The following is a 57,671-nucleotide window of genomic DNA, read 5'->3' on the forward strand; positions in this document are numbered from 1 at the left end:
CACAAATTAAAATGAAAACCTATAAAAACAAAAACCAAAGCAATAGTAAAATTACTCTGGTTTAATTATTTATTTTTGTACTATAATCTGTATCAGTTTTTCAGGACTAGTCATATTTTTACTTTTTATAGGGAGCTCCTTCTCCGGTTACCAAAAATTTTTTCAGGCTGCCGAGAAATTGCAGCCAGCCATTGGAGCAGATCTCATAACATTCAATATTGGGGTTCAGACCGATATGTGTTAATTTTATCCGACTACCACCGTCTTTTTCCTCTATTTCCCAAACAATTGTTGTTCCGACCCATTCAGTCTGGTTCTTTAATTCAGGAAGGGCAATCAGTGAATCTTCAACCGACCAGACAATTTTTGTATTGGCAGTTAATTCTTTCACACGCATTGTTTTGTGAATGTTGTCTCCAAATCTTATGGTAAAAAGATTTCCAACCTCCGAAGATGAACCTTCAAACAATTCAGTCCACCAAAGAGGAATTTCATCAGTTAAAGCCTGATACACTTTATCAGCAGTCGTGTTGACCCCAAGGGTATGTACGTAGTTCTCAACACTATTTGTATTAATAGTTTTCATAAAATTATTGTATTGGTAGTACAATTTTATGAAATTTACTATAATCCGGACTTTTCATAGGACAAGAAATATTGTATGACATTAACCTTGTCAAGGTTGCGAACCTTGACAAGGTTAACAATCGTACTTTTTATCAGCTGTACAAAAGGACTATTCATTCTTCATGAGATACTGCAAAGGTGTGGAGCCTGTCTGTTTTTTGAAAAACTCAATAAAAGCACTGTCTGATGAAAAGTCAAGGATATGCGACACCTCTCCTATTGAATTACCTTCCACCAAAAGTTCAATTGATCGCTGTAACCTCCATTGCTGTCTCCAATCCTGATACGACAATCCCGTTTCTTTTTTAAAAATACGGCTGATCGTTTTCTCCACCGCTCCTGTTTTTTCTGCAAAATCTTTCAGCATTGGAGGCATAGATTTCTGCAGTGTCCATTCTTCAGCTATTTTCGTAAAACGCTTATCCTGCGGCATTGTAAGTTCCAGTTTTTCTTCCGGAGCTTTACTCAGTTCATCCCAGAATACTTTTAAAAGATTAGTTTGATGCTGCCTCAACCCTGACCATTCCCAGGAACAAATTCTTTCAATAATTTCTTTTAACAAGGCGTTGACATGAAGAACTTTCAGATCAGGATTCATATATCTTTGGGAATATTTTTCATCAAAATAAATGGATCTGTAGGATACAATATTTCTGAAATTCACACGATGAACTTCATGGGGAGGAATCCAAAGCATTCTGAATGGAGGAAGAACCAGCTGCCTGTCAGAAGTAGTAACCGTCATACAACCTGATGGCGCATACAACAGCTGAGATTTCGTTGTATGAAAATGAAAACCGGAGTCATGCATCACCATATCAGAGGTTATTCCAACTACTTTTTCCGGGATTGAATCAGCATCAAAGACGTTGTTTTGTTCCAGTACAGCCATGTCCTATTTTTGATATTTTTTGTTTTTATATCATTATAAATATACATTGATTTTTTGGAAACTTTGCAGAAAAAAAATGAAAAAGACAAATCCTATCTGGCTGCTGACTCTGCTTGTGATGCTTCCACAGTTTGTGGAAACCATCTATAGTCCTGTTTTGCCAATGGTACAGGAACAGTTTGGAGTACATGAAGAAACAGTTACCTTAACAATCAGTTTATATTTTATCGCATTTGCACTGGGTGTGGCATTTTGGGGAGTGCAATGCGACAGGATCGGAAGGAAAAAATCATTGGAATATGGTCTCATTACCTATGGAGCAGGAACGCTGGCTGCTGTTTTCGCTCCTGATTTTATGGTTCTTCTGGGAGCCAGGATTATTTCTGCATTCGGAATTTCCGTGGGTTCCATCGTAACACAAACCATTTTAAGAGATACTTTTGACAAAGATAATCTCAGCAAAGTATTTTCCTGGATCGGAATAGGCTTGTCCATCAGTCCGGTAATCGGAATGGTTACAGGGTCAATACTGGCTTCCTCCGGCGGACATCAGAGCGTATTTATTACATTATGTATCTTGAGTATACTTTTTTTACTACTTTCCAGACAGAAAATTTCTGAAACTTATCATGTAAAGAAATCCATCAACTTAAACACATTGATCAGCTTATTGAAACGGATGCTGCATGATCAGAGCATCATCAAGTGCTGCTTACTGATTATGAGCTTTAATGTCTTGTTATTTTCATACTATTCACTGGCTCCGTTTATTTTTAAAGAAAATCATTATTCCTCTTATGTTTTCGGGTACAGCAGTATGATACTGGCTGGCGGTACCTTCGCGGGAGCAAAGCTTAACAGATTTTTGTTATTGAAGAATATACGGTCTGAATATTTAGTCAAAGCAAGTACATTCTCCGCATTGGCTGCCTCTGTTTTTGTCTGGATTCTGACAGGTACAGGAATTTATTTTGTAATTCCCTACTTCTTTATTGTGATGGCATTCAGCATTGCAATTCCCAATATTTTAAGCACCGCATTGATTCATTATAAAAATGAAACAGGAAGCGCCGGGGCTTTATTAGGATTAATTTATTATGTTCTGATAGGTTTAGGATTGGTGAGTATTGGACTGATACAAAATCTGGGAATTGCGTGTGTCCTGTTTTCTGGAATTGGAGTTGGTACTTTATTGCTGTTTGGGAACAAAAAGAATTGATTTTGAAACATTAAGTTTAATGAAGGTGATAAGATTAGGTAAGTTTCATCAAAGATGAAAAATTAAGCAAAATGTATATAAAGCTTATTATTTTACTCACTTGCAAAAACTTAATGTTTCCAATATTTTATATTTTAAAATTAATTTATTGTATAAAATCATACAGTGCTTGAAAAAATTTAGGATATACTTCGATATGCGGAAGGTGCCCAACATTTTCAATCTCGACAAGCTTTGAGCCTGCAATCTCACGTTGGGTTTTCTTTCCCAATTCCTGATATTGCCCCATTTTAGGTTGAAGTTCTTCAGGAGCTCTGTCCTTTCCTATTGCTGTTCTGTCTCTTGTTCCAATAATAAGCAATGTCGGAACTTTTATATTTTTAAATTCATAACATACCGGCTGATTGTAAATCATATCCGAAGTAAGCGCTGCATCCCATGCAACCTGAGGATAATCTTTATGAAGAGTCCATCCTGCAATTAAGTCTAGCCAGGGCTGATATTCTTCTTTCCATTTGTTGTCATAATAGAATTTCAGCTGATAATTTTTATACGTTTCGGCTGTATTTTTAAGTTCAGACTGATAAGCCTGATCAATGGTCTGGTAGGCTGCAAAAGTTTTATAATCTTCCAGTCCGATCGGGTTTTCGAGAATCAGTTTCTGTACTTTTTCAGGATATAGTAATGTAAATCTGGTAGCCACCATTCCTCCCATTGAATGTCCCAATACGATGGTTTTGTCAATTTTCAGTTCATCCAGGACCGCTTTTGTATTTTCTGCAAGCTGTGAAAAAGAAAATTGGTAAGCATGAGGCTTTGAAGACTTTCCAAATCCTATCTGATCAGGAATCACTACCCGGAATCCTTTAACAGAAAGGTCTTTTGCTGTTCTCTCCCAGTACGCTCCATTAAAGTTTTTGCCATGGAGAAGCATGACCGTTTTTCCGTTGGGTTTTTGCGGCTTTACATCCATATAAGCCATTTTCAAATCTTCGCCCTGAGACTTGAAATTAAGAAAATGAACTTCGTAAGGATATTGATAATCAGACAGCATTGCATCCAGAGGTTTTACCTGTGAAAATATAAAACCGGAGACCGTTAAAGCAAAAGCGGTCATTATATTTCTGAAATATTTCATAAAACGTTTATTTAAAGATTAAAATTAAAAAAACCGCTCCAAAAGGAACGGTTTTAACTGTTATTTTTAGTTAATATTTTTCAGACCATTATGCCATTGAAACTTCTTTTTCCTGTTTTGAAGGTAAATTCATTAAAACAATTGCAAAAAGAATCAAGGCAATTCCTACCCACTGAATGAAAAATACTTTCTCTCCCAGCAAAACGAAAGCCATGGTAACGGAAACCGGAAGTTCCAGCGATGAAACGATACTTCCAAGACCCAATCCCGCATTGGGAAACCCAACATTGAATAAGATAGGCGGAATAATAGTTCCAAAAAGCGCCAGTACAAATCCATACGTGAGAAATATTGAATAATTAAATGAATGGATATGTTCTGTATTATCAGTAAAATTCAGGTATAATGATTTTAAGCCATCAAAATACATAGGCCCTATCTGGGCAAAGAATAAGAATGCAAAAACGACAACTGAACCACCCGCCAGCATAATAATACTCTTTCTGAAAACCGGAAGATGAGTAGCCAGCGTATTAGAGGTGAACATTGTTAAAGTATAGGAAGCGGCTGCCATCAGCCCCCAGAATACTCCATGCCAGTCCAGCTCTATTTCCATATTAATAAGATTGGTTGCCAGAACCGTTCCCAACAAAACAATAACCACAGAAACCACTTTTCTTGTATTGGGAAGTTTTTTAGTTAGAATACTTTCCACCACCACACTGAACCACACCGACTGCATCAATAATACAATAGCAATGGAAACATTGATATATTGCACGGCAATATAGTAGAATAAACTTGTTCCGCCCAAAGAAGTTCCTGCAAGCAAGAGCATTCTTACTTCTTTAGAATTGGGCACCGATAATTTCTGTTTTGAGGTTAGGGTCTGAATAAAGTTCAGGATCAAAAGTCCCGTCAAACCTAATACGAATTGGGAAGTAGTTACTTCTGAGGTTGTAAAGCCATCCTGATAAGCCATTTTTACAAAAGTGGCCAACATACCGTATATACTAGCTCCAATCCCTACAAATAAAACACCTTTTAGTATATTTTTCTTCTTCATAATTTTTTTAACAGCCTGCAAAGGTACAACATATAAATTAAATCATTCAGCAGTGTTATAGTGATAGATAAATAAAATCGCCACAAGCAAAGCTTGTGGCGATTTTTGAGATTGATTATAAAAGTTAATTATTTTTTAACCATTACTTTAGAAGCAGCTTCGAAACCTAGTCCTTTGATTTTAACCATATAAGTTCCGCTGACAAGGTTGCTTGTAGAAATTGCTTTCTTGGCATCCGGTGAGATTTTATCTTCTGAAGAAACCAGTTTACCAGACATATCATACAATTCTACGCTTACTTTTCCAAGAGTATTGCTTGGGAATTTAATATAGAATTCATCTTTGGCAGGGTTTGGATAGATAGAAATGTTGTTGTTCTTATCTGCCTTTACATCATTGGTAGCCAATAAACATGCTTCCGGAACGTTAAAGTCCTGAACCTGATCATTAATATTATTTTTAGCTCCTGCTGATGCATTCACTCCTAAACCTCTTCTTGCAAAAACTCCCCAGATCATACATTTATCCTGTCCCTGAGTAGTTGCCATCTCAGCTGCCAATATTGCATTTCTTCCATCAATAAAGCTAGGATTACAGCCCTGAAGTTTAAGAGCATCTGTTACTAACTGTAGTACTTTTGTGCTTCCGTTAGGGGTTGTTGACAACACATCTGAAGCATAACCATATTTTTCAACATATTTCCAGTGAAGATCCCATAACATGGTTGCCCAAACAAAACCGATTGAGTGTACATTCGGAACAACTGCTGATCCGTTATTGTATTCCATTCCGTTTGTATTTCCATAGGTATATCCGTTAACAGCGAGGTTTGTAGAATATTTTGCAGGTCTGATACCACCACCAGTTATAGGCTGACCTATTGCATAAGTACCAGTACCTCTCGCTACTGTAGCATCATCTCCTGCTTTGTTTGTCAGCATTAAAGCAAAGAAATCAGACCATCCTTCTCCCATCTGTTCCTTACTCACGCCTGAATTCAGACAGTTGTATCCGGTACCGGTCATTCTGTTGGATATTCCGTGACCGTATTCATGGGTTACGATTCCGTTATCAAAACTTCCGTCAGGAGTCTGGTTTCCTTTTAAAGTAACATTTACTGTTGTACTTGCTGCAAGGTGAGTTTTGATATATTCACCTTCTGCATTGGTAATCAATACTGAAGGGATTGTAATTGTAGGGTCATTCCCTGCCATATTTCCTAAAGTAGAACCATTTACTGCGTTGTTATATATAATGGCCGCTTTAGCTCCGGCATCCTGAAGATTTTTCACTTTTACTGCAAAAGCACATGTTCCTCTCTCAACAAGCCCTATTTTATTAGTCAATGAGCTTGCAGGTAAAGCCGTACATCCGTCTAAAACTGATGAAAGTGCTACATCTCCTGTCAATCCGTTCATTGGTAATGGATTACCGAACTGTGCAGTTCCTGCTCCCGGTGTTCGGGAAACAGCAGCACTTGGTGCATTATAGAAGAATACTCTTCCAACCGGGGACCAAAGATACATTTGCATTCTTCCATTATAACCATCCTGCCCTGAAGAGAAATTCGCATTATTTAATCCGCTTCCATCCTGCGCCTCTGCGTATACAGAATCATCATCACCTCCAACAGGTCCGTTACCAAAATTGTTCTGCTGGAAATTTCTGGCAGATTCTGTAAATCCAAATTTATAGAAAACGTCGTGAATTCTGTTATTCAGATAAAATAAATTTGTAATGGCAGCATTTCTGTTATTTAACGGCGTTTCATTGATGTTAAAAGGGAAATCAAAATTTCTTGTTGCCCCTCCGTCTGCCGGGGTTCCGGTAAGATAATCAGGTGCAGTTAAAGCAGTTCCAGCTGAATCTTCATAGGCAAAAACGTTATTTCCTCTTGTAATCGTGTAATGATTGGTTCCGTCAGAATGCCATCCTTCAGGAGAAGCACTCAGGATCCAGGGATTGGTAATAATGGATCTTGAACCAAAAGTTGGCGCTTCAATAGGTAATGGAAACACATTGTATGATGCATTATCCGGCAGAAGTAATGGAATATTATTCTGTGCTATGTTGTTCTGAGGCCCCACTAAGGTATTTTCAAAATGATCGGCATGGGTATATTCCGCATCGGATGAATAAGCATCATGATGAAAATTACAAGATAGTGTAAGGTTATTTTTCAACAGGATATTTCCATTGTTGGCATCTACTACAATATTCCAGTAATTGGGTGACTTTGGTTCCATTAAGGTATATTCATATGCCAAACGGAGGTTTCCGCTCTCATCATTTGCATATACCAATCTTTGATTGGCTGAAGTCGCTTTCTTCTGAGTTTTTTCAAGATACTCAAGAATAGTGAAGTTTGCTATCTCAGGATTTTTCAGATCTTCAGCAATCTTCTGAAGCGCTGTGCTTTTACTGATAGCAGCAGTACCTGATGTAGATGCAGTATAATCTTTTACAAAATTATCGGTGTAGTAAACAATTTTATTGTCCTGAATCAATGCTGTTCCTACAGAGCTGTATATTGGCAAACCATTATAAGTCTGTAAAAATTTAACAACATTACCATTCAATGATTTTGACGGATCTACATTATCAACAATGATATTATTAAGATCAGACTTTTTATATTCCCTTATTTTATTTTGAGAAATATAATCTTTAATCAGTTTTTCATTATCCTGTCCGAATAATATTGTCGGAAATGCAGAAAATACCGCAAATAAAATAGGTAAAGCTTTGTTTTTCATATCCATTATTAAAGGCGCTAATCTACAAATAATTCACATAACTTTAATACTTTTTATATTAAAAAATAAACATAAATCAATACAAATAAAGAAAAACATTTTGAAATCAATTTACATATTTATCAATCATGAGAATCCTGCATTATATTTATGCGTACCACATTATGTTTACCACATGTTTAATTTTTTTCCATACAAACATTTTCTTTTTATAAGTCATTTTAATGAATATAAATTTCTGACCCACGGAAATCTGTTTTTACTGTTTTACCCGATAGTTTTTGTTTTTTAATGTCTTATTACACTTTTATGTTCTTTGCCGTATAGCCATAAAAAAAGCCGCTCGAATGAGCGGCTCTTATGTATTATAATGGTTCAAAGATTATTTACCTTCTTCCATTTTTCTTTTCAACTCTGCTAATGCATCGATGTCTCCAAGAGTAGATCTTTCTTCGTTGTTAGAAGAAGAAGTTACGTTTCTAGAAGAAGCTTCTTTTACGTTTTTCTTCTCTTCGTCTCTGAAGATACCTGTGTGAGATACTACTACTCTCTTGAATTCTTTGTTGAATTCGATTACTTTGAACTGAGCTTCTTCACCTTTTTTGATTTTAGATCCATCTTCTTTCTCTAATAATCTTGAAGGGCAGAAAGCTTCAACCTCAGCATCCTCGAATTGAACAGAAGCTCCTTTATCGTGAACTTCTACAGCTTTACCAGCGTGGATAGTTCCTTCAGCATATTTAGTTTCGAATTTATCCCATGGGTTTTCAGTCAATTGCTTGTGACCTAGAGATAATCTTCTAGCCTGAATATCTAATTCAAGAACTACAACGTCTAATTTATCACCTACTGCGCAGAACTCAGATGGGTGCTTGATTTTCTTAGTCCAAGAAAGATCAGAGATGTAGATTAATCCGTCGATACCTTCTTCTAACTCTACGAATACACCAAAGTTAGTGAAGTTTCTTACAGTTCCTACATGCTGAGATCCTACCGGATACTTAGCTTCGATGTTTTCCCATGGATCTTTAGACAATTGCTTGATACCAAGAGAAATTTTTCTTTCTTCTCTATCTAAAGTTAATACTTCAGCTTCTACTTCATCACCTACTTTTACGAAATCTCCAGCAGATCTTAAGTGAGTAGACCAAGACATTTCAGAAACGTGGATTAATCCTTCAACACCTGGAGCGATTTCTACGAATGCACCATAGTCAGCAAGAACTACTACTTTTCCTTTTACTTTGTCACCTACTTTCAAGTCAGCAGAAAGAGCATCCCAAGGATGAGCTTCTAATTGCTTCATACCTAATTGGATTCTTGTTTTCTCATCATCGAAATCAAGGATTACAACTTTTACAGTTTGTCCGTCCTCAAGGATTTCAGATGGGTGGTTCACTCTAGACCAAGAAAGGTCTGTAATGTGGATCAATCCATCTACACCACCTAAGTCAATGAATACACCGTAAGAAGTGATATTCTTAACAGTACCTTCAAGAACCTGTCCTTTTTCAAGCTGAGCGATGATTTCTTTTTTCTGACCTTCGATATCTGCTTCGATCAATGCTTTGTGAGATACCACTACGTTTTTGAACTCAGGGTTGATTTTCACAACTTTGAACTCCATAGTTTTTCCTACGAACTGATCGTAATCTTTAATTGGCTTAACGTCAATTTGAGAACCAGGTAAGAATGCTTCGATTCCGTGAACGTCAACGATCATACCACCTTTAGTTCTTGATTTAACAAAACCGTTAACGATTTCTCCAGTTTCGTGAAGTTCGTTTACTTTATCCCAAGCTTTAAGTGTTCTCGCTTTTCTGTGAGATAACTGTAATTGTCCAGTTTTGTCTTCTCTCTTGTCAACCATTACTTCTACCTCGTCACCTACTTTCAGGCCTTGGTTGTAACGGAATTCGTTTAGAGAGATAACACCTTCAGATTTGAAGTTGATGTCTACGATAGCTTCTTTATCAGTTAATCTTACAACTTTACCAATTAGAACGTCGTTATCGTCTAAGTTGTTTAATGATCCGTTGTAGATTTCTTCTAAATCGCTTTTTTCTTTTCTCGCATCTGCATCAAGACCTGATTCGAATGAATCCCAATCAAATTGTTCTGGTGCTACGTTTTGGTTTAATAAAACCTCTGCTGAATTTGTCTCTTTTGACATTTTCTAATAAATTTGTATTCCTTCTTTTTTAACGGTTTGAATAAATGCAGATTAAAAAATACGGAAGTAATTAATTTTAAGTAATTTACTCTTCAAACCTTTTCGCCACAAAAGTGGGTGCAAAGATACTATTTTTATTTGAGATAAGCAATAGATTCTACTACTCTGATATTTAATTTATATATTTAAAAATCAATACCTTGATTAAAGTATGCTTCGACTGAGCTCAGCATGACATTCTAATACTAACCGTCTTACATTCAGAATAAAGCAATATCCGCTGTCATACTGATTATACACTGAAAATTTACAAGAGGCATCAATAAACAGAAGACAAAGTGAGATTCTTCATTTCGCTGCGCTTCATTCAGAATGACAGGAACACAGAATTAAAGAAGGACCACACTTTCCAATCCTTCTCAAACTCTCCTACTCTCAAATCCTCAAACTCTCCTACTCTCAAATCCTCAAACTCTTCCACTCTAAATCCTCAAACTCCAAAATTCACTACCTTTGCAGCATGGAATTACAGCCGATCTATCAAAAACTGCAGATTCAGGATATGAATCAGATGCAGAAATCTACTTATAAAGCGTCTGAAAACAATACAGACATTGTCTTACTCTCTCCTACAGGATCCGGGAAAACGCTGGCCTTTTTATTTCCTGTTCTCAGAAATCTGAAAAAAAATGTTCAGGGTGTTCAGGCATTGATACTCGTTCCGGCAAGGGAGCTTGCTTTACAGATTGAACAGGTTTTTAAATCCATGGGAACAGATTTTAAAGTTTCTGTATGCTATGGAGGACATGATAAAAAAATTGAAGTTAACAATTTGATTGAAGCTCCGGCTGTGTTAATTGGAACTCCGGGAAGAGTTGTTTATCATTTAAGAAATAACAATTTTGATCCAAAAACGATTAAGACTCTGGTTCTTGATGAATTCGACAAAGCTCTGGAACTGGGTTTCCATGATGATATGGAATTTATTTCCAATTCTTTAAAAGGGCTTTCTCAAAGAATTTTAACATCTGCCACAGCTATGGATGAAATTCCGGCTTTTACAGGCATAAAAGATGAAAAAGTAATCAGTTTCCTGAAAGAAAATGATGTAAAACCGGATCTCCAGCTGAGAAAAGTGATGACCATTCCGGAGGAAAAACTGGATACACTTTTCAATCTGGTTTGTAAAATCGGAAACAAAAGAACCCTGATCTTCTGCAACCACCGTGATGCTGTAGACCGTATCTCTGAACTTCTTCATCAGATGGGAATCGACAGAGAAACCTTCCATGGCGGTATGGAGCAGGATGAAAGAGAACGTGCGCTGCTGAAATTCCGTAATGATTCTGCAAGAATTCTTATTACTACGGATCTTGCTGCCCGCGGACTTGATATTCCTGAGGTAGAATCTATTGTTCATTACCAGCTTCCTCCAAAAGAAGATGCTTTCATTCACAGAAACGGACGTACCGCAAGAATGAATGCCAAAGGTTTTGTCTACCTGATCATGACTGAAGAGGAAAACTTCCCGTTCATTAAAAACAATACTCCTGAAGAAAACGTTGCCGGATTCACTAAAGTTCCGCAAAAAACACCTTTCCAGACGGTTTACATCAGTGCAGGAAAAAAGGATAAAGTAAACAAAGTGGATATTGTAGGATATCTGCTAAAGAAAGGAGAGCTTCAAAAAGAAGATGTAGGAATTATCGAAGTAAAAGATACTACATCATATGTTGCCGTCTCCAGAAATAAAGTGAACGCCCTTTTAAGAAAGCTTCAGAACGAAAAACTGAAAGGTAAGAAAGTAAAAATGGAGATTGCTTATTAGACCTTTCACTCTACACTTTATTGTCATTGCGGGGAGCACAACAACGAAGCAATCTGCCCTCCCCGCAATGACATAATATTATTTAATTCCTTTCACTCTCAGAGGGAAAGTATACACTGACCTGGAGGCAGTAATGAAAAGAATATCATTGTTTTTACCGCCAAAAGTGACATTGGAAGTCCAGTCTTCAGGAATCGGGATGTGATAGATCTTCTTCCCGGAACTGTTGAAAACATGCACTCCTTTTCCTGTCAGGTACAGGTTTCCGTGTTTATCCATCGTCATGCCATCTGACCCCATTTCACAGAACAGTTTTTTCTCAGATAATTTTCCTTCTCCCAATATATCATAAACGTAGGTTTTTCCGGCATCAATATCAGATAAGTACAATTTCTTTAGTTTTTCACTCCCAACAATACCATTGGGTTGGGTGAAAGTTTCTAATTGGGTAACTTTTCCTGATTTATCTCTGTAATAAAGACTTTTATGTTGAATTTCCTGTTTAAAACCAACCCAGTAATCTCTTTCATACAAAGGATCTGTAAAGTACATTCCTCCAAATTCATCATTCCAGACATCATTGGGGCCGTTCAGCCTTTTTCCTTCGAAACCTTTTAGCAGAACTTCTACTTTTTTGTCTTTGGATATCTTCCATATCTCACCCTGATCGTCTGAACAGGTAATCAAATACCCATCTTTGTCAAAGTGTGTTCCGTTTGCCCTTCCTGTTTTATTCAAAAACTCTATCACCTGATTGGTTTTCCAGTCCCAATAATAAATCTTATCATTAGGCTGATCGGTGAAATAAACATTCCCTTCTTTATCTGCTGATGGTCCTTCTGTGAAACTGAACTTGTCCGAAACCTTTTCCGGCTGCACTCCCTCATAAAACATTTTACTATAATTTACTGATTGACAGTTTACCAATGCGAAAACCAAACCAATCATACCTATTTTAAGTATATTCTTCATGCTTCATTTTTAAGACTGCAATTTACGATATGACCCAGAGGTTTCAAAATATTTTCCCGTTCTGATACAATAAAAACAACAGACACAAAATGTCCTAATTATCCTATTTTGGAAGTAGATCATATTAGTAATGAAAAGATATAATCCGGAGCTTTGCAGTAACAGAATCAATCACTTTTTCATGGAACAGTCAATTTGAAAATAAGATTGGTCAGGATGAAAATTGTACTAAAATACTTTTATAGCATATAACAATGAGCGCAGAGTCCAACAATATCAAGTCTTTGGAAATTGAAAATGAAGATTTCAGAAATTCAGTGGGAACCATGGATGAAACCGGTAAAAGGAAGTGGATTTTTCCCAGAAAGCCCAAAGGAAAGTATACCAACTACAGGAATTACACCAGCTATTTTCTTCTTGCTTTATTTTTCGGACTGCCGTTTGTAAAGATCAATAATAATCCTTTTCTGCTGATCAATGTCATCGACAGGAAATTCTTTATTCTCGGACAGCCGTTTTACCTGCAGGACTTTTTTATTCTTGCTTTAGGGGCGGTAACCTCCGTCATTTTTGTGATGTTATTTACTGTCGTTTTCGGAAGAATATTCTGTGGGTGGCTATGCCCGCAGACGCTTTTTATGGAAATGGTCTTCCGTAAAATCGAATACTGGATCGAAGGAGACCGGAATAAACAGATGAAGCTGGACAGACAGGAATGGGATGCAGAGAAAATAAGAAAAAGACTGACAAAATGGTCTGTTTTCCTTTTAATTTCATTGATTATTTCTCACTTTATGTTCATGTATATTGTGGGCTACGAAGAAGTTTTCCGTATTATGAGTGAAGGACCTGAAGCCAACTCACTGAAATTTATGGTTATGATCTTCTTTACCATGACGTTCTATTTTGTTTTCGCATGGCTTCGTGAGCAGGTTTGTACGCTGGTTTGCCCTTACGGAAGACTGCAGGGTGTATTGATCGACAAGCAAACGATCAATGTATATTATGATTTTAAAAGAGGGGAAGGCCGTGCAAAATGGAGAAATAATGAAGACAGAAAAGCCGCAGGAAAAGGAGATTGTATCGACTGTAACCAATGTGTTGTGGTATGTCCTACGGGAATCGATATCAGAAACGGACAGCAGCTGGAATGTGTAAACTGTACAGCCTGTATTGATGCCTGCGATGAAGTTATGGAGAAAGTTGGCTTACCTAAAGGATTGGTACGTTATGCTACGGAAGCAGAAATTGAAAACCAGGACAAATTCCGGTTTACGCCAAGAATGAAAGCCACAACTGTTATCCTTGCATTGTTAATTGGGTTCCTTGGGTTTTTAATGTATGACCGTGGTTCTATGGAAGCCAAATTCATCAAGCCGGCAGGGTCAACATTCTTTGTTAAAAATGGAAAAATCACAAACACCTTTATTTACACTCTTCTGAATAAATCAAACGAGAAAAAGATGCTTACCATTAAAGTTATCACTCCAACAAATGCAGAGATCACTTACTTTGGTTCTGAAAAAATTATATTGAAAGGAGATCAGATCCTGAAAGGAAACATTAATATTTCCTTCCCTGAAGACGAAATTAAATTCTCAAAACAAAATATGGTCATCGGAGTGTTTGATGAAAAGGGACAGTTGGTAGACTCGTTTGAAACTACTTTTGAAGGACCGTTTAAGCTGGCTCTTTAGGTGGCAGATGGTAGGTGATCGGTGGTAGGTTGTAGGTGGTAGGTTGTTTGGATCAGAAAAAGTAGTTGATATTTCCCTAATTCCCCTCCTCCGGAGGGGTGGCAAAAATTCAAAGAATTTTTGACGGGGTGGTTTACAACAATCTCTCCATTAAACTTTAAACTGTGAACCTTAAACCTTACACTTTAAACTTTACACTCATTAAGCCTTATATTTCCTCATAAACTGCGTGGGAGTCATTCCGGAGCTTTTCCGGAATACTCTTACAAAGTAGGAATATTCTTCGTATCCCAGTCTAAAGGCAATTTCCACCAAACTCTCGTCGAGATACATGAGCATTCTTTTGGCTTCCAGCACTACCCTTTCAGTAATGACATCAGTTGCTGTTTTTTGAACAACAGTCTGGGCAATCCTGTTCAGATGTTTGGATGAAATACCTAACAAAGAGGCATAATGCGTAATGGACTTGTGTTTTGTAAAGTTTTGTTCAATCAGATTTTCGAAATCCTGATAATGTTTAAAATAAGAAAGTCCGGCAGCAGAATCCATTGTATCAAAATCTTTTGAAAACAATCTTGCAGCATTAATAAAAAGCTGAGACATTAGTGATAAAATCAGGCCTTCTTTCATAATGTTTTTAGCCTGATGCTCTTCTCCCAGTTCTTTAAATAAACTCATGTTTTTCTTCAATTCCTGAGCATTCAATTGTAGTTTTCGCGGGAATGATACGGATCCGAAAAACGGAAAATTTCTGAGTTTCTGATTCACATAATGCATTTCATAAAATTCCTGGGAACAAAAGAAAATATAACCGTCTATATCTTCCGAAAGCTCCCAGCTGTGAATCTGTCCCGGTGACAGGAAGAAAAGACTTCCTTCAGAGACTTCATATCTTTGAAAATCGATCTCATGCACTCCTGTTCCTTTGGTAAAGAGAACAGCTGCATAAAAATCATGCCTGTGAGGCTTCTCTATATGACGATGTCCCAACACCAAATGACTCTTCATCGTGTTAAAATAAAAATCTGAAATATTTTTACCCGCCTGGAAAAGATCGATATGAAGAACGGAGATCGGATTCATTGATAAATATCTTAAGGATTCACAAATTTAGATAAAAAGAACCGGTAATAGCTGCTCTTCTTCTCTGTGATGACCAAATGGCTGTTTTGTGATGATTTTACATCTTTATTTTTCCTTTAAAACAAAGTCTGACCGCACTTTTTACAATATATTTTGGATGAAACTTTAAAAAATTTTTATCTTTGAAGTTTAGGAGTTGTAAAATGAAAATAAATTTACCTGATAAGCTGTATTATTCTATAGGAGAAGTTGCGAAAGCATTCGATGTAAACACTTCATTAATACGTTACTGGGAACAGGAATTCCCTATTATCAAGCCTAAAAAAAACAGAAAAGGAAACCGATATTTCACTCCTGAAGACATTAAAAATCTTCAGATGATCTACCATCTCGTAAAAGAAAAAGGATATACCTTAGATGGAGCTCGTATCGCTCTGACCACCAACAGTAAAATTTCCGAAACCATTACTCTGATCGACCGCCTGGAGTTTGTAAAAGCTGAACTGATCAAGCTGAAAGAGTCTTTAGGAGAACGGGAAGAGGATTAAATTCTTTGAAAATATAAAAAGGTCCGCTGCAAATAATTACAGCGGACTTTTTATTGATATACTCATACCTTAGAAAAGGGCAATAATTTATTACTTATTTTTGTTCGAAGCTATTCTTCTTTCTTAAAACTCACCACCAGATATTCTCCGTTTGAACAGTATTTCTTACAGCTGTCATCTTTAAAGTTTTCAGGCTTTTTGGTGTACTCTTCAATATACCTCGAACTTTCAGTTGTATCAGCCGGAACTATAACAATATGGTAATTGTCAGCCACTGTACTGTCGGCTTTTTTTAATGCCTCTTCCTTGTATTTTAATGCTTCTGTGTAATTCATATTTATATCGATTAATTAGGTGTGATAAAAAATTTACAAAAACCAAGCCGTTTGAAGAAATACATTCTAAAATGCAGTCAGGACTTTTATTTCTCTACGAAATTATATCACATAAAAGACAATATTCCCGCCACCTTTTAAACCATAAAATGCTTTCTCTACATCATTTTTAACCATTTCATTATCAGCTATTGCAGTGCTTTATTTTTATTAATAGGTTTACTGTATGATGAGAAAAAACTATTACCGGAAACTGGCATTGATGGTCACATTGCTGACTGTTTTATTCGCCTATCAGAAATACACCAGTCGTGAAAAAGAACCTTTTCCTGAAGTTACCTTTATTAAAGATTCTTCAATACAAAATCTATCAGATTTTGATCCCAATACACTGGATAAAGAACAGTGGCTGAAACTTGGATTTTCAGAGAAACAAACTGCTACCATCCTTAAGTATAAAGATATGGTAGGAGGAAAATTTATTTCAAAAGAGCAGTTGAAAAAGTGTTATGCTATTTCCGAAGAGAAATTCAGTGAGCTGGCCTCTTTCATTTTACTTCCTGAAGTAACAGAAAAAAAGGATCCAAAAGGGTTCTCTTCCTACGGAAAGAAAGAAATTCTGGTTTCAGCGAAATTCAATCCTGATCGGTTTTCTGTCCACGACTGGCTTAAGATGGGTTTCAGTGAAAAGCAGGCAGAAGCTATTATAAAGTATAAAAATTATCTCGGGGGAAGTTTTATCAGTAAGGAAAAGTTTAAAGAATGCTTCATCATTTCCCCGGAGAATTACAGCAAAATCGAACCTTATCTTTTGCTGCCGGCAAAAACTCCGGAAAACTTCAGGAATTTTGCGAAGGATAATACTGTGAAATCCAGAATTCAATATCATATTTTTGATCCTAATCAACTGGACTTAGAGGGCTGGAAAACACTTGGATTCTCAGAAAAACAAGCAATCACAATCCTCAATTACCGGAACCGCAATTTAAGAGGAAGCTTTAAAAGCCTGGACGATCTGCAGAAATGTTTTGTGATTTCTGCTGAGAAATTTCAGGAAATGAAACCTTATATCAAACTTCAGGAAAAACAGCAGGAAAAAACAGACTTTTCAAAAACAGACCTTAATACCATTACGTTTAAACAGCTTATAGAATTCGGACTGGATGAAAGAAGTGCAGGTTCAATCATTGGTTTCAGAAAGAAACTGGGAGGTTTTATGAATAAGCAGCAAATTCTAAGCACTTACAATATCGATCTGGATCTGGTTCAGAAACTGATTTCAATAGCACCATTGAATACATCAGGTGTTCCCCGGTACTCATTAGTAAATGCACCGGAGGAATGGCTTAAAAATCATCCTTATTTCAAGTACTCAGCAGATAAAATCATATTCTACAGGATTAGTAATCCAGATGATAAAAAAATATGGAAACTCTTAAAACTGAAACCTGAGTATGAAGAAAGAATGAAATTATATGTAAAATAACATGACAACAAGAAGTTGACATAAACTCTTCCGAAATAATATTCCGGAAGAGTTATACTGTGAATAATGTCCTACATTTTAGTGATGCATATAACTGCCTGGCCCGTTAGTTCCTTCAATAGATTCCGGTAGAATTCCATATTTATTCCTTAAATCTACTGTTCCTAATTTTTTCCCGGAATTAATATCAATGATACTAATCGTACCGGAATTTAAGTTAGGAAGATCCAATAGGTTATTCTGTACTGCTACAACATCTTTTCCTGACTTGGTTTTAAAGAAAACCATATGATGCGCCCCTCTGTCAGCTTCAAAAGTCTTCAAAAGCTTTAGCTGGGGAAGATTATTTATATCAAAAACAAGCACTCTTCCAGGATCTGCAAAACTTACATAGAGCTTGTTTGTATCATCAATATACATTTCAAGCGCCCAGCCTAATCCTTGTGTACTTCCGTCAAAAATCTTGGTAAAAGCATCATATTTTTTGGTTGCGGTATTGTATGGGGCAATCCAGATATCACCGCCAAGCATTGTTGTAGCAAGTGCATATTGTGGAAATTTTCCGCGAAGTAACAATACCTCAACCGGAGCGGACAAATCTGTTGGTGAGTCTGCTACCTGGTATGTTTCCTTGATTTCATAGGTATTCAGATCTAACAAAGTACAGGTATTTCCCATTCCTGTCGTAAGATCAGGGTGAATGGTAGAAGTCACCATCATTAATCCTTTTTCCTCATTAACGGAAATGCCATGCGGATACATGATAAACTTACCGGGATTAGCCTGAATGGGAGCTTTAATCGTTTTGATAAGCTGATTATTATTAGCATTAAAAACGCCAATACTTCCGTCTTTCGGACCTCCTGCCCCACCCATAAAGGTCATAAAATATCTACCGTCATTTGTGAAAAACAAGTTTTCACCTACTGTATTCTCGCCCGTATCAATAGGAGTTGCACTGATTAATTTCGGCTGTCCGTACTGGTCTTTATCCGTTTTTATTTCATAGAGATAACTGCCTCCCAAAGCAGTGGTGAACATTTTTTTTGCATCCAGATTGTAATAAATATGATGGGGCAATACCCCATTACCCAATTCAAGCTTACTGCTGATGTTTCCAAAATTCGGAGCTTCAGGATCGAGTTCTATAACGGCTATTCCGTCTGATGCCCCTTTCAGACTTCTGTAATCAATGTAAAACGAAGTATTATGATGATCGGGATTGTGGTTCTCATTCAGGCAACCCGTGGATATTACCAGAATAACAAACAAGAACACTGAATTCAATTTTAATTTCATGGTTTTGTGATTATCATTGTTAGTATTATAAATATAAAACATTTCCAATGAAAACAAAAACATATTACACCAATATGTGAAAAAAATAATAAATAACATTAAAAAATAATGCTTCCTGTAGCTAATACAAGGAAGCATGAAATTAAAACCGTTATAAAGTATCTTAGATATTTTTAATCAAATGTTTTACTGGAATCTACCAGCAAAGAGTTTAAGGTATTAAGCTCCTCATCAGTCATATCTCTCCATTTCCCTATCGGCAGATCAAGTTTGATATTCATAATACGGATTCTCTTGAGTTTTTTAACTTCATACCCCAGATATTCGCACATTCTTCGGATCTGTCTGTTCAGTCCCTGAGTAAGGATAATTCTGAAATTCATTTCATCAATCTTCTCTACCTCACATTTTTTAGTCACAGTATCCAGGATGGGAACTCCATTTCTCATTTTCTCCAGGAATTTTGGAGTGATCGGTTTATCTACACGAACCAGATATTCCTTTTCGTGATTATTTCGTGCTCTCAGTATTTTATTAACGATGTCACCGTCACTCGTTAAGAGAATAAGCCCTTCACTAGGTTTATCCAGTCTTCCGATAGGAAAAATTCTTTTCGGGTGGTTGATATAATCTACGATATTATTTTTTTCACGTTTGGTATCGGTAGTACAAACGATTCCTACCGGTTTATTAAAAACGATATACACAGGTTTTTCCTGAGGTTCTCTGATGGGTTTTCCGTCCACTTCTACGAGATCCTCATCAGAAACTTTGGTTCCCAGTTCAGGAATTTTCCCGTTTATCTTAATTCTGCCTTCCTCCAAAAGTTTATCAGCTGCTCTTCTCGAACAGTATCCTGCTTCTGATAAATATTTATTAATACGTGTCTTTTCCATTAGTCTTTTCCGTAACCGGTATAATTTTTATTGCTGAAAAGGGTAATTCCATAGCTCAGGCCTATGAAAAAACCGTCAGTTCCATCTTTCAGCCGATGTGATTCAAAAACAATTCCTCCTTCCTGGCTCAATCTTTTTGAATAGGAAACCTGCATTCCCAGTCTCCCGCCCCAGAATTCAGTATCTGAAACAGCAGAGTGATTAAGCTGTTTTCCATAATTAATATCGATATAAAAAGGTCTTTCTCCCGGAGAAAAAATAATCTTTGGTTGAATAACCCAATAAATCAGATGATAATTATCCTGGATAAAACTATATTTAAATCCTGTTCCCAATGCAAAGTTAGGAAGAAAATTATATCCACCCACAGCAGTAATCCCATAAGTAAGATTTCCTAATGAAGATCTGTTTTCAATATACTGCGAATTGCTGGTCTGGTTCTTCTTATTAATATTAAATCCTACATTCAAAGAAGGATTGAAGTAGAAATCCATTTTTGATTTTCCAGTTTCTGTATCCTGAGAAAATGCTTTACAAAAAAAAAATATTAATAAGAAAATGGATAATTTTATTTTCATAGGCTTTCGAATCTGTACTCGTTATTCAGGAACTGATCTGTAGCATCTTCAATGGCATAATCACCAATTTTGGTACGTCTCAGCTGTGTCAGATAAGCTCCTACTCCCAATTCCTGCCCGATATCATGAGCCAGACTTCTGATGTATGTTCCTTTTGAACAGCCTACCATGAAACTCACCAAAGGAAAATCAATTTTTATGTCTTTGATATAATGTATGGTTGTTTTTCTTGCCTTCATTTCCACTTCTTCACCTGCTCTGGCAAGATTGTAAGCTCTTTCGCCATCAATTTTAATCGCTGAATAAACGGGTGGTTTCTGTTCAATTTCTCCAACAAATTTTTCCAGCACTTCTTTTACCTGTTCTTCAGTAATATGAGAGATATCCTGGTGAAGAATTTCCGGTTTTTCGGTATCATAGGATTCTGTTTGCACACCGATCTTGATCTCTGTCCAGTATTCTTTGGGAGCATCCTGAATTTCAGGAATTTTCTTTGTAAATTTTCCACAGCAGACAATAAGAAGCCCGGTTGCTCTTGGATCTAAGGTTCCGGCGTGTCCGATTTTAAATTTCTTGGGAAGATAAAATTCCCTTTTAAGTTTATATTTCATTTTATTGACAGCCTGGAAGGAAGTCCAGTCCAAAGGTTTGTCCAATAAAAAAATGTATCCTGATTTCAGTTCTTCCGCAGTCATGAATGGGTATAAAAATTCCTTATTTAAAGAAATAAAAATAAATCAACAGGGCAATTCCTACAAAAATACGGTACCAGCCCCAAGGTTTAAATCCATATTTATTAAGCACTCCAATAAATGCTTTAATGGCAATAAGTGCCACAATAAATGCAACAATATTTCCAACCACGAAGATCATAATATGATCCTGTGAAGACATAATCATTTCGTATCCTTTCTGCGGATTTGCGGTTTCTTTTCCCCAGGTCTTAACAAAAACTGAGTATACCGTTACTGCCAGCATTGTAGGAACAGCAAGGAAAAAAGAAAATTCTGCAGCAGCCTTTCTGGTAAGACCTTGTGCCATTCCTCCAATAATAGAGGCCGCACTACGGCTTGTTCCCGGCATCATCGCAAGACACTGCCAAAAACCAATGGTAATAGCATTTCTTATGGTGATTCCTTTTTCATCATCAATTTTAGGATTCCTGAACCATTTATCTGCAAACAGCAAAACAACACCCCCTAAAACCAATACGGAAGAAATCGCAATCTGGTTCCCAAGAACGGCTTCAATTTTATCATCGAATAAATATCCCAACACCAAAGCCGGAACTACAGCAAATGCAAGTTTAAAATAAAACTGAATATTATTTAAGTCAAAAAACTTTTTCCAATAGGCTACCACCACCGATAGAATAGCTCCAAACTGAATAGACACCTGAAACATTTTTAAAAATTCTGTTTCTTCCAACCCCATAAGATTCGCAGTAAATCCCATATGTGCTGTAGAGGAAATCGGAAGATATTCCGTCAAGCCTTCTACAATGGCAATAATAATTGCTTTGATTAAATCCATATTCTTTTAAAAATTAAAAAGATTAAAAGATTTAAGAATTAGAAAAATCAGCTCATTGGCTTACATCTTTCAATTCTTAAATTTTTTAATCCTTAAATAAAATTATTTTATTTATTTTCTTTTTAAGATCGCGTACACTTCTATTGCAAATCCTATAACAACAAACAAAGGTGCTATTCTGATTCTTCTGATAGAAAAGATCCCGTCATTCCATGAGTTAGGATCAAATTTCCCATCTACCGTATTGGCATCAGGTCCCATCATAAGTAGAAATCCTACTACAATGAAGGCTAATCCGATCAGCATCCATTTGAAATTCTGCTGTCCGAAATAGAAAGCGTTTTCCTGTGGTACTTCAGCTTCATGCCCGTAGTCTGAAGCAGAAAATTTATTTGTTTTTTTGCTCATTATTAAGAGTAATATAAATCGTCAACGTTTGATTTCAAGAACCTCCATGTAGCGAAAATGGTACTTAAGACAGAAATAAAAATTCCAACACCCAGTACCAGGATTACTAACCAGAAGTACTGGTTGTTGTCCTGTACGAAAGCAGAACCAATCTGACTTGTGAAATAATACCAGACTCCGCCCAAAGCGAGAAGACCTATAACAGAACCGATAGCTCCTAAAATAATAGCTTCCACAATGAAAGGTTTAAGGATAAATCTTCTTTTCGCCCCTACCAGCTGCATAGTTTTAATAATAAATCTCTTCGAGAATATTTTGAGACGGATAGAGTTGTTGATCAATACAACTGCCAATATCAGGAACAGAACCGAAAATCCTAAGATCCATTTCAGTATTCTGCTCAGGTTATTGTAGACATCTACCATCAGAGTACTGTCATTTTTAACATCAATAATTCCGGGAACGGATTTGATTTCTTTAATAGCTTCATCAATTTTTGCTGGATCTACGAACTCCGGCTTTAAAGCCACTTCAATAGAAGAAGGGAAAATATTTTCCTCAAACAATGCATCACTGTCGATTCCCATACTTTTCTTGGCTTCTTTTGCCGCCATTTCTCTTGAAATATAAGTCGCTTTTTTTACAGGGGCTAATAACTGTACCTTTTTAAAAGTTTCTTCATCAAGTTTTGCAATTTTTACAGAATCTTTAGCGTCATAGTTTTCATCAAAGTAGGCATTCACTACCAACTGTTCTTTGATATAGTCAGAATACTTCTGGGCATTAATCAGAATAAGCCCCATTAATCCTAACAAAAATAACACTAAGGCAATACTTATCACTACTGTAATATTGCTGGACCGAAGCCTTTTCTTATTAAATTCATCTACAGATTTAGCCATTAATATTAAAATTTTTGGCTAAAATAGAAAAAATCTTCCGAAATTTGGGACGAAATAAAGAAAATCACTGTTAATAAAATCATAAAAAACTTTGAGTGTAAAAGCAAAAAAACATCTTGGACAGCACTTCCTGACAGATGAAAATATCGCAAGAAAAATCGTAGAAGGTCTTAGTTTTGAGAACTATACCAACATTATGGAAGTAGGTCCCGGAATGGGCGTTCTTACCAAATATCTTCTTGAAAAGGATCAGAATATTTACCTTGCCGAAATAGATACAGAATCTATAGAATACCTGAAAAACAACTATACAAAAGTAACTGAAGAAACTTTTGTTGGCGATTTTCTGAAGCAGGATTTCAGTTTTATCAAGGATGATCAGATTGCAATCATTGGTAATTTCCCTTATAACATTTCTTCACAGATTCTGTTTCAGATTGTAGACCATTACCAGCTGATCCCGGAAATGGTAGGAATGTTCCAGAAAGAGGTAGCGGAAAGAACGGCGGCTGTTCCGAGAACTAAAGATTATGGTATTCTTTCTGTTCTGATACAGGCTTATTATGATGTATCTTATATGTTTACGGTACATGAGAATGTCTTCAATCCTCCTCCAAAAGTAAAATCGGGAGTAATAAGACTTACAAGAAACCCTAAAGAAGGGCTTGCGGGCAATGAAGTCCTGTTTAAACAGATCGTGAAAACAGGTTTCAACCAAAGAAGAAAAAAGCTTTCCAATGCTTTAAAGACACTCAATATTCCTGAAGCCTTGAAAGGGCACGAATTTTTAGATAAGAGAGCAGAAGAACTGAGTGTAGCAGATTTTATACACTTTGCAAATCTGTGGAAAGAAAATCAATAAAACAATCATTATAAAGCTCCTTACCGGGAGCTTTTTTGCTGAATACATTACAATACACTGTCTGTTAAAAGCAGAAAGCCTTTCAAATAAATCCGAAAGGCTTTCTTTTATAGTACATTATCAATTTTAGTTTCTGTTTTTCAGCATGATCCATCCTGACCAGTTCATCTGAGCTTTTGATTTCGGATATTCAAAATTGAACTTATACCAGTATGTTGCTGTAGGAAGTCTCTTACCACTTACTGTTCCGTCCCAGACTGGATTTTCTTTTGAGAACCTGAACATTTCCACTCCATATCTGTCATAGATAGAACCCGTAAAGTTTTTAAAGTCTCCAAGAGCCTTAAGATCCAATACATCGTTAATTCCATCTTCGTTTGGCGTAATGATATTGTTGATCTGCAATGTAAAGAATTCAAGAGATCCCACACAATGCGTGCCTACTCTTCTTACCAAAACAGTATAGTTTGTATTGTCTAAAAGATTCGTAAATACATTTGAATCCTGCCATGTGATACCACCATCAATAGAATATTCCAAAGTGCTTGGTGTATTGTTCATTGGCGGGTTTTCAGCTGTAATTGTTACTGTTTTTTTGATGCTTTCATAATTTAATGCAGTAACAAAAGGAGTTGCTGCCCCCATTACTTTGGCTTCAAAAACTTTCTTACAGATACCATTATCAATTTCTACTGAGTAGATTCCCCATTGGTCTACATCAATTTTCCGTGTTGTAGCACCTGTACTCCAAAGATATTTATAACCATCACCGGCTCCTGCATCCAGAGTGACAACATCACCGACACACATTTCAACGTCTTTTAATGTAGAGGTAATTTCCGGTGTCACTTCAATTCTGATCGTTGCCGGATTAAGAGATTTACATCCTTTTGCTCCAATTGCATATACTGTAAATGTTGTAGTCTGATATAGAGTAACCGTCTGCATATTCCCTGTTCCCATGAAATTGCTCCAAAGATACGTATCTCCTCCTTCAGCCGTAAGGGTTACAGATTCTCCCGGACAGATTTTTATTCTGGAAGCCTTCACTTTAGCGGTTGGCGTTGCTTCTTTCTGTAATGTCAATTCTACAATTTTACTACAGAATCCTCCATTGGAAACAAGAACATACAGAATCTGGCCATCGTTACCATTATAATTTAAAGGTGTCTGAATATAGTTGTTATTCTGTGCAACAGCATCCGCCTGATTTTCATAGAATTTAAAGACAGCTCCAGGCGTCGGGCTGATGGTAGGCATAATTGTACTTAAATCGAAAGTAGTAATATCCGGTGTGGTACAAAGCAGTAATGTAGCATCCTGAGCCTGAGGTGTTGTTCCTCCGTGAATCTGGATTGAAGCTTTACCCGGACATGGATTACCAGGAACACTTACTTCGATCGTATAGGTACCGGGCTGTATTGCAGTAATGGTATTGGTTGTAGCATTCGGGATTGGTGCTCCATTAAAGAACCACTGGTAAACAAGGTTAGGATCATTTACAGAAGCTGTAATGACCTGAGGTACATTATCACATACATTAATATCTGAAGGCAGTTTTGTTCCTGCAGGATCTAAAAGATCTACCCCGATATTGAAAGATCCTCCTTCAAGGAATACAGCAGAGTCATAACTATGGTCACTGTAATCGGCAATTACCATTTTGAAGTGGTATTGCTGTCCTGCTACTACGGTTGCTGTGGCAGTCAATGGGATTGTTCTTCCGTTAAAGTTGGTTTCAACGTTACCTGTGTTGTAACCGGCAAAATACTGCTCGTTTACCGCACCACAACTGGTTCCGATTGCAGGGTGGATATTGGTAATACTTACCGGACCTGCACCTCCCGGAAGTACAGCCATATTCACATAAGGTCCACCTGAAGTAGGTCTCAACAAGATGGCAAATGCATCTGCAAAGGTACAAGGGAAAGATCCAGTATATTCTTCTGATGCAATAAGGTAATTAAATTTGATCTGAGAAGTTGTTGGAACGAAGTCAAACTCCAAAAGAACGGCATCATTCAGTCTGCTTTCCACAACCCCGATCACCTGTGCAAGATCAGCATCTGATCCTCCACCGTTGACATCACTCAAACCGCCTTCAAAAGTATTACCAGCTCTTCTTGCATACCCTGTGGAAAGAATAAGCCCGTCTTTAAAAGGGAAATTGGTTGCAGCTTTATGAAAATACCCCCATGCTCTGTTTGCCTCACTTGCCGCATGGTTAGGAGTAATCTTCACATTGGTTACATTGGGAGTAAGGCAGGTATTGGTCCCGGAAGAGATCAATACATCTTTAACCATTTTTTCAATAGTATAAGCGGTTTCAGGATACTGCGGAGCATTCACATCAATAAAAGCACCAGCTCTTGCCGACATATTTGAGGGTCTTTCTTTGACGTGTTTTCGTGGTGGCAGATCTTGTGAAAATAAAAAAGTCGAGATGACTAAAAAAAATAAACAAAGCGGTAGATATCTTCTCATAATATTTTTGTTTCAACAAATTTAATTTTTTTTTAAATATCTCGCATACATATTTATATTTTTTACTATAAAAAAACAAAACAAAAAGCATTTACAGTAAATTTTCATTAATCAATCCCTATCCGGACAAATCATACTTCTTGTGCCAGCATCGTATTACAAATCATTTTAACATATTTTCCACTTATTTTACATAATTCACAAAACACGATAATATTTATTCATCAAAACCAAAAAAAATCTTTCATTACTGAAAGATTTTTATTTTGATTTTTATTTTTATAAAATCTAGTTTCTGTTCTTCAGGAGAATCCATCCTGAACGCTGTTCCATTTTCTTACTGGCTGGATTTTCCCATTGTACCCTGTACCAATAAGTAGCAGTAGGAAGATTAATTCCCTTTAAAGATCCTGTCCAGATAACATTTCCTTTACTTGCTTTGAATACTTCAGCACCGTACCTGTCGAAAATAGAAGCTGCGAAGTCTTTGTATCCGCTTATTCCGGTGAAATCAATAGTATCATTGATACCATCCATATTAGGGGTAATAGCGTTGCTGATAATGAATGTAAAATAATCCAGCGAAGTACCGCATTTAGCACCTTTCACTCTTACCATTACAGTATACATGGTATTGTTCAAAATACCTGTAAACACATTCGATTCGTGCCATGTCAATCCTCCATCGATGGAATATTCTAAAACTCCGCCTGTAGGGTTACTTGCCGTAAGCGTAAGAATATGATTATCATACACAATATTGGTAAACTGCGGCAGATCAGGATTAATAAGCTGTGCCGAAAAAGTTTTGGAACAAACCCCATTACTGATTGTCACAGAATATGTTCCGGGAATATTAGTTGTTATGGTTTGAGTAGTGGCTCCCGTGCTCCATACATAAGTATAGTTTGGTCCTGAACCGGCATCCAGTGTTCCTTTATCTCCGGCACAGACAAATACATCTTTTAATGTAGAAACGATTGCAGGAACGACTTCAATCTTAACTTTGGCAGGATTCACAGAGCTGCATCCGTTTCCTCCCAATGCATATACTGAATATTCTGTTGTTGCTGTTGGAGTAACTACCTGAGTATTTCCGTTTCCTGTGAGGCCAATCCAGTTATATGTAATTCCTCCTGTGGCAGTCAATGTTACAGATTCACCTTCACAGATTTTCAATTTAGAGGCTGTAAGGCCTGCTATTGGCGGACCTACCTGAACAGTAACTGACGCTGGTGTGGCAGAAATACATCCGTTAGCTCCAACGGCAAATACCGTATATACAGTAGTTGTAGTAGGCGAAACAACCTGGGTGTTTCCATTTCCTGTAAGGCCATTCCCCCAGTTATAGGTTACCCCTCCGGAAGCCGTTAATGTTACGGATTCTCCTACACAAATACGGGGTTGTGATGAAACTAATGCAGCAACCGGTTGTACTTTATCTTCCTGAACAGTTACTGTAGCAGTAAATGTACAGCTCAGATTTCCTGGCTGTGAAACATTCGTCACTGTTAAAGTATAGGTTCCGCCGGCGCTTACAACAGGGGTAAGTGTATTAGCTCCTGAGACAATAGTACCTCCGGTGGTTGTCCATGCAATGGTAGATCCTGCCGGTACAACAGATGCTGATGCATTGATGGTAACCTGTGGTGTTGTACAGGTAATTGTTTGTGGTGCAGCAATGGTAAGCGTAGTTTGAGCCGTGCTTAATAACTGCAGAGATACTACATAGCTGCAGCCTCCATTACTTACCAGTACATAAATAGTCTGGCTTCCTCCCGGCGGCGTATATGTTGTAGGTGCTGCAATAAAGTTTCCGTTAGCAGCATTGGCATCAGCCTGACTGACGTAGTAAGTAAAAGTAACTCCTGCAGTTGTGGTGATCTGGGGCTGGGCTTCCGTAAGATTATAAGTTAATCCCGGCTGATAACATTTATGAAGTGTTGCATTTTGCGCTGTGAAAGGTTCTGAAACTTCTATCGTTATCGTTGCAGGGTTTTGAGAAACACAGCCATTCGCTCCTACTGCTGTTACGGTATAAGTGGTGGTGGCAGTAGGTGAAACAACCTGTGTACTTCCGTTTCCTGTAAGGCCATTACCCCAGTTATAGGTAGCTCCACCTGAAGCGGTAAGTGTTACAGAATCTCCTTTACAGATTTTTATTTTGCTTGCTGTAAGCCCGGTAACCGGCGGAGCGCTGTTTCCTGTCACCGTTACAGTCCCTACCGCTGTACAGCTGATATTTCCAGGCTGATACACTTTTGTAATGGTTAAAGTATAAGTTCCTGCAGTATTAATCACAGGATTTAAAGTCGTTGCTCCTGAAACAATATTCCCTCCCGTAGTCGTCCAGTTGAAAGTAGCTCCTGCCGGATAAACGGAAGCTGATGCATCCAGCGTGGTCTGAGAATTGTTACAGGTAAGCACTGCCGGAGGGGCAATGGTAGGTATCATCTGTGGAGCTTTTACCAGTTGGAGTTGTGCTACTTTTGCACAGAAACCGTTGGCTACTCTTACATACACTGTTCCACCCGCACTCTGATGAGCTGTTGGATTAGGGATTGTATTGGCATTTCCTGCATTAGCATCCGCCAATGTGGTATAGTAGGTAAACACAGCTCCCGGAGTAGTACTTATAGAAGCTTGTGCTGATGTTAAATTAAAAGTTGCATTTCCGGCAGCATAACAGGCTGTTAATGTAGCATTCTGTACTGTAGGAGATGTTCCGCCAACTACTGTAATAGTAGCTTCCCCCGGACAGGTATTCCCCTGGATGAAAACCTTAACGGTGTATACCCCTGGTGCTGTTGCCGTGTAACTTGCATTGGTAGCTCCTGCAATCGGAGTAGTACCCTGATACCACTGATACGTTATATTAGGTCCCTGCACAGAGGCTGTAAAAGTCTGTGGAGTATTATCACACATATTAACAGAATCAGGAAGCTGCACGCCAGCCGGATCCAGTATTTTCACCCCGATATCAAATGACCCTGCTTCAAGAAATACTGCTGAATCAAAGTTGGGATCCTGATAATCCGCAAGCACAATTTTAAAATGGTAGGTTTGCCCGGGGATTACAGTTGCTTTGGCAGTAAGAGGAATGGTACGTCCGTTGAAATTGGTTTCAATCTGAGCGGTATTGGTTCCTCCGTAATAGGCTTCATTCTTAGGCCCGCAGTTTTGATATTGCGGGTGTATATTCGTTACACTTACAGGTCCTGCTCCTCCCGGAAGCACTGCAAGATTGGTATAAGTAGGATCAGTTGATTTTTTTAACAGCAGAGCAAAACCGTCTGTGATTGTACATGGAAAGTTTTGCTGGTATTCTTTAGAAGCAAATAAATATCGGAATGAAATTTCAGTAGAGGCAGCCACAAAGTCAAATTCTATAGAGGTGGCATTCGTGAGGTTATTATTACCGATTCCCAACGCATTCGCAAGATCTATATCACCTCCGGTTCCAAGATCATCACTTAAAGTTCCCTGAAGAGTGTTCCCTGCTTTATTGGCATATCCGGTAGAAAGGATAATCCCTTTGCTGAAAGGAAAATTGGTATTTGATTTATTAAAATATCCCCAGCTTCGGTTCTGGTTGGTAGCGGCCAGGTTGGGGGAGACGGTTACATTGCTTACACTTGAGCTGGTACAGGTGGAACCTCCGGATATAAGAACATCATTGATCAGCTGGGTAATAGGATAGCCGGATTCCGGGTAACTGGGTGCATTCACATCTATAAAGGCACCTGCTCTTAAAGAAGCAGCAGTAGGTTTTGATGCTATTTCTACCCTTCCTTTATTTTGAGCCAAAATAAAGTTTCCCATGAAAGCTAAAAATAACGCTAAAAATAAATTTCCTATCCTCCTATTTAACATTTTATATTATTTTAAACAAAAATACTATTTTTTTTAATTGAAATTCAAGTTAACACAATTTACATTATTACTAACGCAAATTTATTTATGTTAGAATATCAACTCTGTTTATTTTAAAATAATAAAAAAAGACTGACAAAATAGTCAGTCTTTCAGTTATAGTTCAAATTATTCTATATTTTTAAGCAATATCCAGCCTGTTTTCACAGTAAGTTCCTTGCTCGCAGGATCTTCGAAGGTTACCTGATACCAATATGTTGAAGTAGGAAGCTTTTTACCCTGGAAATATCCGTCCCAATACGGTCTGGTCTTCGCTGCTTTGAAGACTTCTCTTCCATATCGGTCGAAAACCTGACCGCTGAAATCTTTGTAATTAACTACCCCGCTGAAATCAATCGTATCATTAATATTATCCCCGTTTGGAGTAATTACATTTTTCATGACGAATGTAAAGAATTCAAGGAAACCTACGCAGCTTGTAAATTTAACTCTTACCCTGATCGAAATGATTTTATTTTTAGGTACATTATTAAATACATTGGAAGACTGCCATGTAACTCCGTTATCTACTGAATATTCCAGGATACCGTTACTTGGATTACTTGCTGTAACGATCATGGTTCCACTCTCATTATAATCCACTTTGATCACTTCCGGAATTACAGCTTTAATCACCTCAGTTTCGAACTCTTTTGAACAAACCCCGTTACTGATTACTACTGAATACTCCCCAGGAGTACCTACTGTAATGCTCTGACTCGTTTCACCAGTACTCCACTGATAGGTATATCCTGGTCCTGAACCCGCATCCAGAATAATTTTATCTCCCTGGCAGATATAGCCGCCTTTTAAATTTGAAACGATAGCCGGTACTACTTCAATGGTAATACGTGCCGGCTGAAGAGATTTACATCCCTGTGCTCCGATAGCATATACCGTATATGTAGTCGTCTGAGTTGGACTTACCGTTCTGATTCCTCCGGTAGCAGCTGCAGAATCGCTCCATTCATAGGTTACACCGCCGGTAGCTGTTAACAATACGGATTCTCCGGCACAGATTTTCAATCTCGGTGCTGTAACCAATGCTGTTGGTGTTTCTTCTTTTCTTAACGTTAAGGTTGCAATTTTACTACAGAAAGCACCATTGGAAACCAGAACATATAATATCTGTCCATCTGTTCCTGTATAATTGGTAAGATTGGTGATATAACTGTTATTTTGAGCCTGCGCATCAGCCTGATTTGCATAAAAACGGAATACCGCTCCCTGCGTTGTACTGATCAGAGGTTTTGCTGTTTCCAGATTAAAACTGGTAATAGCTTGTGTGGTACAGAGCTTAAGTTCAGCATTTTGTACAGTAGGGCTTGTTCCTCCAATAATGGTAATAGTAGCTTCGCCAGGACACTGATTTCCCGGGACCATTACTTTTACCGTATAAACTCCCGCCTGGGTAGCTATGTACACAGCACTGGTTGCCCCCGGAATTGCTACTCCGTCTTTGTACCATTGATAAGTCATGCCCGGAATTGCTGCCACCTGTGCTTTCACTTGTTTTGGAGTATTATCACACATGTTGATACTACCCGGCAGCACTACTCCTGCTTCATCTACAATTTTAATTCCCACGTCAAAAGATCCACCCTCTAAGAAAACTGCAGAGTCATGCGAAGGATCTTTTGCATCAGCCAATACCATTTTGAAATGATAGGTCTGCCCTGGAATTACATCTGCAACAGCTGTCAGAGGTGTTGTTCTTCCATAGTAATTAATGACCAGATGCGGATTGGCCAAAGCCCCGAAATAATTAGCATTGATAGGCCCACAGCTGAATCCGTTTCCTGCAGGAACGATGTTGGTTGCGCTTACAGGTCCCGCACCTCCCGGCAGTACAGCCAGATTGGTATAAGTAGGATCTCCCGCTTTTTTCAGCAAAAGGGCAAAGGCATCGGAATACCCGTCACAAGGATAGTTGGAAGTATATTCATCTGAAACGAAGATATAATTAAATTTCACCTGATTGGAATTCGGAACGAAATCAAATTCAAGAGCCACGGCATCCGTTAAGCTAACGGTAGCTCCGGTAGCGGCTACAAGATCTGCATCACTTCCTGTTCCTACTGATTGTCCTACAGCTGATACATAGCTATTACCGGCTTCTGAAGCGTATCCTGTAGTAAGGACAATACCATCGGTAAAAGGAAAACTGGTAGTTCCTTTATGAAAATATCCCCAGAATCTGTTGCTGTTGGTCACATCATGATTCGGAGATACGGTAACGTTGGTTACATTGGCTGTTGTACAGTTGGTACCGCCATTGATCAGAATATTCTTTACCAACTGCTCCGGTGTATAATTTGAAGGCGTATATGGAGGTACATTCACATCAATGAATGCTCCAGCTCTAAGACTGGCCGCAGAAGGTTTTATTTTTTCGGACTTCCTGACAGGTCTCGTTTGAGAAAATGCAGAAGCAGAAATCAATAAAAAAGAAAAAAGGAAAAAATAGTTTTTTAGTCTATAAATTAACATTTTGTTTTCATTTGTTCAAATGTAGCAAAAATAATTATACTAATCCCCCCTTAACCACTACTATTTTATAATTCATCATATACATTCACAATAAATTTTTCTTATCGTTACATTTTCCATAAATCATTAAACCCAACAATTCAGACATAAAAAAACAGACTAAGAGGCTTAGTCTGTTTCCATTTTTAATAAACTTATTCCGGCTGTTTATCATCTTTTTTCAGCTGATCTATTTCATTTTGTAACTGCGAGATAATATCCTTTAAAGCTTTAATTTCATTTTTGTTGGAGCTTACATTGCTCTTGAGCATTACATTTTTCGCTCTTTCATTGTGGTCTTCCTCATCCTCTTCTTCGTTGATCTCTTCAATATCCTCACTGATTTCCTCAATGTCTTCCTGAATATCTTCTATATCCTCATTGATCTCTTCAATATCTTCGCTGATTTCTTCAAGATCTTCCTGAATGTCTTCGATATCTTCGCTGATCTCCTCAATGTCCTCCTGGATATCTTCAATTTTCTCATGGCTTTTATTCACAGACATCTGAATGAAGATTGCCAGATAAATAGCTTCCAGGGAAAGTACGGTCGTAAGAATCAGAAGCATTTTATCAAAATCAACGATATTCAGCATCGGAAGTAAAAACGAGGTAAGGAACAGCAGAGTATGAACAATCAGGGACTGAATAGATCCGATCCATGAGGTAATGCTGTCTGCAATTTTCTCAAGAACTTCTGTTTTTTCGTTATATTTTTTCATCCTTTCTATTTTTACAATAGTTCTTTTGTTACTCCTAATCCAAACAATGCAAAATCATATTTTGCAGGGTCTTTTTCATCAAATTTTCTGATGGCAATATCCAGCTCCTCCACTGTTTTCCAATCATTTTGTGTCCTCGAAACCAATCCCAGTTTTCTGGAAATGTTCCCGGTATGTACATCCAGAGGAATGGAAAGATATTTTTGATCAATATTTTCCCAGATTCCAAAATCTACTCCTCTTTTGTCTTTACGCACCATCCATCTTAAAAACATAATAATCCTTTTGGCAGAGGAATTCTTATAAGGTGAACTGATGTGTTTATGGCTTCTGTGCTTTTCTGTTTCCAGAAATCCGTTTCTGAATCTTTCTATGGCATGCAGAAAGTTATTTTCTGTCTTTTTTACTTTAAATAAACTTTCCAGACTCTCATTTTCATTATAAATTCTGTTGAACTGTCTGATAAAATAAGAGAAATCCTGTCCGTTGAACGTTCTGTGAATACTTTTATCCTGAATACTTTCCAGATCTTTTTCAGAATAACTCATTACAAAATCATAGGGTGAATTTCCCATAATATCAAGCATTTTATCTGCAGAATTAATGATCGACTTTCTGTTTCCCCAGGAAATTGTTGCTGCCAGAAATCCTGCAATTTCAATGTCCTGTTTTAAAGAAAAGCGATGCGGAATCTGTATCGGATCATTTTCAATAAAATCAGGAGCGTTATACTGATCTGCTTTTTCGTTGAGAAAATCTCTGAGTTCTTCAAATTTCAGCATATTATTTTAAATCTTTACACTCTCCAATGCTTTTGGCAGAAATGTATTGGGAAATATTTCTCTCGCCTCATCAGTAAATACGGTCAGGTCCCCGTATCTATTAGAAAAGTGGCCTAAAATCAACTTTCCGACCTGAGCTTTCTGAGCTATCGTAGCAGCTTCCAAAGCTGTGGTATGACCTGTATAATCAGCCATTTCCTTAAGATCATGTAAGAATGTGGATTCATGGTATAAAACCGTTACATTTTTAATAATCGGGATGACACTTTCAAGATAACGGGTATCACTGCAAAATGCATAGGATACCGATGGAGCCGGATCAACAGTCAGAATTTCATTTTTAAGAACATAGCCATCACTCAGTACAAAGTCCTTCCCTGCTTTGATATTGTGATAATCGCAGGTTTCAATTTCGCTGTATTTCGCAATCTCCTTCATATTAAGATGTCTGTCTTTCGGCTTTTCTTTAAAAAGATAACCGTTACAGTAGATTCTGTGATCCAGCGGAATAGTATATACTTCTACCCTGTTGTCCTCATATATTTTTTCAGAATAATCTTTATCCAGTTCATGATAAATCACTTCAAAACCACGGTGGGTTTCTGTGATCTGAAAAATAGTTTCCAGCATCTTCTTAATACCTTTAGGACCGTAAACATGCAAAGGCATATCTCTTCCTAAGAGACGGAAAGAAGCTATAAGCCCCGGCAGCCCAAAACAATGATCTCCATGAAGATGCGAGATAAAAATATGATTGATTTTTGAAAATCTTGCTTTTGCTTTTCTCAGCTGAACCTGTGTACCTTCTCCACAATCGATCAGGAAGAGTCTTTCTTCCATTTCCAGCAGCTGTGCTGTGGGTGACGTGTTGATGGTCGGAATCGCAGAGTTAAAACCTAATATTGTTAAATAAGTACTCAAATCAATAATTTATGATGACAAATGTACAACAGAAAAACGAAATGGGAATTTTGTCCTGATATGTAAACTTAATCAGTTACTTTTAAAAAATCCATAAACAGGTCTAATGCCTGTTTACGGTGGCTGATTTTATTTTTGTCTTCAGGATCCATTTCTGCAAAGGTTCTTTCATATCCTTCAGGAACAAAAATCGGATCATATCCGAAACCTTTGAAACCTTTATTTTCTGTCAGTAAATTTCCATGAACCCTGCCTTCAAAATATTGCGCCCCGTTTTCATCATAATAGCAAAGAACCGTTACAAAATAAGCCTTTCTGTTTTCAATTCCCTGCATTTCTTCTAATACCTTTTCGATATTTTTTGCAAAATCATGGTCTCCGGCATAGCGGGCTGAGAAAATCCCGGGTCTTCCATCCAAAGATTCTACGACCAAACCACTGTCATCTCCCAAACTTGGAACCCCTGTTTTTTCAAAGCAATATTTAGCCTTGATCAGGGCATTGGCATGAAATGAATCTCCGTCTTCTACAATTTCTTCGTGAATATTATAATCGGTAAGACTTTTTACCACGCAGTCACTTCCCAGGATCTGTTGGATTTCTTCTTTTTTATGTTCGTTGTGTGTAGCTACTAATAATTCCATTTCTATATTCATTTTCAATTTTACTTTTTAAATCGGGTTACTTACATTTCAGCATAATGCACTTTATACTTTTTCATAAACAGATAATAGAATAAGGAGAAAAGTACAATTCCTGCAGCTAATACAAGCCATTCTGAAATATGAAGAACTTTTGCAAAACTCTCATCTTTACCATAAAGAACCAACAATGACAGTGTTAAATTATTAAACGCATGCAGTAATATCGGCATCAGTAAAGATTTTGTTTTATAATACACCAATCCAAGCACACAGCCCAGCATCACTGCACTGATAAACTGCCATGGATTTCCGTGAACTATTCCAAAAATAATGGAAGCATACAAAATTGCTTTCCAGGGTTCTACTCCTTTATTAATCAATCCCTTCTGGATAATTCCTCTGAAAATAATTTCCTCAAAAACCGGTGCCATGATTACTGTCATAATAATCATTACAACAGGATTATCGGTCAATTGACTCATCAGCCTTGTAAAATATTCATAAAAATCTCCAAAAAAAGGCCCTGTAGTTGGGATCTGAGCGGCTACAAATTCAGAAATAAACATCATTCCCGCCATCATTGGAAAGATGAGGAGATAGGTTGAAAAATTAACTGATGACATGTTGAAATTAAGCTTTTTTTGCGTGGTACGCCTTACGATAAAAAAGTCAAAAAAGGCAATAGCAGTAAGGAATCCTACAGAATTTGCTACCATCAGAAACCAGTCTTTCAATTCAATATTTTCCCTGAAAACCACTTTCCAGAAAGTACTGAATAAAGAAACGGCCATTGTTCCCACGAATAATCCAACCACCAAGACTACACCGCCCAACCATGTAAACGTAAACTTCGGATATTTGCTATTTTCCATCCTTTCTCTGTAAAAAGTTTATGAAAAACAAAGATAATTTTTTTGCCTGCTACAGGCAACTAAAAAAGGATTTTCTTATTTTCGTTCATTTATCCATGAACATTACAAAATGCATACAGAATTTCCATTCCAAAAAATTGAGTCTACCACCAACAGATGGATGACCATTGTCCTGAATGCTCTTTTCTTTGTGATCTTTATTTCTTTCGCTTTGATTTTCGTTTTAGGCCCTGCTTACGGAATTTACAAAAGAGGATTTGAAGCCATGCTGTACCCTGCCCTGATCGGCTGGGGACTTTCATTGTTGATTTTGATTCCTGCAATCCGTTATTATATCATTAAAAGGAAAAAACTGGCCCATACAATTGTGGTTGATGAAACCGGACTTTTATTTTATAATTCAGGAAATGAAATTGTGGATCAGATCCTCTACACAGATCTCCGGCCTTCAACACAGGATTTTGATATTTACACGGTAAATCCGGTAGGATCAGGAATCGCTCCTTTACTGGAAGTAGCAATCTTATCAAAGAAAAAAGAAGAAGCTCTAAGACGTATTGATATGAATCTCCCTTTGAGAGTGGTAAAAAACAAATCTATTTTGTATGCCCGTTTCCTACACGGCATCGTCACTTTTCGCCGTGATTTGAAGGTAGATCCTCTCGTTTTCCGAAGCTATTCTATTGATACAGAAACCTGGAAAGTGAACCGCAAAGGGATTTCTCCGGGAGGCTGGCTTGTCATACTGGCAGCACTCATAATTACGGCATTTATATGCGGGCTTGTATTTTTGTTAACTTAAGCTAAGAATTAATATGATTGAAAAATTCCAGACCATAGAATCCAAAATCAATATACCCATTACTTACTTTCTCATGGGAATTCTGTGGATCGCTGTTATTCTGATTATGGTGGTAATCGGGGTTGTTTTCAATCTTATTTATAATAATTTCAGACCATTTATAGAAAATGACCTTGGAATCTTTTTCACGATTCTTATTGCCCTGCTTCTTCTTATGTTCTGCTGTATCGCTTTGATCGTGGCTTTAACTTACAGAAAAAAACAAAAGATCCGAAAAGCCATTGTAGATGAAAAAGGAGTAACATTCTACAACCACCGTAATGCAATTATTGAAACCATATTATATCATGAACTTCAGCCAGCTCAGCACTCATCCACCGATGTACATGTTTTCAACACCCAGACCGTAAAATACGGCAAAACGACATTGCAGGTTTACCTGAAAAATAAAGCTGGGGAAATTATGCCTTCAACGGTAGACTTTAATTTTAACTTAGTAATTCTACGCAACCAATATCAGCTATACCGTCATTTTCTTAAAGGCATTCAACACTTTCGTCCGGATCTGAAAATAAGTCAACAGGCTATTGATCAGTACAACCTTAGCTCAGAACCGCAAAAAACTAAATTTGGAATATTTGAATATATCATGTCTGCAGTTTTTATACTGATTGCTGCCGGATTGGTTTATGTCTTTATATTGCTGATAAAAATGTTTGTCTGATAAGTAATGTTAACGCAAAGCCAATTACTGATGAGTTTATAGCCATATCTCTCATTCTCAAATGCGGTTATCCTTCTATTCTTCTGCGTAATGAACATTGTTCTTCATTTAAATTTGAAAACCTCATAAAAAATCACGATTTTTGCAACTTCAAAATACGATATGTCAGACTTAATCAAAGAAATACAAAAAAGAAAGACCTTCGGGATCATTTCCCACCCGGATGCCGGAAAAACAACTCTTACAGAAAAGCTACTTCTTTTCGGGGGAGCAATTCAGGAAGCGGGTGCGGTAAAATCCAACAAAATAAAAAAAGGAGCTACCTCCGACTTTATGGAAATTGAAAGACAGAGAGGAATCTCTGTAGCGACTTCCGTATTGGCATTTGAATATAGAGATCATAAAATCAACATTCTGGATACTCCGGGTCACAAAGACTTTGCTGAGGACACCTACAGAACATTAACAGCCGTAGACTCTGTAATCGTTGTCATCGACGTTGCAAAAGGGGTTGAGGAACAGACGGAAAAACTGGTTCAGGTGTGTAGAATGAGAAACATTCCAATGCTGGTCTTCATTAATAAACTGGACCGTGAAGGTAAGGATGCTTTCGATCTGCTGGATGAAGTAGAACAAAAACTTGGATTAACCGTTTGTCCGCTTTCTTTACCGATTGGTATGGGAAGTGACTTCCAGGGAATTTATAACATCTGGGAAAACAATATTCAGTTATTCCTGGAAGAGAAAAAGCAGAAAGTTGGGGATTCTATTAAGTTTGATGATATCAATGATACTTCAATTGATGATGTTATTGGTGAAAAAGCTGCCAAAAATTTAAGAGAAGAGCTTGATCTGATCCAGTCTGTTTATCCTGAATTTAATCGTGAAGATTATATGAAAGGTGATCTTCAGCCGGTATTTTTCGGTTCTGCTTTAAATAATTTTGGAGTACGTGAACTATTGGATGCTTTCATTGATATTGCTCCTATGCCGCAGCCCAAAGAAAGTGATACGCGTCTGGTAAAACCTGAGGAAAGCACTTTCACAGGATTTGTTTTCAAAATCCATGCGAATATGGATCCTAAGCACAGAGACCGACTTGCATTCGTGAAGATTGTTTCAGGAACATTCAGGAGAAACGAAAACTATTTACTGGTAAGAGAAGGTAAAAAAATGAAATTCTCCTCTCCTAACGCATTCTTTGCCGATAAAAAAGAAGTGGTGGAAGAAAGTTTCCCTGGTGACATCGTTGGTCTACATGATACGGGAAGTTTCAGAATCGGAGATACATTAACAGGTGGAGAGAAATTAAGCTTCAAAGGAATTCCTAGCTTCTCTCCTGAACATTTCCGTTATATCAATAACAACGATCCGTTAAAAGCCAAGCAATTAGCGAAAGGTATTGACCAGCTGATGGATGAAGGAGTTGCACAGCTGTTTACCCTTGAAATGAACGGAAGAAAGATCATTGGAACGGTTGGAGCCCTTCAGTACGAAGTTATCCAATACCGTTTGGAACATGAATATGGTGCAAAATGTACTTATGAACCGTTATCTATGCACAAAGCATGTTGGGTAGAAGCTGATGAGAAATCAGAAGAATTCAAAGAATTTGCAAGATTAAAGCAGAGATTCCTGGCGAGAGATAAGTACAATCAATTGGTATTCCTGGCGGATTCTTCATTCACCATTCATATGACGCAGGAGAAATTCCCGAATGTGAAACTGCATTTTATCAGTGAATTCAGAGAAAACTAAGAAGCAATCAGGTAAACCGAAATTGTTTACAATATAGATCCGCAGAAAATTTCTGCGGATTTTTTTATAATATATCATATGAAACCACCCCGGCAAAAATTCTTCGAATTTTTGCCACCCCTCCGGAGGACGGGAATTTTTAGATTTCCCAACTCATATTTGGTAAAACGACAAAGTGTATGAATAACTGAGTACTCTGTTTGTCATTCTGTAGAAATCCAAATCCACAAGTAATAAAATACTGTTATTAAATACTCCTTTGCGAAGTATAAATACTATCCTTATTCCATCAAAACACAGAAAAACGCTTTGTAAATCTTTTGTAAAACAAATATAAAACCTTGATAATATATGAGTTAGCATTTTACCAGTATAATACATTTCATTTACAATCTTTACAAGAACTTCCCTTCTAATTTTACTTCATCAAAAAAATTAATCTTATGAAAAAGTTCATATTACTCGCTGCTGTAGCAGGCACTTTCATTATGTGTAAAAAGGCAGAAGCTACCCAGGATAGAATCAATGAAGTAATCCATTCAGCGGACAGTGCTGCCACTGTTGCTACAGAAACCATAGATCATGTCAGTAAAACGGCTGATAAAGTTCTGGACTCGGCCAGTATTAAAATAAAAGATTTTGAAAATTCGAAAAACGACATCCGTGAAAAGATAGAAAACACTTCCAAGATGGTAGATTCTTTATCGGATAAAATTGCGAATACAAAACTGGAGTCCAACATAGAGAAAAAGGATTCGGTAGAAAAGAAGACTGAAAAGATTGCAGCAAAAGTTCCGGCTCCCAAGGTTATTAAAGAAACCAAAATCATCTATAAAGAAAAGCCTAAGAACGACAGTTACGAACTGAATATGCCACAAGATAAAATGGTAAAATCAGGATATCTTTCTATAACCGCAGAGAATGTGGAGACAGTAAAGGAAATCATCAGAGAAGAAATCAGCAGAAATAACGGCTATATCAAAAGTGAAAATCTGTCTTATGTGGAATCCGCTTATCTTCATGGGGAAAATCAAAAAGTATACAGTCTGGATATCAAAGTTCCTATGCAGCATTTTGATGCGCTAATGGATGCCATAAATAGCAATATTGGAGATATTGATACAAAAGATATTCAGGTTTCAGGGCGAAACTATACGGACAATGCAATCTGTACGATCAATGTAAATATCAGTGAGAAAGCTAAAACAGAAACAGAGCCTGAAACCTTCAGTGGAAAATCTCTGGCAGCCATTGAATCCGGCTGGAATGTTATTACTTCTATATTCCTGTTTATCCTGCCGCTGTGGCCTTTATTTCTTATTGCCGGCATTGGATATTATTTCTATAAAAAGAAGAATGGGAACACCGCTGATCGTGATTCTCATTAGATTTTTAATTTTTTTTTAATGAGGTTTGGAATTGGTGTTCGATTCTTATGTTTAATTTTACCAAATATTCAACAGAAGTGTTGTTTATTAGAAAAATAACTCTTAACTTTAAGTATAAGCAAAATGCAATGAATCTCCGATCAGACGAGGTTCAAATAAATTTGGAAATTTTATTTCATATATTAATATTTTGTGATTTGGTGTAAAATAAGGCCCTCATATTGAGAGCCTTATTTGTTTTATTTCATATTCACTACCTTATCTACGATAAATTTTGTGTTTCCTCTCCACGGAAGAGCCCCGTTGTACTCTTTGTAATGCAGATCAAAAGTTTTACCGCTGTTGGTTTCCAGTTGTTTGAAAACTTCGGGATCATCTACGGAAAATTCAAACTCATAGCTTGTAATAGTTCCTGTTTTTCCTCTTCCAAAGCCTTCCTGAATCAGCTTGCCTTCATAAGTTTTGAAGACATAACCTTTTTTCATAGCATAATTCAGGTATCCGGATTTTACACCTTCTCCGAAAACGAAATAGTACTTATACCAGACAAATACGCCCAGTAACAGCAGTACGACACCGAGGGTGATCCACAAAGATTTTTTCATAGGTCGTGTGTTTTATAAATGTTATTTTGCGATGCTTCTTGAAATCACGATTTTCTGAATTTCAGAAGTTCCTTCATAGATCTGAGTGATTTTCGCATCTCTCATTAATCTTTCTACGTGGTATTCTTTCACGTATCCATATCCTCCGTGGATCTGTACTGCTTCAATAGTAGTATCCATTGCCACCTGAGAAGAGTATAATTTTGCCATAGCTCCGCTTTCAGAGATGTCTTTTCCTGCATCTTTTTCACACGCAGCTTTGAAACACAGCATTCTAGCAGCAGTGATCTGAGTTGCCATATCAGCCAATTTGAATGCAATCGCCTGGTGGTTGATGATTTCAGTTTTGAAAGCTTTTCTTGTTTTAGCATATTTCAACGCCAGTTCGTAAGCACCTGAAGCAATACCCAGGGCCTGAGAAGCAATACCGATTCTTCCTCCATTCAACACTGCCATAGCAAAGTTGAATCCGAACCCGTCTTCACCGATTCTGTTTTCTTTTGGAACTTTTACGTTATTAAAGATCAAAGAGTGAGTATCACTTCCTCTGATTCCTAATTTGTCTTCTTTTGGTCCGATTTCAAATCCTTCCCATCCTCTTTCAACGATAAAAGCATTGATTCCTTTGTGTTTTTTCTCAGGATCTGTCTGTGCAATTACGATATAATAAGTAGCTGTTCCACCGTTCGTGATCCAGTTTTTGATACCATTTAAAAGATAGTAATCTCCTTTGTCTTCAGCTGTAGTTTTCTGAGAAGTAGCATCAGAACCAGCTTCCGGCTCAGATAATGCAAATGCTCCGATTACCTGCCCGCTGGCCAGTGGAGTAAGATATTTTACTTTTTGCTCTTCAGAAGCAAATTTTTCAAGACCGGCACAAACCAATGAGTTGTTTACAGACATTACAACAGCTGCAGAAGCATCTACTTTTGCAATTTCTTCCATAGCAAGCACGTAAGAAACGCTGTCCATACCCGCACCGCCGTATTTTGGATCTACCATCATTCCTAAAAGTCCCATTTCTCCCATTTTCTTCACCTGTTCAGCAGGGAATTTCTGGTCACGGTCTCTTTCAATCACTCCAGGTAAAAGTTCGTTCTGTGCAAAATCTCTTGCTGCCTGCTGAATCATCAGCTGTTCTTCCGATAAATTAAAGTCCATAAAAAAAATAATTAGATAGCCGTAAATTTACACTTTTTAAGCAAATCTGAAAAAATAAATTAAAAGCGGGAAAAAGGCAGGTTTGGGGAGATTTAATGATGATGGATACGTGTTTCGGGAAACGGGATATGCATTAGGAGGACAATATAAAATGTATTGAGAAAAATAAACCTTTATAAAAGATTAATTGAAAATATAAAATCCCCTTTTCAGGGCTTCCGGTCTCCTTTTTGATTCAAACTATTATGGTAAGCATTTAACTAATTTCTAATTATTACCTTTGGATGGTTTCAATTAAAAAAAATGCTTATATTTAAATTTCTTTATAAATTACGTAAAAAATCATGACAATCAAGAGATTATTCGATATTCCACACTATGCTTTAGAAAAATATCCTAAAACGGATATGTTTGTAACCAAATATCATGGTGAGTGGAAAAAAACTTCTACACAGGAGTTTATTAATGAGGGAAATAAGGTATCCAGAGGATTATTGAAGCTTGGTATAAAACCAGGGGATAAAATCGCTTTAATTACAACCAATTCCCGCACAGAATGGGCTATTATGGATTTCGGACTTTCTCAGATCGGGGTTGTTTCAGTACCGGTTTATCCAAGTATTTCTCCTGAAGATTATGAATTCATCTTCAATAATGCTGAAATCCAGTATTGTTTTGTTTCTGATAAAGAGCTGTTGAATAAAGTAATGAAAGTAAAACATAATATTCCGAGTTTGCAGGGAATTTTTACTTTTGACAGTATCAGCGGGGCTGCCAACTGGAGAGAAATTCTGGATCTGGGCAAGGACGAATCTACACAAATTGAAGTGGATGATCTTTCTAATGCGATCAATACCGAAGATCTGGCAACGATCATTTATACTTCCGGAACCACCGGAAGACCTAAAGGAGTAATGCTTACCCATAATAATATTGTTTCAAACATATTGGGATCCATTCCAAGAATTCCAAAAAAGAGAGGCTTTGATTACAAAGATGCCAGAGCATTAAGCTTCCTTCCTATCTGCCATATTTTTGAAAGAATGCTTTTCTATCTTTATCAGTACAATGGTTTTTCTCTTTATTTTGCTGAAAGTATCGAGAAAATGGGTGAAAACGTAAAAGAAGTGAAGCCTCATTATATGACCGTAGTTCCGAGACTGGTAGAAAAGGTATATGACAAAATCTATAATACAGGATCTTCAGCCGGAGGATTAAAATCCAAAATATTCTTCTGGGCATTGAATCTGATCACCAAAAAGAAAACCATTTCAAAGCCATCCGGACTTCAGGAAATCATCGCAGACAAGCTTGTATTTTCTAAATGGAGAGAAGGTTTAGGCGGTGAAATCGTAACTTTGGTTTCAGGATCTGCTGCACTATCTACAAGACTTAATTTAATGTTCCAGAATGCCGGAATTCCAATTCTTGAAGGGTATGGTTTGACAGAAACATCACCTGTAATCTCTGTGAACAGTTTTGATAAGATGAAAGTGGGAACCGTAGGAATTCCATTGGATAATTTAAAGGTTAAAATTCAGGAAGATGGTGAAATTACGGTAAAAGGGCCATCTGTATTCAAAGGATATTTCCGGAATGAGGAAATGACAAAAGAAGCTTTCACAGAGGATGGTTTTTTCAAGACCGGAGATATCGGACATATCGATAGTGACGGATTTTTACAGATCACAGACCGTAAGAAAGAAATGTTCAAAACTTCCGGTGGAAAGTATATTGCTCCCCAGACTATTGAAAACCTGGCAAAAGCTTCAAAATTTATAGAGCAGATTATGGTGGTAGGTGATGGTGAAAAAATGCCATGTGCTTTGGTACAGCCTGATTTTGAATTTGCAAAAAACTGGGCTATGAGAAATAATCTTAATTTAGGCTCAACACCTGAAGAAATTGCAAAAAGCCCTGAATTGAAGCAAAGAATTGAAAAGGAAATCGAAGGCATTAATGAACACCTTGGAAACTGGGAGAAAATCAAAAAAATTGAGCTTACTCCTGAAGTATGGAGCATTGAAAGCGGATTACTCACTCCAACATTAAAACTGAAGAGAAAGGCCGTAAAAGAGAAATTTATTGCTTTGTATAATAAGATGTACGATCATCATGAATAAAAAACAGAAACCGCTTCATTATTGAAGCGGTTTTTTTCATTGACAATAAAATATTTTTCTTTATCCCTATAATTTTTTCAGGCTGAAATGACGGGCCTCAGAAACACCGGCAGGCGCCTGTGACTGCACTGTTCCTGTAGCATTGTCAAAAGCCCCTCTATACATCGTTAAATAAATAACATCACCAGCAGCTAAATTGACAAGACAATGGAATGAAATGGGTGTATTCCCGGACCCCGCAATAAGCTGCCCTATATTTGAACGGGTACCGGCAATAAGGTTGGCAGCAGCCGTTCCATTTTTTGTAATACCCAGATTAACACCAATATAATTGCTTGCCCCTGTAGTTCCTCCGGCTCCGAAATAGGATAAAGCATCCAGTTCATAGATACCTGTTTCATTAATGATAAAACGGTTGTTTGCAGCATCCCACGAAGCGGTTGAGCCTTGATTAACCTGTATTTCGCCAGCCGTAAAAGGCAGAACTTGCGGAATACCGGAATTAAAATTAGCGGTCGAAGGTAAATTATATGTAGAGTTTGTTGACATACTGATAATCGTATTAATAGAAGTAGCCGGATTTATAACTATTGCTTCCCAGGTGACCACACCTCCTGCAGCTCCATTACTTATTAACATGACAAACCATCCTTGCCCTAAACCAATGGATGAAACAGGCAGACCTGTCTGATTATCAATCAGCTCACTTCCATTGGCTGCTATGGTAACATTAAAATTTCCTGTGTTTTTAATATAATATACACGTCCTTTGATATGTCCCTGCGCAGGATAAGCAGCAATAGCTGCCGGCAGTGTTATGGTACCGACTGAACTGCCATTATAAGCTACATAATAGTCTGTAATACTCATATTGTAATCTGCTGATATTAACCGGTACTGTGCTGAAAGACTTCCGTTAATTTCCAATGTACTGCCAGGTATGATTGTATTAATGCCAACATTCCCTGCCTGACCCAGGAGACAGTAACTCAAAAGAGATAAGAACCCCATTAATAATTTTTTCATGATATATAATTTTTCTGGTTGTGTGTAAATTGAATATCAGAATATCCAAATAATACCATTTATAAAAAATTCATTTTGAACGGTTCAATGAAGTTGTAGTTTATGGATATGTCTGCTTTTTTATTGTAACCATAAAGCCTTACTTCCTATATCTCCTGCTGAAGCTTTGTTCAGTTATTTAATCACCATACTTTTCCTTTTTTTATTATATAAAATATACACATAAAAACATTACACTAATGACAATTTAACACAATTCACTATTGTTAAAAAAAATTAATAAAAAACTAATACAATAAGTATTATTTTCTCTTTTAAAGGTAATTATCGAAACACTTTACATATGTCCATAAAAAAAGCTGTCTCATTTCTGAAACAGCTTTCATATGACTTAAAATCAATAATTAGAATTTAATTACAGATTTCATTTTTTCGTTTTCTTCCATTACCAACTCGTCATCAACAAGAATTTTTCCAGAGTGCTCATCAATGATGATTTTCTTTCTCTGAGCAATTTCCATTTGCTTCTGAGGAGGAATAGTGAAGAAAGATCCTTTTGGAGCACCTCTTTCTAATCCTACAACAGCAAGACCGTTGATAGAGTTTGTTCTGATTCTGTTGTAAGAAGCCAATAATCTCTCATCGATTTTAGCTGCAAATTCTTTAGACTGCTCTAAAAGATATTCTTCTTCTTTCTGAGTTTCAGAGATCAAACCATCCAATTCTTCTTTCTTGAACTTTAAGTGGCTTTTCAAATCGTCGATCTTTGCATTCAGTTCAGCTAAAGTTTCGTTTTTGTGAGCAATTTTAGCTCCGAATTCTTTAATTCTTTTTTCAGCAAGCTGAATTTCCAGCTCCTGGAATTCCATTTCCTTTCCTAATGCTTCAAACTCTTTATTGTTTCTTACATTATCCTGCTGAGATTTGTATTTCTCAATTAAAGTTTTAGCATGGTTAATTACTTCATGCTTTGTTTTGATCTGATCTTCCTGATCTTTGATATCAGCATGAAATTTTTCAGCTCTTTTTTCAAGACCTTCAATCTCAATTTCAAGATCTTCAACTTCAATTGGCAATTCTCCTCTAGTATTTCGGATTTCATCCAATCTTGAATCTATGATCTGTAAATCGTATAAAGCTCTTAATTTTTCTTCAACTGAAATATCGTTGGTTTTTGCCATATTTAAATGAAATAATTTACTGGGTTTGTTTTTTCAATAGATTTTGAAATTGCAAATGTACTAAATTTTTGTGATAAAATTTCAAATAATTGTTGAGCAACAAATTGTTCGGACTCATAATGTCCTATATCACAGATCAGCATTTTAGACTCTGCTAAAAAATAATCGTGATATTTAAGATCTCCTGTAAGGTAAGCATCACATTTTCTGGCCGCTGCAGATCTTATCCCACTTGCTCCCGAGCCTCCCAGAACCCCCACTCTTTTGATTTTTTTATTGTTAAAAGAAGAATGTTTGATCACCTCCAGTCCAAATTTTTCTTTTACAAACCCAAGGAAATCTTTTTCATCCATTTCCTCTTCCAGATCACCGTACATTCCCAATCCGGCATGATGATTTTTATTATCCAGACTATAAACCTGATAGGCTACTTCTTCATAAGGGTGTGCTGACTTCATAGCGCCTACAATCTGCCCTTGTTTAAAGCCTTCAAAAATTACAGAAATCATATCTTCGTCTGCATTTTCACGAATACCCTGCTGTCCGGAAAACGGATTTGAGCCTTCCACAGGCCTGAATGTCCCATTACCATTCACTGTAAAACTGCATTCGTCATAGAATCCTATATTTCCTGCTCCGGCTGAGAACATGGCTTCTTTTACTTTTTCCGAATACTCTTTAGGAACAAAAACCGTTAACTGCTTTAAGTTATTTTCTTTGGGCTGAAGAATCTTCATATTCTTTAATCCTAACTGACTGCATATACCGTGGTTCACTCCAAAGAAATCATTGTCAAATGCAGTGTGGATGGCATAGATTGCTACTTTATTTTCAATAGCTTTTAAAACGGCCCGCTCTACATAATTTTTCCCTGTTAAAGATTTTAATCCGGAAAATATAATGGGATGAAAGCATACAATCAGATTACAGTTTCTCTCAATCGCCTCATCTATTACATTTTCCAGCGCATCATGACAAACCAGAATTCCCGACACATCACGATCATAAACACCACACAGCAATCCTACATTATCAAAATCTTCTGCCTGCCTGATGCTTATCTCCTCTTCAATCTTTGCAATTACAGTTTTTAGCTTCATTAATTTATATTTTACGGTTACAGCGAAGATATTAATTTTACCAAAAACCCGGAAAAATTTGCAATAAAAAACCGGCTTTCTTCAACCGGTTTTGCTTTGATATTAAAAAAGAAATCAATAAGACTATTAATCTTTGAAAAGCGATACTCTTGTAAAGGAATCTACTACTACGCCACAGTTGATATCGGATTCCATAAAAAGCTGATAGCCTTTTCCCGGATCAAGACTCGCTGGGTCCGCAATGGTATAGAAATAAAAGGTAAGAATGTTACCTGTTCCACTGGAGCCGCTTGGAACCAGCTGGATAGAATTGATTTCAAAACCGGAATCGGGATTTTTAAAAGTAGCTTTTATGGATCCTGAAGAGTTGGAACCTGGAGTGATTGTAGCGATTGCTCTCCAAAAATGAACCTGCCCGTTAATTTCATTTTCTCTCCATTTACCGGTAGCCGCAATATAGATATTGCTCGTTACGCCCGGAAATGGAACGGTAGTTTCCGGCCAGCTTGTAGTAGGACTTGCTGCAAAAACCAGCGGTGTGGCATAAAGCACCTGTTGTCTCGGGCCATAGCCGCTTCCTGATGCACTTAAATTGAATGAGGGTTTTACATTTGCGTTTCCAGAATTTACTTTAACGACACCGTCGTTACCAGCCTGAGAAGATGTGGGAACAAAAAGCTGTCTCCAGAGGGTACCATCCCAATACTGGAAGTTATTCGTTGTCGTATTATAAATAAGAGTTCCTGCAGTAAGGTTAGCGTTTACTACACCTGCAGGAGGCACTGTGGAAACGTCATTATCAGCCAGGTTGGTATCCCGGTCAGTATCAGTAAGACGAGGAATGAGAATTCCTTTCTGGTTGGAAACTATATCCAGTACTGAAGCACTATTTGGCGTTACAGTATTAATCCCAACCTGAGCATACGCAAAACTGCTTATCAAAAACAGCATTAAAAAGGTTAAAATTTTTCTCATGATATAAAGCTTTTGTAGAATAAAATTACAAACTTGGACGATAAAAATGTTAAAAAAAACATTTTTATATGTCATATTTTATTCGTATTTTACTTAATATAATATATTGATAACCACTATATTAAATGATAATAATTCACTTTTACATGATGAATTTTATTTTAACATTTGCAGGATTCTTTTAACAATCATATATTTACCCTATTCTATATATAAATTATTAACTTCGCTGTGAAATAACCCTATCTAAATGGAAAGAGAACATAATCTTATTCCTGAGGAGACTCTATGGAAAAGATTCCTTTACCGGATAATTTATCGATCTGATACGAAGCTTGGAAAACTGTTCGATATCATATTATTGTCTTTAATTCTTGCAAGTACTGCCATTATTATGATGGAAAGTGTACCTAAGCTTGATAAGAGATTTCATTATACCTTTCTGATTCTTGAATGGATCATCTCCATTTTCTTTACAATAGAATATTCCATGCGGATTGCAGTGGTAAAAAATAAGCGGAGCTATATATTCAGTTTTTTCGGAATTATAGATTTTCTGGCTCTGGTTCCCTTTTTTCTTAGTTTTTTCTTTCCTATTACCAAATATTTTTTGATTTTCAGAATGTTGAGAATGTTGAGGATTTTCAGGATCTTCAATTTAATGGATTTTATGAATGATGGGTATTTCATTGTAAGGGCTTTAAGAAACAGTTCGAGAAAAATTTATATTTTCCTTCTTTTTCTGATCATCTTCTCAGTCATTGTAGGCTCACTTATGTTTATGGTAGAAGGTGGAAGACCTGGATTTGAAACGATACCGCAATCTATCTATTGGGCCGTTGTTACGGTAACTACTGTAGGATATGGCGATGTATCTCCTATTACGCCCTTAGGCAAGTTTTTTGCGGTTATTCTTATGCTGGCCGGTTATTCTATTATTGCAGTCCCTACCGGCATTGTAACCGCAGAAATGAGAAACAAAAGACAAAACCTGGAAATGGTATGCGAACGCTGCGGAAACGACGATATTGATGATGACGCGAGGTATTGTAAGAAATGTGGCAAGAAATTAGCTTAATATTTGATATAAGTAAAATTCATTAATCAAACACCACAAAATCATGGAACCAAAAAAGAAAAACAGACCCAATAGCTTAGTAATTATTCTTTTTGCACTGATTGTACTGATGGTCATCATTTATTTTATATTAGTAATGTTCTTCCCTGCTGTTTTTGATCTTATGAATACAGGCGATATACAGCCAGTACCCGATAAGTGATGAGTGATGTGCAATTGTCGACGATAAACAATTTACAATCATCGCGAACCTGGATAAAATAAAAAGATGAGCTGAACATTTCACTCATCTTTTTTTATCGATATTTTTCATATACTCTTAAATCTCAATAAAAAAGACGGATCACATATGACCCGTCTTCCTTTTTTTATTTAAATGATGAATTATTTTTTAATGGCTTTGATCGTTTGTTTAGATCCGTCTTTCATTTCAAGCGTTATCAGATAAACTCCCTGCGTTACATCCCTTAAATGGATCGTAGATTCGGGGTTACCAATGGTTTTCACTAATCTTCCCGTAACATCTGTCACAGATACATTTTTCACATTTTTCACATCGGAGATACTCAACACATCTGTAAATGGATTAGGATAAATCTGGATATTATTTTTCTCTGCAGCGACTTCGGATGTTGACAGGTTAGCATTGTTAATACTGATATCGTCTATATACAGATTATACTGATCCGGATCTGAATAAGCATTAAATCCAAAGAAATACACCCCTGTTGCAGGAACTGTAAATGTTATAGATTCGGTATGAGCAATTCCATCATTAATTGAAGGATAATCTGCTATAGAGCCCGTCATAGCGGCCGCATCAGGCGAAGTACCATATGCTACTTTCAGTTTTTCAGCATAAGTTGATGAATTATTACCATATTGATAACTGATTGTATATTGTACCCCTGCTGTTAAGTTCAATCCTTGTGTAAAGAACCATGCGTTGGCAGAATTGGAAGAGTTATACTTATATTTCAGTACATTGGTAGTGAATCCCTGGCTGTCAGAAGGAGGATCCGCTGTTTCCCAGTCATTTGCAGCCCCTGCATTAACATTCATTGTACAACCTGGAAGTTCTGGAACAGTAACATTTTCAAAATCTACAACATAAGGAAGGTTTGCACTTGAACATAATGTTGTAAATGTGGCAGAATCACTCCATGCACTTTTGCTTGTTGCGCTACACGCCGATCTCACCCATACATAATACACAGAGGAAGAAGCTAAACCTGGAATATTATAGGTAGTTGCTGTAACTCCTGTAAAATTAGGTGTGCTTGTTGCTGTAGGTGCCGTATTGGTTGTACTGTAATAAATATCATATCCGTTTGCAGGAACGGGAGTAGCCGCTGCCCAGGAAACGGTAGCTCCTGCAGCAGTAATATTTGAAACAACTAATGCATTAGGTTCACTACAAGCCGGTGCTACATCAATTTTAATATCATCAACATATAATTGATTCATATTAGCATCAGAATACGCCTGGAATCCAAAATAATAAACACCTGTAGCTGCTGGCGTGAAGTTCACAAAAGCGCTTGTTGCTGTACTGGTAACAATATCCGGGTGATCCGCCAGTGTATTGACCATTCCTGCACTGGTAGCTGAAGTTCCATAGGCTACTTTTAATTTTTCTGCGTATACAGTTCCTTCTGCATTGGCATATTTGTATTTAATTCTGTAGGTAGTTCCTGCGGTAAGGTTAATTCCATTGGTAAAAAACCAGGTATCGGCGTTATTAGCATAATCGTAAGAATACTGAAGTACATTACCTGTAAATCCCTGGGCGTCCAGATCACCTGTTTCCCACATATTTCCGGCACCATCATTAATCACCGATGTACAATCCGGCATTTCAGGCGGAGTTATACTTTCGAAATCCAACGCGTAAGGTACTCCCACAGCGACACATGATGTCATAAATGTTGCCATCTGGGACCATGCACTTTTGTTCGAAGTACTGCATACAGAGCGTACCCATACATGATAGGTCGTGGCTGGTGCAAGGGATGGCAGATTTGTAGTCAGCCCATTGATAGATCCGGAAACAACTGTTGTAGCAGTAGGATATGTACCGGAAGTTGAATAATAATATTCGTAGCCGCTTCCCGGCGCAGAAGAAGGAGCTGTCCATCCGATCTGCGCAGAATTGGCCGTAACAGCAGATACCGTTAAAGCAGATGGTGCAAAACAGGTCGGAACCGCGCCGATGTTTACCGTATAATCATGTGCTTCTCCGTACCCATCCGTATTACAAGGTATAGGATCACTGGAGAACCTGTCTCCTACTCTCATCCTGTAAGTACCTGGAGTAACGGTAGCAGGAATGGTTATAAGTCCAGCCGTAATATTATTGCCTCCTACAAGAGTACTGCTTGCCGTAGCTACAAGTTCAGGAGCGGCATCATCAAAAGTTCCGTCGTTATTGAAATCTATCCAGATACGGACATTCTGATCACTGTAATCATGTTTAACACTAAAATCATAACTCAAACCTGCACTCAGGTTGATCGTCATAGAGGTATAATCTCCATAGGCATCAGTAGAACAACCTGTATTAGGATGATCAAATCCGGCACCCGGAATTGCAAAAGAATCTATCACATCTCCTCCACTACACCCACTGGCAAAAGCAGGCGTACAGTAAGTCTGCGCAGAAGATAAAAAGCCGGCCATTAAGAAACCAACAAGTAAAAAATTTCTCATATAAAAACAGTATTAGTTAATCAAATCTAGTGAAAATCAGCAATAAAAAAAATATTTATTTAATTATATCACAATGAATTAAACTTTTTCTTTAAAAAAAGGCAATTTCACCTATATAAAGAGAGGCCGCTCAAATTGAGCAGCCTCTCTTTTCCTGTTTTTTCAAGAAACTATTTTATCTCTTAATTGCTTTAAGGGTTTGTTTAGATCCGTCTTTCATATTCAGGATCACTAAATATAACCCTTCTTTCAGATCTCTCAGCTGAAGCTCTGAAGATGGCTTATCAATAGTCTTAATCAATCTTCCGGAAACATCAACAATTAAAACAGACTGTACCTTGGATACATCAGAAATTGTCAGCGTATCAGTAAACGGATTAGGATATATATTAATCTTATTTTCTTTTACTGCAGTTTCAGACGTTGCCAGATTAGGGTTTTGCTTTATTTCAACATTATCTAAAAGAATATCATCATAGTAATATCCGTTACCACTTACATTTTTATCTACAGTAAATCTTACCTGAATAGTAGCTCCGATATAAGAAGCTGCCAAAGGAACAGCAACTGTTCTCCATTGGTTTGAGTTGGTATTATCACTAAAGATAACTACCCATCCGTTTCCGTCGTTTACTTCTACCGTAAGCTTGTTATTATCATAAGTGGAAGGTGAAACCGTAGTAGAAGAAGAGGTAGAATGGTTTTTAAACCAGTCAAAAGAAACAAGAGGTGCGGTTAATCCTGTTAAATTTACTGGAGGAGTAACCAGCTGGACCGTATTGGCGCCCGCCCCATTATATGGTGAACTTGCATCTACCCATGCATATGTACCTGCCGCTTTTTGGTTATTAGCCGCACTTGCACCATAATCTGCAGACCCTGAGAACTTCCAGAAAAGATTAGCGTCGGTACCTGTTGCCGTAGGGTTTATACTGCTCCAACAGTTGGGTGCTGCTCCATTATCAAAGTTTTGAGCAAAAGGAGCCATAGCAGTTCCACAAAGTGTATTGAAAACAGCAGCCTGAGAACTCCACGCACTCTTATCGGAAGAACTACATACCGATCTCACCCATAAATAGTAAGTACTGGAAGGAGATAAACCAGACAAAGGAGCTGAAGTGGTAGTGCTGGTTCCGGAAGCTGTAGTAGACGCCGTAGGAGCTGTACTGCTTGTAGAATAGTAATACTCATATCCACTTCCAGGAGCAGTAGCCGGAGCAGTCCAGGAAGCATCCGCTCCATTGGTTGTCATCCCCGAAACAGTAACAGCCAATGGTTCAGAGCAGCTAGGAGTCACATTTATATTGATATCATCAACATAAATCTGGTTCATGTTAGCAGCAGAATAAGCCTGGAATCCTAAATAATAAACTCCTGTTGCGCCTGGTGTAAAGTCTACAAATGCATATGTAGCAGTTCCACCTGTAATATTAGCGTGGTCAGCTAAAGTATTTGTCATTGAAGCACTTGCAGCAGAAGACCCGTAAGCAACTTTTAATTTTTCAGGATATTGTGTGGTTCCTGATGCATTCGCATACTTATATTTGATTCTGTAGCTAACTCCTGCAGTAAGATTTAAACCTTGGGTAAAGAACCATGTATTGGCAGCATTAGAACTATTATAGGAATAATTAAGCACTTTCCCTGTAAATCCAGCCGGAGCAGTTGCTGTTTTCCATGAATTTCCGGAACCACTGTTTACCACTGTTGTACAAATTGGCAATGCAGGTGTTGTAACATTTTCAAAATCTAAAGTATAAGGTAAATTAGATGAATTACATACCGTCTGGAATGATCTTACCGTACATGCGGTAGCAGGTCCTGTAATATTAGCTGTATAAGCAGTTACAGAATAATAATAGGCAGCACCAAAATTTAAAGGAGCAGCGAAAGTATAAGAATTATTCGTTCCGCCTGCAATATCCATATCTGCAATATCATTTCCTCCAGAGGTAGTTCCAACTTTCAGTTTATACCCGGCAGCGCCATTTATTGCATTCCATGTAATCGTAGGGGTTACACTTACTCCTGTAGCATTGGATGCAGGAGCGGTAACGGTAGGACATAACCCAAGTGTTGTAAAGTTTGCAGAGCTTGACCAATTTCCTTTATCTGTTCCATTACAGTTTCCTCTTACCCAATAATAATACTGAGTTGAAGGAGTCAGACCAGATAAATCAGCTGTTATTACCCCGGTACCTACAGATCCTGAAGGCGTAGCCGTTGCAAGCGGAGTTGTTGAAGATGTAGAATAATAATACTCATATCCATTACCCGGAGGTGTTGTAGAAGCTGTCCAGCTTATTGTTGCGGATTCAGGAGTCAGGGCAGAAGAAGAAAGACCGGTTACCGTACTTGCACAGTTAGGTGTAGTGGTAAAAGACCCTGAGGAGACATACCCATTCCCCGTTCCGGCTGCATTTGGAATATGAGAATATATAGATTTTACAGATCCGTTTAAAGCCTGAACCTGAACCTGGTAGCTTGTATTCTGAGTTAACCCTGTAATTGTAGCAGTTGCAGCAGAAACCGGATTACCAACAAGATCTGTCCAATCACAGTTTCCGACTTCTCTAAACTGAACATTGTAAGCTGTTGCACCTGTCGGAGCCGTCCAGTTTACAGTAGCAGCATTGTTGGTAATTGCAGTGGCAGCTGCAAAAGTCCTTACCGGAGCCTGTGTGCCTGGTGTCCATTTATATTGCAGCCCGGCAGGGATTTTAACACTTGCGTTGGTTGTGCTGGAAAAAAGCATTGTACTGCTAGCAGCATTACCGGTAACAGCTTTAGACCAGTCACAGGTAGTTCCTGACGGCACGTTTCCGATCATCAGGGAATTTACATTGGAAGCATAAGTAGTACTGTTTCCTCTTATCCCTACCTGTGGAGTACTGCCTGAAGTGCTGGTACCCGGATCTGTACAGCTTCCATAAATGATCTTTATTTCACCTGTAGCATAAACCAATCTGATCTGAAAATTTAACTTTTCAGTAGATCTGTTAAAGTAATTGGCATGATCCTGCCACTGTACAACAAATTCAGTTCCCAGGTCTTCATATCTCACTTCATGATTTCCCGCTGGTTGTGTTGCATCTGATGATGAAAAGCCTCCATCCTGCCCAAAAGCAGAAATTGCCCCTGTAGTTGATCCCAGACTTGACATTGGAGTATAATTTGTCCCGGAAGGAGCTGCTCCAAACGTTATAAATCCATTGGCACTCACATAACATGTGGTCATGGCAACACCGCCGAAATTAAAAGGAGAGGACAATGGAATCGCTGCGGATACATCATTATCGTAAGTAGTATTAGTCCCTGAAGGGAATAATTTTGTACCTCCTGTAATGGAAGTATAAGCCACCCCGGTACTTTTTGAAAAAGTATAGTTAGCGACGTCGGTTTGCGCATAGACTCCCATACTCAGGGAAGCCAGACACGAAAGTAGTAATTTCTTCATAAAATAGTAATAATAACAGTTAGGGCGGTAAATGTATAAATATTAATTCAAATTTTAAATAAAATATTAAAAAATATCATAATTTTTTATACAAAAACAACAAAAAACATCATTAAAACACTATATAATTAAACATTTATTTAAATTAAATAATTATTTCGCAATATAATGAAAAACAACAACCAATTAAATAACAGATACTTAACTACTATATAATCAAAATAGACTTCAGTAAATTTTTCTATTTTAAACGAAAAACTATTTAAAATTTTTCATCAATATTGATAATATATAAACAAAAAAAAGAGTGGCATAAGCCACTCCTTTCTTTATCATGTATTTTTCTAGTTTAAATAAAATTCATATTTATTAAGAAGTTGAATTTCTTTTATCAGATCACCATTCAGATCCACAGTATGT

Annotated in this window: 46 protein-coding genes (1 of these 46 running past the window's edge); 13 read left to right on the plus strand and 33 right to left on the minus strand. The window is 37.3% G+C overall.

All coding sequences use genetic code 11. The features are described from left to right. Positions 1-118: 118 nt before the first annotated feature. Both FFS26_RS14295 and FFS26_RS14300 read right to left on the minus strand, forming a co-directional pair. Positions 119-586 carry an SRPBCC family protein gene (locus FFS26_RS14295; protein WP_110009485.1) on the minus strand — a complete coding sequence of 156 codons (468 nt, stop codon included), beginning with the start codon at positions 584-586 and terminating at the stop codon, positions 119-121. Between the two features lie 150 nt (positions 587-736). Beyond that, positions 737-1,519 carry an AraC family transcriptional regulator gene (locus FFS26_RS14300; RefSeq protein WP_137905338.1) on the minus strand — a complete coding sequence of 261 codons (783 nt, stop codon included), beginning with the start codon at positions 1,517-1,519 and terminating at the stop codon, positions 737-739. 76 nt (positions 1,520-1,595) lie between these two features. On the opposite strand from FFS26_RS14300, the gene FFS26_RS14305 reads away from it, so the two are divergent. After that, on the plus strand, positions 1,596-2,738 hold the full coding sequence (locus FFS26_RS14305) for an MFS transporter (RefSeq protein ID WP_137905339.1): 1,143 nt from the start codon (positions 1,596-1,598) through the stop codon (positions 2,736-2,738). A 145-nt stretch (positions 2,739-2,883) separates the two neighbouring features. On the opposite strand, the gene FFS26_RS14310 is transcribed toward FFS26_RS14305, so the two are convergent. The 4 genes from FFS26_RS14310 to rpsA all read right to left on the minus strand — a co-directional run bounded on the left by FFS26_RS14310 (position 2,884) and on the right by rpsA (position 9,871). Beyond that, complete coding sequence (locus FFS26_RS14310) at positions 2,884-3,876, minus strand: alpha/beta fold hydrolase (RefSeq protein ID WP_137905340.1); 993 nt, start codon at positions 3,874-3,876, stop codon at positions 2,884-2,886. Between the two features lie 88 nt (positions 3,877-3,964). Next, entirely contained in the window at positions 3,965-4,942 is a 978-nt protein-coding gene (locus FFS26_RS14315; RefSeq protein WP_110009488.1) for an EamA family transporter, read from the minus strand. A gap of 128 nt (positions 4,943-5,070) precedes the next feature. Beyond that, the gene (locus FFS26_RS14320; protein WP_228449440.1) at positions 5,071-7,698 is read right to left on the minus strand and encodes a T9SS-dependent M36 family metallopeptidase; all 2,628 of its coding nucleotides are present in this window, start codon (positions 7,696-7,698) and stop codon (positions 5,071-5,073) included. 382 nt (positions 7,699-8,080) lie between these two features. Beyond that, positions 8,081-9,871, minus strand: a complete 1,791-nt coding sequence (rpsA, locus tag FFS26_RS14325) for a 30S ribosomal protein S1 (protein ID WP_137905342.1) — start codon at positions 9,869-9,871, stop codon at positions 8,081-8,083. A gap of 520 nt (positions 9,872-10,391) precedes the next feature. On the opposite strand from rpsA, the gene FFS26_RS14330 reads away from it, so the two are divergent. Then, on the plus strand, positions 10,392-11,699 hold the full coding sequence (locus FFS26_RS14330) for a DEAD/DEAH box helicase (protein WP_110009491.1): 1,308 nt from the start codon (positions 10,392-10,394) through the stop codon (positions 11,697-11,699). A 78-nt stretch (positions 11,700-11,777) separates the two neighbouring features. Here FFS26_RS14330 and FFS26_RS14335 read toward each other — a convergent pair whose 3' ends face one another. Beyond that, positions 11,778-12,671, minus strand: coding sequence for an SMP-30/gluconolactonase/LRE family protein (locus tag FFS26_RS14335; RefSeq protein WP_137905343.1), 894 nt, complete (start codon positions 12,669-12,671; stop codon positions 11,778-11,780). 254 nt (positions 12,672-12,925) lie between these two features. On the opposite strand from FFS26_RS14335, the gene ccoG reads away from it, so the two are divergent. Beyond that, positions 12,926-14,368 (plus strand): cytochrome c oxidase accessory protein CcoG, encoded by a 1,443-nt coding sequence (gene ccoG / locus FFS26_RS14340; RefSeq protein ID WP_137905344.1) that lies wholly within the window; start codon positions 12,926-12,928, stop codon positions 14,366-14,368. A gap of 201 nt (positions 14,369-14,569) precedes the next feature. On the opposite strand, the gene FFS26_RS14345 is transcribed toward ccoG, so the two are convergent. After that, the gene (locus FFS26_RS14345) at positions 14,570-15,451 is read right to left on the minus strand and encodes an AraC family transcriptional regulator (RefSeq protein ID WP_110009316.1); all 882 of its coding nucleotides are present in this window, start codon (positions 15,449-15,451) and stop codon (positions 14,570-14,572) included. Between the two features lie 203 nt (positions 15,452-15,654). On the opposite strand from FFS26_RS14345, the gene FFS26_RS14350 reads away from it, so the two are divergent. After that, on the plus strand, positions 15,655-15,999 hold the full coding sequence (locus FFS26_RS14350) for a MerR family transcriptional regulator (protein ID WP_062671077.1): 345 nt from the start codon (positions 15,655-15,657) through the stop codon (positions 15,997-15,999). A gap of 110 nt (positions 16,000-16,109) precedes the next feature. On the opposite strand, the gene FFS26_RS14355 is transcribed toward FFS26_RS14350, so the two are convergent. Further along, positions 16,110-16,334, minus strand: coding sequence for a hypothetical protein (locus FFS26_RS14355; RefSeq protein ID WP_110009315.1), 225 nt, complete (start codon positions 16,332-16,334; stop codon positions 16,110-16,112). Positions 16,335-16,560: 226 nt separating this feature from the next. Here FFS26_RS14355 and FFS26_RS14360 point away from each other — a divergent pair, with 226 nt between their 5' ends. Then, positions 16,561-17,820 (plus strand): helix-hairpin-helix domain-containing protein, encoded by a 1,260-nt coding sequence (locus FFS26_RS14360; protein ID WP_137905345.1) that lies wholly within the window; start codon positions 16,561-16,563, stop codon positions 17,818-17,820. A gap of 78 nt (positions 17,821-17,898) precedes the next feature. Here FFS26_RS14360 and FFS26_RS14365 read toward each other — a convergent pair whose 3' ends face one another. The 7 genes from FFS26_RS14365 to FFS26_RS14395 all read right to left on the minus strand — a co-directional run bounded on the left by FFS26_RS14365 (position 17,899) and on the right by FFS26_RS14395 (position 23,436). After that, complete coding sequence (locus FFS26_RS14365) at positions 17,899-19,119, minus strand: YncE family protein (protein WP_137905346.1); 1,221 nt, start codon at positions 19,117-19,119, stop codon at positions 17,899-17,901. A 173-nt stretch (positions 19,120-19,292) separates the two neighbouring features. Next, the gene (rluF, locus tag FFS26_RS14370; protein ID WP_110009312.1) at positions 19,293-20,015 is read right to left on the minus strand and encodes a 23S rRNA pseudouridine(2604) synthase RluF; all 723 of its coding nucleotides are present in this window, start codon (positions 20,013-20,015) and stop codon (positions 19,293-19,295) included. Continuing rightward, the gene (locus FFS26_RS14375; RefSeq protein WP_137905347.1) at positions 20,015-20,509 is read right to left on the minus strand and encodes a hypothetical protein; all 495 of its coding nucleotides are present in this window, start codon (positions 20,507-20,509) and stop codon (positions 20,015-20,017) included. The genes rluF and FFS26_RS14375 overlap by 1 nt, the downstream gene beginning before the upstream one ends. A gap of 80 nt (positions 20,510-20,589) precedes the next feature. Then, complete coding sequence (gene truB / locus FFS26_RS14380; protein ID WP_137905348.1) at positions 20,590-21,288, minus strand: tRNA pseudouridine(55) synthase TruB; 699 nt, start codon at positions 21,286-21,288, stop codon at positions 20,590-20,592. A gap of 19 nt (positions 21,289-21,307) precedes the next feature. Beyond that, entirely contained in the window at positions 21,308-22,126 is an 819-nt protein-coding gene (locus tag FFS26_RS14385; protein WP_137905349.1) for an undecaprenyl-diphosphate phosphatase, read from the minus strand. Between the two features lie 111 nt (positions 22,127-22,237). Then, complete coding sequence (locus FFS26_RS14390) at positions 22,238-22,534, minus strand: DUF3098 domain-containing protein (RefSeq protein WP_110009308.1); 297 nt, start codon at positions 22,532-22,534, stop codon at positions 22,238-22,240. Between the two features lie 2 nt (positions 22,535-22,536). Next, entirely contained in the window at positions 22,537-23,436 is a 900-nt protein-coding gene (locus FFS26_RS14395) for a cell division protein FtsX (protein WP_137905350.1), read from the minus strand. Positions 23,437-23,527: 91 nt separating this feature from the next. Here FFS26_RS14395 and rsmA point away from each other — a divergent pair, with 91 nt between their 5' ends. After that, positions 23,528-24,298: a 16S rRNA (adenine(1518)-N(6)/adenine(1519)-N(6))-dimethyltransferase RsmA gene (gene rsmA / locus FFS26_RS14400; protein ID WP_137905351.1), complete on the plus strand. Its 771-nt coding sequence runs from the start codon at positions 23,528-23,530 to the stop codon at positions 24,296-24,298. A gap of 126 nt (positions 24,299-24,424) precedes the next feature. Here rsmA and FFS26_RS14405 read toward each other — a convergent pair whose 3' ends face one another. The 8 genes from FFS26_RS14405 to FFS26_RS14440 form a co-directional block, all read right to left on the minus strand. Then, positions 24,425-26,677, minus strand: coding sequence for a choice-of-anchor L domain-containing protein (locus tag FFS26_RS14405; RefSeq protein ID WP_228449441.1), 2,253 nt, complete (start codon positions 26,675-26,677; stop codon positions 24,425-24,427). A 393-nt stretch (positions 26,678-27,070) separates the two neighbouring features. Continuing rightward, positions 27,071-30,655 carry a choice-of-anchor L domain-containing protein gene (locus FFS26_RS14410; protein ID WP_137905353.1) on the minus strand — a complete coding sequence of 1,195 codons (3,585 nt, stop codon included), beginning with the start codon at positions 30,653-30,655 and terminating at the stop codon, positions 27,071-27,073. A 168-nt stretch (positions 30,656-30,823) separates the two neighbouring features. Then, positions 30,824-33,184, minus strand: coding sequence for a choice-of-anchor L domain-containing protein (locus FFS26_RS14415; RefSeq protein ID WP_137905354.1), 2,361 nt, complete (start codon positions 33,182-33,184; stop codon positions 30,824-30,826). A gap of 194 nt (positions 33,185-33,378) precedes the next feature. Then, a complete protein-coding gene (locus FFS26_RS14420; RefSeq protein ID WP_110009302.1) occupies positions 33,379-33,945 on the minus strand; it encodes a DUF1003 domain-containing protein in 567 nt (188 codons plus the stop codon). Between the two features lie 11 nt (positions 33,946-33,956). Beyond that, on the minus strand, positions 33,957-34,727 hold the full coding sequence (locus FFS26_RS14425; protein WP_395972929.1) for a TIGR02757 family protein: 771 nt from the start codon (positions 34,725-34,727) through the stop codon (positions 33,957-33,959). Positions 34,728-34,733: 6 nt separating this feature from the next. Further along, positions 34,734-35,648 carry a ribonuclease Z gene (locus FFS26_RS14430; protein WP_110009301.1) on the minus strand — a complete coding sequence of 305 codons (915 nt, stop codon included), beginning with the start codon at positions 35,646-35,648 and terminating at the stop codon, positions 34,734-34,736. Positions 35,649-35,716: 68 nt separating this feature from the next. Further along, the gene (gene rdgB / locus FFS26_RS14435; protein WP_262916991.1) at positions 35,717-36,292 is read right to left on the minus strand and encodes an RdgB/HAM1 family non-canonical purine NTP pyrophosphatase; all 576 of its coding nucleotides are present in this window, start codon (positions 36,290-36,292) and stop codon (positions 35,717-35,719) included. 41 nt (positions 36,293-36,333) lie between these two features. After that, positions 36,334-37,164 carry a CPBP family intramembrane glutamic endopeptidase gene (locus tag FFS26_RS14440; protein ID WP_137905355.1) on the minus strand — a complete coding sequence of 277 codons (831 nt, stop codon included), beginning with the start codon at positions 37,162-37,164 and terminating at the stop codon, positions 36,334-36,336. Between the two features lie 109 nt (positions 37,165-37,273). Here FFS26_RS14440 and FFS26_RS14445 point away from each other — a divergent pair, with 109 nt between their 5' ends. From FFS26_RS14445 to FFS26_RS14460, 4 genes are all read left to right on the plus strand, one after another. Next, positions 37,274-37,966: a hypothetical protein gene (locus tag FFS26_RS14445; protein ID WP_137905356.1), complete on the plus strand. Its 693-nt coding sequence runs from the start codon at positions 37,274-37,276 to the stop codon at positions 37,964-37,966. 13 nt (positions 37,967-37,979) lie between these two features. Next, a complete protein-coding gene (locus FFS26_RS14450) occupies positions 37,980-38,690 on the plus strand; it encodes a hypothetical protein (protein WP_137905357.1) in 711 nt (236 codons plus the stop codon). 162 nt (positions 38,691-38,852) lie between these two features. After that, positions 38,853-40,448: a peptide chain release factor 3 gene (locus tag FFS26_RS14455; protein ID WP_137905358.1), complete on the plus strand. Its 1,596-nt coding sequence runs from the start codon at positions 38,853-38,855 to the stop codon at positions 40,446-40,448. Positions 40,449-40,891: 443 nt separating this feature from the next. Further along, positions 40,892-41,836, plus strand: a complete 945-nt coding sequence (locus tag FFS26_RS14460) for a DUF4349 domain-containing protein (protein WP_110009296.1) — start codon at positions 40,892-40,894, stop codon at positions 41,834-41,836. Positions 41,837-42,075: 239 nt separating this feature from the next. Here the strand turns inward: FFS26_RS14460 and FFS26_RS14465 are convergent, their stop codons facing one another. Next, positions 42,076-42,441 carry a hypothetical protein gene (locus FFS26_RS14465; RefSeq protein WP_034695305.1) on the minus strand — a complete coding sequence of 122 codons (366 nt, stop codon included), beginning with the start codon at positions 42,439-42,441 and terminating at the stop codon, positions 42,076-42,078. Between the two features lie 21 nt (positions 42,442-42,462). Continuing rightward, a complete protein-coding gene (locus tag FFS26_RS14470; RefSeq protein WP_110009295.1) occupies positions 42,463-43,602 on the minus strand; it encodes an acyl-CoA dehydrogenase in 1,140 nt (379 codons plus the stop codon). Between the two features lie 344 nt (positions 43,603-43,946). On the opposite strand from FFS26_RS14470, the gene FFS26_RS14475 reads away from it, so the two are divergent. Next, on the plus strand, positions 43,947-45,725 hold the full coding sequence (locus FFS26_RS14475) for an AMP-dependent synthetase/ligase (RefSeq protein ID WP_110009294.1): 1,779 nt from the start codon (positions 43,947-43,949) through the stop codon (positions 45,723-45,725). Between the two features lie 66 nt (positions 45,726-45,791). Here the strand turns inward: FFS26_RS14475 and FFS26_RS14480 are convergent, their stop codons facing one another. From FFS26_RS14480 to FFS26_RS14495, 4 genes are all read right to left on the minus strand, one after another. Next, positions 45,792-46,751, minus strand: a complete 960-nt coding sequence (locus FFS26_RS14480; protein ID WP_137905359.1) for a hypothetical protein — start codon at positions 46,749-46,751, stop codon at positions 45,792-45,794. A gap of 404 nt (positions 46,752-47,155) precedes the next feature. After that, on the minus strand, positions 47,156-47,932 hold the full coding sequence (locus FFS26_RS14485) for a zinc ribbon domain-containing protein (protein WP_110009291.1): 777 nt from the start codon (positions 47,930-47,932) through the stop codon (positions 47,156-47,158). Between the two features lie 2 nt (positions 47,933-47,934). Next, positions 47,935-49,032 carry a Nif3-like dinuclear metal center hexameric protein gene (locus FFS26_RS14490; RefSeq protein ID WP_110009290.1) on the minus strand — a complete coding sequence of 366 codons (1,098 nt, stop codon included), beginning with the start codon at positions 49,030-49,032 and terminating at the stop codon, positions 47,935-47,937. 126 nt (positions 49,033-49,158) lie between these two features. Then, positions 49,159-50,007: a hypothetical protein gene (locus FFS26_RS14495; protein WP_228406463.1), complete on the minus strand. Its 849-nt coding sequence runs from the start codon at positions 50,005-50,007 to the stop codon at positions 49,159-49,161. Between the two features lie 250 nt (positions 50,008-50,257). On the opposite strand from FFS26_RS14495, the gene FFS26_RS14500 reads away from it, so the two are divergent. Beyond that, positions 50,258-51,085: an ion transporter gene (locus FFS26_RS14500; RefSeq protein ID WP_110009288.1), complete on the plus strand. Its 828-nt coding sequence runs from the start codon at positions 50,258-50,260 to the stop codon at positions 51,083-51,085. 43 nt (positions 51,086-51,128) lie between these two features. After that, positions 51,129-51,287: a hypothetical protein gene (locus FFS26_RS22540; protein ID WP_171006318.1), complete on the plus strand. Its 159-nt coding sequence runs from the start codon at positions 51,129-51,131 to the stop codon at positions 51,285-51,287. 182 nt (positions 51,288-51,469) lie between these two features. Here the strand turns inward: FFS26_RS22540 and FFS26_RS14505 are convergent, their stop codons facing one another. The 3 genes from FFS26_RS14505 to dnaE all read right to left on the minus strand — a co-directional run. Beyond that, a complete protein-coding gene (locus tag FFS26_RS14505; protein WP_137905360.1) occupies positions 51,470-53,794 on the minus strand; it encodes a GEVED domain-containing protein in 2,325 nt (774 codons plus the stop codon). 175 nt (positions 53,795-53,969) lie between these two features. Further along, complete coding sequence (locus tag FFS26_RS14510; RefSeq protein WP_137905361.1) at positions 53,970-57,251, minus strand: fibronectin type III domain-containing protein; 3,282 nt, start codon at positions 57,249-57,251, stop codon at positions 53,970-53,972. Positions 57,252-57,595: 344 nt separating this feature from the next. Next, positions 57,596-57,671, minus strand: the 3' end of a protein-coding gene (gene dnaE, locus FFS26_RS14515) for a DNA polymerase III subunit alpha (RefSeq protein WP_137905362.1). Its footprint extends 4,592 nt past the window's final position; 76 of the gene's 4,668 nt are visible here — the last part of the coding sequence; the start codon falls outside the window, past its right edge; it ends in the stop codon at positions 57,596-57,598.

The sequence above is a fragment of the Chryseobacterium sp. 2VB genome, assembly GCF_005503635.1.
Lineage (GTDB): Bacteria > Bacteroidota > Bacteroidia > Flavobacteriales > Weeksellaceae > Chryseobacterium > Chryseobacterium cupriresistens.

Coding starts and splice junctions, on each gene's coding strand:
- FFS26_RS14305 (WP_137905339.1), top strand. CDS start 1,596: ATGAAAAAGACAAATCCTATCTGGCTGCTGACTCTGCTTGTGATGCTT.
- FFS26_RS14475 (WP_110009294.1), top strand. CDS start 43,947: ATGACAATCAAGAGATTATTCGATATTCCACACTATGCTTTAGAAAAA.
- FFS26_RS14320 (WP_228449440.1), bottom strand. CDS start 7,698: ATGAAAAACAAAGCTTTACCTATTTTATTTGCGGTATTTTCTGCATTT.
- FFS26_RS14425 (WP_395972929.1), bottom strand. CDS start 34,727: ATGCTGAAATTTGAAGAACTCAGAGATTTTCTCAACGAAAAAGCAGAT.
- FFS26_RS14455 (WP_137905358.1), top strand. CDS start 38,853: ATGTCAGACTTAATCAAAGAAATACAAAAAAGAAAGACCTTCGGGATC.
- FFS26_RS14500 (WP_110009288.1), top strand. CDS start 50,258: ATGGAAAGAGAACATAATCTTATTCCTGAGGAGACTCTATGGAAAAGA.
- FFS26_RS14395 (WP_137905350.1), bottom strand. CDS start 23,436: ATGGCTAAATCTGTAGATGAATTTAATAAGAAAAGGCTTCGGTCCAGC.
- rluF (WP_110009312.1), bottom strand. CDS start 20,015: ATGGAAAAGACACGTATTAATAAATATTTATCAGAAGCAGGATACTGT.
- FFS26_RS14450 (WP_137905357.1), top strand. CDS start 37,980: ATGATTGAAAAATTCCAGACCATAGAATCCAAAATCAATATACCCATT.
- FFS26_RS14355 (WP_110009315.1), bottom strand. CDS start 16,334: ATGAATTACACAGAAGCATTAAAATACAAGGAAGAGGCATTAAAAAAA.
- FFS26_RS14375 (WP_137905347.1), bottom strand. CDS start 20,509: ATGGATTTCTACTTCAATCCTTCTTTGAATGTAGGATTTAATATTAAT.
- FFS26_RS14405 (WP_228449441.1), bottom strand. CDS start 26,677: ATGTCGGCAAGAGCTGGTGCTTTTATTGATGTGAATGCTCCGCAGTAT.
- FFS26_RS14465 (WP_034695305.1), bottom strand. CDS start 42,441: ATGAAAAAATCTTTGTGGATCACCCTCGGTGTCGTACTGCTGTTACTG.
- FFS26_RS14365 (WP_137905346.1), bottom strand. CDS start 19,119: ATGAAATTAAAATTGAATTCAGTGTTCTTGTTTGTTATTCTGGTAATA.
- FFS26_RS14385 (WP_137905349.1), bottom strand. CDS start 22,126: ATGGATTTAATCAAAGCAATTATTATTGCCATTGTAGAAGGCTTGACG.
- FFS26_RS14470 (WP_110009295.1), bottom strand. CDS start 43,602: ATGGACTTTAATTTATCGGAAGAACAGCTGATGATTCAGCAGGCAGCA.
- FFS26_RS14420 (WP_110009302.1), bottom strand. CDS start 33,945: ATGAAAAAATATAACGAAAAAACAGAAGTTCTTGAGAAAATTGCAGAC.
- FFS26_RS14490 (WP_110009290.1), bottom strand. CDS start 49,032: ATGAAGCTAAAAACTGTAATTGCAAAGATTGAAGAGGAGATAAGCATC.
- FFS26_RS14440 (WP_137905355.1), bottom strand. CDS start 37,164: ATGGAAAATAGCAAATATCCGAAGTTTACGTTTACATGGTTGGGCGGT.
- FFS26_RS14480 (WP_137905359.1), bottom strand. CDS start 46,751: ATGAAAAAATTATTAATGGGGTTCTTATCTCTTTTGAGTTACTGTCTC.
- rdgB (WP_262916991.1), bottom strand. CDS start 36,292: ATGGAATTATTAGTAGCTACACACAACGAACATAAAAAAGAAGAAATC.
- FFS26_RS14390 (WP_110009308.1), bottom strand. CDS start 22,534: ATGAGCAAAAAAACAAATAAATTTTCTGCTTCAGACTACGGGCATGAA.
- truB (WP_137905348.1), bottom strand. CDS start 21,288: ATGACTGCGGAAGAACTGAAATCAGGATACATTTTTTTATTGGACAAA.
- FFS26_RS14350 (WP_062671077.1), top strand. CDS start 15,655: ATGAAAATAAATTTACCTGATAAGCTGTATTATTCTATAGGAGAAGTT.
- FFS26_RS14315 (WP_110009488.1), bottom strand. CDS start 4,942: ATGAAGAAGAAAAATATACTAAAAGGTGTTTTATTTGTAGGGATTGGA.
- FFS26_RS14445 (WP_137905356.1), top strand. CDS start 37,274: ATGCATACAGAATTTCCATTCCAAAAAATTGAGTCTACCACCAACAGA.
- FFS26_RS14330 (WP_110009491.1), top strand. CDS start 10,392: ATGGAATTACAGCCGATCTATCAAAAACTGCAGATTCAGGATATGAAT.
- FFS26_RS14460 (WP_110009296.1), top strand. CDS start 40,892: ATGAAAAAGTTCATATTACTCGCTGCTGTAGCAGGCACTTTCATTATG.
- FFS26_RS14495 (WP_228406463.1), bottom strand. CDS start 50,007: ATGAGAAAAATTTTAACCTTTTTAATGCTGTTTTTGATAAGCAGTTTT.
- FFS26_RS14300 (WP_137905338.1), bottom strand. CDS start 1,519: ATGGCTGTACTGGAACAAAACAACGTCTTTGATGCTGATTCAATCCCG.
- FFS26_RS14510 (WP_137905361.1), bottom strand. CDS start 57,251: ATGAAGAAATTACTACTTTCGTGTCTGGCTTCCCTGAGTATGGGAGTC.
- FFS26_RS14360 (WP_137905345.1), top strand. CDS start 16,561: ATGATGAGAAAAAACTATTACCGGAAACTGGCATTGATGGTCACATTG.
- ccoG (WP_137905344.1), top strand. CDS start 12,926: ATGAGCGCAGAGTCCAACAATATCAAGTCTTTGGAAATTGAAAATGAA.
- FFS26_RS14310 (WP_137905340.1), bottom strand. CDS start 3,876: ATGAAATATTTCAGAAATATAATGACCGCTTTTGCTTTAACGGTCTCC.
- FFS26_RS14485 (WP_110009291.1), bottom strand. CDS start 47,932: ATGGCAAAAACCAACGATATTTCAGTTGAAGAAAAATTAAGAGCTTTA.
- FFS26_RS14410 (WP_137905353.1), bottom strand. CDS start 30,655: ATGTTAAATAGGAGGATAGGAAATTTATTTTTAGCGTTATTTTTAGCT.
- FFS26_RS22540 (WP_171006318.1), top strand. CDS start 51,129: ATGGAACCAAAAAAGAAAAACAGACCCAATAGCTTAGTAATTATTCTT.
- rpsA (WP_137905342.1), bottom strand. CDS start 9,871: ATGTCAAAAGAGACAAATTCAGCAGAGGTTTTATTAAACCAAAACGTA.
- FFS26_RS14345 (WP_110009316.1), bottom strand. CDS start 15,451: ATGAATCCGATCTCCGTTCTTCATATCGATCTTTTCCAGGCGGGTAAA.
- FFS26_RS14295 (WP_110009485.1), bottom strand. CDS start 586: ATGAAAACTATTAATACAAATAGTGTTGAGAACTACGTACATACCCTT.
- FFS26_RS14335 (WP_137905343.1), bottom strand. CDS start 12,671: ATGAAGAATATACTTAAAATAGGTATGATTGGTTTGGTTTTCGCATTG.
- FFS26_RS14415 (WP_137905354.1), bottom strand. CDS start 33,184: ATGTTAATTTATAGACTAAAAAACTATTTTTTCCTTTTTTCTTTTTTA.
- FFS26_RS14505 (WP_137905360.1), bottom strand. CDS start 53,794: ATGAGAAATTTTTTACTTGTTGGTTTCTTAATGGCCGGCTTTTTATCT.